General features: G+C 65.6%; 48 protein-coding genes, 1 tRNA gene and 1 pseudogene (1 of these 50 running past the window's edge). 16 read left to right on the plus strand and 34 right to left on the minus strand.

The genetic code is table 11. From position 1 onward, the window contains the following. Positions 1 to 303: 303 nt before the first annotated feature. A complete protein-coding gene (gene pssA, locus C7446_RS14860) occupies positions 304 to 1251 on the minus strand; it encodes a CDP-diacylglycerol--serine O-phosphatidyltransferase (RefSeq protein WP_121173910.1) in 948 nt (315 codons plus the stop codon). Between the two features lie 66 nt (positions 1252 to 1317). On the opposite strand from pssA, the gene C7446_RS14865 reads away from it, so the two are divergent. Continuing rightward, on the plus strand, positions 1318 to 1809 hold the full coding sequence (locus tag C7446_RS14865; RefSeq protein ID WP_121173911.1) for an MOSC domain-containing protein: 492 nt from the start codon (positions 1318 to 1320) through the stop codon (positions 1807 to 1809). A gap of 92 nt (positions 1810 to 1901) precedes the next feature. On the opposite strand, the gene ilvC is transcribed toward C7446_RS14865, so the two are convergent. The 3 genes from ilvC to C7446_RS14880 all read right to left on the minus strand — a co-directional run bounded on the left by ilvC (position 1902) and on the right by C7446_RS14880 (position 5218). Beyond that, positions 1902 to 2918, minus strand: a complete 1017-nt coding sequence (ilvC, locus tag C7446_RS14870) for a ketol-acid reductoisomerase (RefSeq protein ID WP_121173912.1) — start codon at positions 2916 to 2918, stop codon at positions 1902 to 1904. 78 nt (positions 2919 to 2996) lie between these two features. After that, on the minus strand, positions 2997 to 3494 hold the full coding sequence (gene ilvN / locus C7446_RS14875; RefSeq protein ID WP_121173913.1) for an acetolactate synthase small subunit: 498 nt from the start codon (positions 3492 to 3494) through the stop codon (positions 2997 to 2999). Continuing rightward, positions 3494 to 5218, minus strand: coding sequence for an acetolactate synthase 3 large subunit (locus C7446_RS14880; RefSeq protein ID WP_121173914.1), 1725 nt, complete (start codon positions 5216 to 5218; stop codon positions 3494 to 3496). The genes ilvN and C7446_RS14880 overlap by 1 nt, the downstream gene beginning before the upstream one ends. Before the next feature lie 645 nt (positions 5219 to 5863). On the opposite strand from C7446_RS14880, the gene treF reads away from it, so the two are divergent. After that, a complete protein-coding gene (gene treF / locus C7446_RS14885) occupies positions 5864 to 7492 on the plus strand; it encodes an alpha,alpha-trehalase TreF (RefSeq protein WP_121173915.1) in 1629 nt (542 codons plus the stop codon). Between the two features lie 35 nt (positions 7493 to 7527). Here treF and C7446_RS14890 read toward each other — a convergent pair whose 3' ends face one another. The 4 genes from C7446_RS14890 to rluD form a co-directional block, all read right to left on the minus strand. Then, on the minus strand, positions 7528 to 9060 hold the full coding sequence (locus C7446_RS14890) for a class I SAM-dependent methyltransferase (protein ID WP_121173916.1): 1533 nt from the start codon (positions 9058 to 9060) through the stop codon (positions 7528 to 7530). Between the two features lie 153 nt (positions 9061 to 9213). Further along, positions 9214 to 11802, minus strand: a complete 2589-nt coding sequence (clpB, locus tag C7446_RS14895; protein ID WP_121173917.1) for an ATP-dependent chaperone ClpB — start codon at positions 11800 to 11802, stop codon at positions 9214 to 9216. A gap of 195 nt (positions 11803 to 11997) precedes the next feature. Continuing rightward, positions 11998 to 12744 carry a peptidoglycan editing factor PgeF gene (gene pgeF, locus C7446_RS14900; protein ID WP_121173918.1) on the minus strand — a complete coding sequence of 249 codons (747 nt, stop codon included), beginning with the start codon at positions 12742 to 12744 and terminating at the stop codon, positions 11998 to 12000. Further along, positions 12741 to 13730 carry a 23S rRNA pseudouridine(1911/1915/1917) synthase RluD gene (gene rluD / locus C7446_RS14905; RefSeq protein WP_121173919.1) on the minus strand — a complete coding sequence of 330 codons (990 nt, stop codon included), beginning with the start codon at positions 13728 to 13730 and terminating at the stop codon, positions 12741 to 12743. The genes pgeF and rluD overlap by 4 nt, the downstream gene beginning before the upstream one ends. A gap of 213 nt (positions 13731 to 13943) precedes the next feature. On the opposite strand from rluD, the pseudogene C7446_RS14910 reads away from it, so the two are divergent. After that, a pseudogene (locus C7446_RS14910) lies at positions 13944 to 14738 on the plus strand (outer membrane protein assembly factor BamD); the annotation flags it as partial. Between the two features lie 304 nt (positions 14739 to 15042). Here C7446_RS14910 and C7446_RS14915 read toward each other — a convergent pair. Both C7446_RS14915 and C7446_RS14920 read right to left on the minus strand, forming a co-directional pair. After that, positions 15043 to 16695, minus strand: a complete 1653-nt coding sequence (locus C7446_RS14915) for an NAD+ synthase (RefSeq protein ID WP_121173921.1) — start codon at positions 16693 to 16695, stop codon at positions 15043 to 15045. A 182-nt stretch (positions 16696 to 16877) separates the two neighbouring features. Continuing rightward, on the minus strand, positions 16878 to 18008 hold the full coding sequence (locus C7446_RS14920) for an NAD(P)/FAD-dependent oxidoreductase (protein ID WP_121173999.1): 1131 nt from the start codon (positions 18006 to 18008) through the stop codon (positions 16878 to 16880). A gap of 139 nt (positions 18009 to 18147) precedes the next feature. Here C7446_RS14920 and C7446_RS14925 point away from each other — a divergent pair, with 139 nt between their 5' ends. Continuing rightward, complete coding sequence (locus tag C7446_RS14925; protein WP_121173922.1) at positions 18148 to 18663, plus strand: GspH/FimT family protein; 516 nt, start codon at positions 18148 to 18150, stop codon at positions 18661 to 18663. Here the strand turns inward: C7446_RS14925 and C7446_RS14930 are convergent, their stop codons facing one another. The 17 genes from C7446_RS14930 to rplU all read right to left on the minus strand — a co-directional run bounded on the left by C7446_RS14930 (position 18664) and on the right by rplU (position 38868). Beyond that, positions 18664 to 21681, minus strand: a complete 3018-nt coding sequence (locus C7446_RS14930; protein ID WP_170150107.1) for an EAL domain-containing protein — start codon at positions 21679 to 21681, stop codon at positions 18664 to 18666. Between the two features lie 61 nt (positions 21682 to 21742). Next, positions 21743 to 24922 carry a pilus assembly protein gene (locus tag C7446_RS14935; RefSeq protein ID WP_121173924.1) on the minus strand — a complete coding sequence of 1060 codons (3180 nt, stop codon included), beginning with the start codon at positions 24920 to 24922 and terminating at the stop codon, positions 21743 to 21745. Next, positions 24922 to 25488 (minus strand): hypothetical protein, encoded by a 567-nt coding sequence (locus C7446_RS14940; RefSeq protein WP_121173925.1) that lies wholly within the window; start codon positions 25486 to 25488, stop codon positions 24922 to 24924. Before C7446_RS14940 ends, C7446_RS14935 begins: the two co-directional genes overlap by 1 nt. Further along, complete coding sequence (locus C7446_RS14945) at positions 25485 to 26375, minus strand: PilW family protein (protein ID WP_121173926.1); 891 nt, start codon at positions 26373 to 26375, stop codon at positions 25485 to 25487. The genes C7446_RS14940 and C7446_RS14945 overlap by 4 nt, the downstream gene beginning before the upstream one ends. Next, positions 26372 to 26962, minus strand: a complete 591-nt coding sequence (gene pilV / locus C7446_RS14950) for a type IV pilus modification protein PilV (RefSeq protein WP_121173927.1) — start codon at positions 26960 to 26962, stop codon at positions 26372 to 26374. Before pilV ends, C7446_RS14945 begins: the two co-directional genes overlap by 4 nt. A 96-nt stretch (positions 26963 to 27058) precedes the next feature. Further along, positions 27059 to 27544: a sterol desaturase family protein gene (locus tag C7446_RS14955; protein WP_245977870.1), complete on the minus strand. Its 486-nt coding sequence runs from the start codon at positions 27542 to 27544 to the stop codon at positions 27059 to 27061. A gap of 18 nt (positions 27545 to 27562) precedes the next feature. Next, complete coding sequence (gene ispH, locus C7446_RS14960) at positions 27563 to 28516, minus strand: 4-hydroxy-3-methylbut-2-enyl diphosphate reductase (protein WP_121173928.1); 954 nt, start codon at positions 28514 to 28516, stop codon at positions 27563 to 27565. A 179-nt stretch (positions 28517 to 28695) separates the two neighbouring features. After that, entirely contained in the window at positions 28696 to 29160 is a 465-nt protein-coding gene (fkpB, locus tag C7446_RS14965) for an FKBP-type peptidyl-prolyl cis-trans isomerase (RefSeq protein WP_121173929.1), read from the minus strand. Next, positions 29153 to 29680, minus strand: coding sequence for a signal peptidase II (lspA, locus tag C7446_RS14970; RefSeq protein ID WP_121173930.1), 528 nt, complete (start codon positions 29678 to 29680; stop codon positions 29153 to 29155). Before lspA ends, fkpB begins: the two co-directional genes overlap by 8 nt. Continuing rightward, on the minus strand, positions 29673 to 32525 hold the full coding sequence (gene ileS / locus C7446_RS14975; RefSeq protein WP_121173931.1) for an isoleucine--tRNA ligase: 2853 nt from the start codon (positions 32523 to 32525) through the stop codon (positions 29673 to 29675). Before ileS ends, lspA begins: the two co-directional genes overlap by 8 nt. Positions 32526 to 32533: 8 nt before the next feature. Beyond that, entirely contained in the window at positions 32534 to 33556 is a 1023-nt protein-coding gene (gene ribF, locus C7446_RS14980; protein WP_121173932.1) for a bifunctional riboflavin kinase/FAD synthetase, read from the minus strand. 79 nt (positions 33557 to 33635) lie between these two features. Then, positions 33636 to 35192: a murein biosynthesis integral membrane protein MurJ gene (gene murJ / locus C7446_RS14985; protein ID WP_121173933.1), complete on the minus strand. Its 1557-nt coding sequence runs from the start codon at positions 35190 to 35192 to the stop codon at positions 33636 to 33638. A gap of 134 nt (positions 35193 to 35326) precedes the next feature. Further along, positions 35327 to 35593, minus strand: coding sequence for a 30S ribosomal protein S20 (gene rpsT / locus C7446_RS14990; protein WP_070977954.1), 267 nt, complete (start codon positions 35591 to 35593; stop codon positions 35327 to 35329). Between the two features lie 167 nt (positions 35594 to 35760). Continuing rightward, a complete protein-coding gene (gene proB / locus C7446_RS14995; protein WP_121174001.1) occupies positions 35761 to 36894 on the minus strand; it encodes a glutamate 5-kinase in 1134 nt (377 codons plus the stop codon). A gap of 45 nt (positions 36895 to 36939) precedes the next feature. Further along, positions 36940 to 38121: an Obg family GTPase CgtA gene (gene cgtA, locus C7446_RS15000; protein WP_121173934.1), complete on the minus strand. Its 1182-nt coding sequence runs from the start codon at positions 38119 to 38121 to the stop codon at positions 36940 to 36942. Positions 38122 to 38264: 143 nt separating this feature from the next. Then, positions 38265 to 38522: a 50S ribosomal protein L27 gene (gene rpmA / locus C7446_RS15005; RefSeq protein ID WP_121173935.1), complete on the minus strand. Its 258-nt coding sequence runs from the start codon at positions 38520 to 38522 to the stop codon at positions 38265 to 38267. Positions 38523 to 38559: 37 nt separating this feature from the next. Continuing rightward, on the minus strand, positions 38560 to 38868 hold the full coding sequence (gene rplU / locus C7446_RS15010; protein WP_121173936.1) for a 50S ribosomal protein L21: 309 nt from the start codon (positions 38866 to 38868) through the stop codon (positions 38560 to 38562). Between the two features lie 393 nt (positions 38869 to 39261). On the opposite strand from rplU, the gene ispB reads away from it, so the two are divergent. The 4 genes from ispB to C7446_RS15030 all read left to right on the plus strand — a co-directional run bounded on the left by ispB (position 39262) and on the right by C7446_RS15030 (position 41766). After that, on the plus strand, positions 39262 to 40236 hold the full coding sequence (ispB, locus tag C7446_RS15015; RefSeq protein ID WP_121173937.1) for an octaprenyl diphosphate synthase: 975 nt from the start codon (positions 39262 to 39264) through the stop codon (positions 40234 to 40236). Positions 40237 to 40312: 76 nt separating this feature from the next. Continuing rightward, positions 40313 to 40389: transfer RNA gene (locus tag C7446_RS15020), tRNA-Pro, on the plus strand. Between the two features lie 272 nt (positions 40390 to 40661). Then, the gene (locus C7446_RS15025) at positions 40662 to 40967 is read left to right on the plus strand and encodes a hypothetical protein (protein ID WP_121173938.1); all 306 of its coding nucleotides are present in this window, start codon (positions 40662 to 40664) and stop codon (positions 40965 to 40967) included. Between the two features lie 121 nt (positions 40968 to 41088). Next, on the plus strand, positions 41089 to 41766 hold the full coding sequence (locus C7446_RS15030; RefSeq protein WP_121173939.1) for a DUF4396 domain-containing protein: 678 nt from the start codon (positions 41089 to 41091) through the stop codon (positions 41764 to 41766). 43 nt (positions 41767 to 41809) lie between these two features. Here the strand turns inward: C7446_RS15030 and C7446_RS15035 are convergent, their stop codons facing one another. From C7446_RS15035 to C7446_RS15045, 3 genes are all read right to left on the minus strand, one after another. Beyond that, on the minus strand, positions 41810 to 41941 hold the full coding sequence (locus tag C7446_RS15035; RefSeq protein WP_121173940.1) for an entericidin A/B family lipoprotein: 132 nt from the start codon (positions 41939 to 41941) through the stop codon (positions 41810 to 41812). A gap of 93 nt (positions 41942 to 42034) precedes the next feature. Further along, a complete protein-coding gene (locus tag C7446_RS15040) occupies positions 42035 to 43540 on the minus strand; it encodes a phospholipase D family protein (RefSeq protein ID WP_170150108.1) in 1506 nt (501 codons plus the stop codon). After that, on the minus strand, positions 43533 to 43757 hold the full coding sequence (locus tag C7446_RS15045) for a hypothetical protein (protein ID WP_245977871.1): 225 nt from the start codon (positions 43755 to 43757) through the stop codon (positions 43533 to 43535). Before C7446_RS15045 ends, C7446_RS15040 begins: the two co-directional genes overlap by 8 nt. Before the next feature lie 93 nt (positions 43758 to 43850). On the opposite strand from C7446_RS15045, the gene C7446_RS15050 reads away from it, so the two are divergent. Both C7446_RS15050 and rapA read left to right on the plus strand, forming a co-directional pair. Next, positions 43851 to 44705: a TlpA family protein disulfide reductase gene (locus tag C7446_RS15050; RefSeq protein ID WP_121173942.1), complete on the plus strand. Its 855-nt coding sequence runs from the start codon at positions 43851 to 43853 to the stop codon at positions 44703 to 44705. A gap of 83 nt (positions 44706 to 44788) precedes the next feature. Beyond that, positions 44789 to 47722 carry an RNA polymerase-associated protein RapA gene (gene rapA / locus C7446_RS15055; protein WP_121173943.1) on the plus strand — a complete coding sequence of 978 codons (2934 nt, stop codon included), beginning with the start codon at positions 44789 to 44791 and terminating at the stop codon, positions 47720 to 47722. A gap of 12 nt (positions 47723 to 47734) precedes the next feature. Here rapA and C7446_RS15060 read toward each other — a convergent pair whose 3' ends face one another. Beyond that, on the minus strand, positions 47735 to 48637 hold the full coding sequence (locus C7446_RS15060) for a TIGR01777 family oxidoreductase (protein ID WP_121173944.1): 903 nt from the start codon (positions 48635 to 48637) through the stop codon (positions 47735 to 47737). 341 nt (positions 48638 to 48978) lie between these two features. Here C7446_RS15060 and C7446_RS15065 point away from each other — a divergent pair, with 341 nt between their 5' ends. The 6 genes from C7446_RS15065 to fabB all read left to right on the plus strand — a co-directional run bounded on the left by C7446_RS15065 (position 48979) and on the right by fabB (position 55294). Beyond that, on the plus strand, positions 48979 to 50010 hold the full coding sequence (locus C7446_RS15065) for a protein kinase family protein (RefSeq protein WP_121173945.1): 1032 nt from the start codon (positions 48979 to 48981) through the stop codon (positions 50008 to 50010). Between the two features lie 375 nt (positions 50011 to 50385). Further along, entirely contained in the window at positions 50386 to 50787 is a 402-nt protein-coding gene (locus C7446_RS15070) for a sirohydrochlorin chelatase (RefSeq protein ID WP_121173946.1), read from the plus strand. A 167-nt stretch (positions 50788 to 50954) separates the two neighbouring features. Continuing rightward, the gene (locus tag C7446_RS15075) at positions 50955 to 51896 is read left to right on the plus strand and encodes a MerR family transcriptional regulator (RefSeq protein ID WP_121173947.1); all 942 of its coding nucleotides are present in this window, start codon (positions 50955 to 50957) and stop codon (positions 51894 to 51896) included. 66 nt (positions 51897 to 51962) lie between these two features. Next, positions 51963 to 53387 carry a deoxyribodipyrimidine photo-lyase gene (phrB, locus tag C7446_RS15080; protein WP_121173948.1) on the plus strand — a complete coding sequence of 475 codons (1425 nt, stop codon included), beginning with the start codon at positions 51963 to 51965 and terminating at the stop codon, positions 53385 to 53387. A 160-nt stretch (positions 53388 to 53547) separates the two neighbouring features. Then, complete coding sequence (gene fabA, locus C7446_RS15085) at positions 53548 to 54063, plus strand: 3-hydroxyacyl-[acyl-carrier-protein] dehydratase FabA (RefSeq protein WP_121173949.1); 516 nt, start codon at positions 53548 to 53550, stop codon at positions 54061 to 54063. Between the two features lie 13 nt (positions 54064 to 54076). Then, positions 54077 to 55294: a beta-ketoacyl-ACP synthase I gene (fabB, locus tag C7446_RS15090; RefSeq protein WP_121173950.1), complete on the plus strand. Its 1218-nt coding sequence runs from the start codon at positions 54077 to 54079 to the stop codon at positions 55292 to 55294. A gap of 47 nt (positions 55295 to 55341) precedes the next feature. On the opposite strand, the gene C7446_RS15095 is transcribed toward fabB, so the two are convergent. The 3 genes from C7446_RS15095 to ssb all read right to left on the minus strand — a co-directional run. Continuing rightward, positions 55342 to 56100 (minus strand): lysophospholipid acyltransferase family protein, encoded by a 759-nt coding sequence (locus tag C7446_RS15095; protein ID WP_121173951.1) that lies wholly within the window; start codon positions 56098 to 56100, stop codon positions 55342 to 55344. Next, entirely contained in the window at positions 56097 to 56975 is an 879-nt protein-coding gene (locus C7446_RS15100) for a sugar nucleotide-binding protein (protein WP_121173952.1), read from the minus strand. Before C7446_RS15100 ends, C7446_RS15095 begins: the two co-directional genes overlap by 4 nt. Positions 56976 to 57325: 350 nt before the next feature. After that, positions 57326 to 57671 carry the 3' portion of a single-stranded DNA-binding protein gene (ssb, locus tag C7446_RS15105; protein ID WP_121173953.1) on the minus strand. It continues 209 nt past the right edge of the window, so the window shows 346 of its 555 coding nt (coding positions 210-555); its start codon lies beyond the right edge, outside the window; its stop codon occupies positions 57326 to 57328.

Here is a 57671-nt window from a genome sequence, read left to right on the forward strand (position 1 = left end):
TCGACTTGTTAAAGAGCGTTCCCGCTGTGGCCTGTGCCGTTTGCGAGAGAGTGAGCATTTTACTCACCGCCACCGAAATGTCAATGCCGATTTCGATGGAAGCTGCCGAAGCGATGCTTCGAGTGACAGCCAATCGATCCGGAAAACTTCAGTCGAATCAGCTGTCTGCAGCTGCCGGCCCGGTAGGCTGTTGCCCTGTCCGTTGCCAGCGGATGCGTACTCTACGCTTCGCTGATGGACCTGACAAGCCCCGATGTCGAAAAAATTTCGAAAGCGCCCTGCCCGGGCCGATGACGCCGCATGTCAGCGGCGTGTCTCGTCGGTCGATTCGGACGAGCCCGCAGACTCCGGGGCGCCGTGCTGCGTACTCTGCTCCGGCGAGTCGGCAGTATCCGACTCCTCCCGGGTATCATCAGCCATGGGGGCCGGAGCGGGAATGCCCTTGTAGCGTCGCCACAACGACATCAGCGGACCGGAAAGCGCATAGCCACCGAAGAACAGCAGCAGCATGACTGCCGGCTCCAGCGAGATCACCACGAAACCGAGCACGATCGCCAGCAGCGCCACGAAGGGCACCGGGCTTCTGAAGTCGACTTCCTTGAAGCTGTAGTAGCGAATGTTGCTGACCATCAGGATACCCACCGCGGCCACGATGATCGCCATCAGCACCTTGAAGCCCAGCGCCGTGGCCGCGAAGCTGTGAAAGGTCCAGACGCAGCCGGCCACGACCGCAGCAGCCGACGGGCTGGGCAGACCGATGAACCAGTTCTTGTCGGTACTGCCGATCTGGACATTGAAGCGCGCCAGACGCAGCGCGGCTCCGGCGACATAGATGAAGGCAGCTATCCAGCCGAGATTACCGACATCCTGCAGAATCCAGCTGAAGGCCACCACAGCCGGCGCCACACCGAAGGAGAGCATGTCGGCCAGGCTGTCGTACTCCTCACCGAACTCACTCTGGGTATTGGTCAGGCGTGCCACGCGTCCGTCGAACCCATCCAGCACCATGGAGATGAAGATGGCAATGGCCGCGGAGCCGAAGTTGCCATTGAGCGCTGCGACCACCGAAAAGAAGCCGGAGAACAGCGCCGCCGTGGTAAACAGGTTGGGCAGCAGGTAGATCCCGCGCCGGCGCACCCGCTTGCCATCGTGCACGACATCCTCGACCACTTCGGTTTCATCCTTGAATTCGGAAAACGGATCCCGCTGACGGGAGGGCCGTCTGTCCGAGGGCGGAGGTGTTGAGGTCATGACAATCGTCCTTTCAGGCGAATACAGTACAGCATAGATGATGACAGCCAGGAGGCCGTGACTGCCATGAGCGATTTGTTCCGGCTGTTGCAGCGCCATGCCCGTCCCGGCCGCCTGGAGTGGCTGGGCGTGCGTCCGGGCCGCCGTGCGCCGATGAGCGAGCCCGCAATGATTCGGGCCGTGGCCGGCCATGGTCTGGAGGGCGATCACCATGCCAGCCCCGGCGGCAAGCGCCAGGTCACCCTGATCCAGTTCGAGCACCTGCCGGTCATTGCTGCCCTGAGCGGGCATGACACCGTGCCCCTGCCCTGGCTCAGACGCAACCTCGCCATCTCGGGACTCAATCTGCTGGCCACCAGGGGCCAGCAGCTGCAGATCGGCGACGAGGTAGTGCTGGAAATCACCGGCCCCTGTGCCCCCTGCCGCCGCATGGAGGAGTACCTGGGCCGTGGCGGCTACAACGCGGTGCGTGGCCATGGCGGCATGACCGCCCGCATTCTCAGGGGTGGCCGCCTGCAGCGGGGTGACCGGGTCACGCCCCTGCCCGGCGAAGCGTGATACGCATGATATGACAGGCATGAAAAGGGGCGCCCCTGACGGAGCGCCCCTGCCTCGAGCCGAGCCCGGTTCCGGCAACTGCCGGCGCGCACTCAGTTCTTCGACTTGTCGACCATCTTGTTGGCCGCGATCCAGGGCATCATGCCGCGCAGCTTGCCACCCACCTGCTCGATCTGGTGCTCGCCGCCCAGCCGGCGCTTGGCCTTGAGGGTGGGGAAACCGGCCTGGTTTTCGAGGATGAAGTCCTTGGCAAAGGAGCCATCCTGGATGTCCTTGAGCACCTGACGCATCGCCTGACGGGTTTCATCGGTAACGATCTTCGGCCCGGTCACGTAATCGCCGTACTCGGCCGTGTTGGAGATCGAGTAGCGCATGTCCGCCAGACCGCCTTCATACATCAGGTCAACGATCAGCTTGAGCTCGTGCAGGCACTCGAAGTACGCCATTTCGGGAGCATAGCCGGCCTCCACCAGGGTTTCGAAACCGGCCTGTACCAGAGCGGACATGCCACCGCAGAGCACCGCCTGCTCACCGAACAGGTCGGTTTCGGTCTCTTCGCGGAAGGAGGTATGGATGATGCCGGCCCGGCCGCCGCCGATACCGCTGGTGTAGGCCAGTGCCAGGTCACGGGCCTGACCGCTCTGATCCTGATAGATCGCGATCAGACACGGCGTGCCCCCGCCCTGGGTATAGGTCTGGCGCACGGTGTGGCCGGGGGCCTTGGGCGCGATCATGATGACATCAAGATCCTCGCGCGGCTCGATCTGCTGGAAGTGGATATTGAAGCCGTGAGCAAAGGCCAGGGTCGCGCCCTGCTTGAGGTTGGGCTCGATATCACGATAGTAGACCTGCTTTTGGACCTCATCCGGGGCCAGCACCATGACCACATCCGCACCGGCGATGGCATCGGTCACCTCGGCCACTTTCAGCCCGGACTGCTCGGCCTTCTGCCAGGAGCCGGACCCCTTGCGCAGGGCGACGGTCACATCCACGCCGGACTCCTTGAGGTTGTGCGCATGAGCGTGCCCCTGGGAGCCATAGCCGAGAATGGTGACCTGCTTGCCCTGGATCAGGGAGAGGTCGCAATCCTTGTCGTAATAAACCTGCATGTCATTTCATCCTGTCAGGGACGGCCGCAGCCGTCGTTCGGTTGAGCCTTGATCCGTCGGTGCCGGCGGATCGGAAAATCAGGTCTGGATGCTGAGCAGCTTTTCGCCCCGGGCAATCCCGGCCACCCCGGTACGCGCCACTTCCAGCACGCCCACCGGTCCCATCGCCTGGAGAAAGGCATCGAGCTTCTGGGCGTCGCCGGTAATCTGCACCGTATACACGCTGGGAGTGACGTCCACGATCTGGGCCCGGAAGATGTCCACGGTCCGCTTGACCTCATCGCGGGCGGATCCCAGCGCCTTCACCTTGACCAGCATCAGTTCCCGCTCGATGTGCGCACCCTCGGTCAGATCCACCAGCTTGACCACATCGATCAGCTTGTTCAGGTGCTTGGTGATCTGCTCGATGATGCGATCATCGCCGTTGGTGGTCACCGTCAGCCGTGAAAGGGTTTCGTCCTCGGTGGGCGCCACGTTGAGCGTTTCGATGTTGAAGTTGCGCTGCGAGAACAGGCCGACCACCCGCGACAGCGCCCCGGGCTCGTTCTCCATCAGAATCGAGATGATATGGCGCATCAGGTCCGCTCCGTCTTCGACAGCAGCATGTCTCGCATGGCGCCCTGGGGCACCTGCATCGGATAGACGTGTTCATATGGGTCGACATGAACATCGAGGAAGACCAGCTCATCCTTCGAGCGGAAGGTGGCATCCAGCGCAGCCGGAAGATCTTCCTCGTTGCTGACCGTGATGGCTCGGAAGCCATAGGCTGCCAGCAGCTTCTCGAAGTCCGGCATCGACTCCACGTAGGAGTGCGCATGACGCGACTTGTAGTTGAGATCCTGCCACTGACGCACCATGCCCAGCGAGGCGTTGTTGAGATTGATGATCTTGACCGCAATGCCGAACTGCTTGCAGGTCGACAGCTCCTGCATCATCATCTGGAAACTGCCCTCGCCGGTGAACAGCACCACCTGCTCTTCGGGATAGCTCAGCTTGATCCCCATCGCAGCCGGAAACCCGTAGCCCATCGTCCCCAGCCCGCTGGAAGAAATCCAGTGATTGGGACGATTGAACTTGTAGTACTGGGCGGCAAACATCTGATGCTGACCGACATCGGTGACCACATAGGCATCGCCGTTGGTGGCACGGTGCACCGCCTCGATCACCTGCTGCGGCTTGAGTGGCTCGCCCGGAGCCGCCGGTTCATACAGCTTGCCCTGGCGTTCGCCGCGCCAGCCATCGATCCGGCGCCACCACTCGTCGAGCGCTTCACGATTTTCCTGCTCACGCTCGGAGAGCATGCCCAGCATCTCGTTGAGGACGCTGTCGGCCGCGCCCACGATCGGCACATCGGCGCGCACGGTCTTGGAGATCGAACTGGGATCGACATCGATATGCACGATGCGCGCGCCGGGGCAGAACTTCGAGACGTTGTTGGTCACCCGGTCATCGAAGCGCACTCCGATACCGACCACCAGATCGCTCTCGTGCATCGCCATGTTGGACTCGTAGGAGCCATGCATGCCCGGCCAGCCCAGCGACTGACGGTCGTTCTGCGGGTAGGCGCCGATCCCCATCAGCGACGTGATCACCGGAATATCGAGCCGGCGGGCCAGATCGGTCAGGGCCTCGGAGGCCCTCCCCGTGATCACGCCGCCCCCGGCAAACAGCACCGGCCGCTGCGCCTTGAGCAGCATATCGACCGCCTTGCGGATCTGGCCGGTATGCCCCCGGGTCACCGGATTGTAGGAGCGGATCTTCGCCTTCTTCGGATAGACATATTCGTAGCGCTCGGTGGGCGCGGTCATGTCCTTGGGGATATCGATCACCACCGGCCCGGGGCGCCCGGTGGCGGCCAGATAGAAGGCCTTGCGCATCACCTCGGGGATTTCGGAGGGATGGCGAATGGAGAAGCTGTGCTTCACGATCGGCCGGGTGACCCCCACGATATCGGTCTCCTGGAAGGCATCCTCGCCGATCAGGTGACTGGCGACCTGCCCGCAGATCACCACCATCGGGATGGAGTCCATGTAGGCCGTGGCAATCCCGGTCACGGCGTTGGTCGCCCCCGGACCGGAGGTCACCAGTACCACGCCCGGCCTGCCGGAAGCCCGGGCATAACCGTCCGCCATGTGGGTGGCCGCCTGTTCGTGGCGCACCAGAATGTGTTTCACTTCCTCCTGACGAAACAGCGCATCATAGATATGCAGCGCTGCACCGCCGGGATAGCCATAGATATACTCGACGCCCTCATCCTTCAGGAAGCGGGCAATCATGTCAGCGCCGGAAAGCAGTTCCACTGGAGGTTCCCCTTCAAGGTCTCGAGTGCGTTAAGGGTGCGGTGCGCACCAGCGTTCGAGGGCGGCAGCGGCCGCCTGCCACAGACCACCCGGCCTGTGACACCTGATGTCGGTCGAACCCGTGAATGGGGCTCGACGAAGACCTGCACTCAAATTCGCATCAGGTCGATGCGTCGGGGCTTCGGTTCAGGCGGAGCGGGTTGCGCTCCCGGCCCGGTAGGTCCCTTGGCAGGCGGGTAGAGGCCATATACCTACCCTCACGTGACCACTGGGGGGTTGCCCGCCTGGTGCACGCCCTGCAATCAGGAATACACAAGAGTCCATGAGCGGCCGCCGAGTGTCAAGAAGCGCGCCTCGCGACGATGCACCCACTGCCATCATCGCCGGCGCTCGCACCGCGAAAGTGCAGCACCGGCACCAGAACCGGCACCGTCACCCTTGCGGGCGCATGCATCTTTGGCAGTACATCCGTGCTGATCTATGCTCTGGATCAATTACCATGATTCATTAACCCAGATACCTATCGCCCGGTCGTTCGATGTTGACTCCCTTCGAGCGATCGGGGTGTTATTGCCCGAACTGCATCACGGTCGGCGAACCCTCGCAATCCCGGACGATGCACGACTCACGCAACCGGATGATTTCATGCCATCGACGCTGACGCCGACACCGACCATGCCGGACAGCAGGGAAGTTGCCTCGCTTCCGCCCCTCCCCGAACTGCTCTGGCAGTCGCTGTTCTTCGACGTGCAGCAGTGCCACGTCTACGAAGACAGCAAGACCTTTGTCGATCTGCTGCCGCTCGAGGAGCCGGAAACCATCCTCGAACGCTATCGTCGCCTGCGCGAGGATCTCGACTGCAGTGACGGGCAGCTGCTGGAGTTTCTCGAAACCCACTTCCATCATGTTGAAGCCGAGGCCAGCGTCGAGCCCCCGGTCCGCCATGACGACGTGACCGCCCACATCGACGCCCTGTGGAACGTCCTGACGCGTCAGCCCCAGCCGCGGCGCAGCCCCTGGTCCTCGCGCCTGCCCCTGCCCTACGCCTATGTGGTACCCGGCGGACGTTTCAACGAGATCTACTACTGGGACAGCTACTTCACCATGCTGGGGCTGGCCACCAGCCAGCGGCTCGACCTGATCCGTGACATGGTCAACAACGTGGCGTACATGATCGGGGCCTATGGCCACATGCCCAACGGCAACCGGACCTACTACCTGTCGCGCTCCCAGCCCCCCTTCTTCGCCTGCATGGTGGAGCTGCTGGCCGGACTCGAAGGGGAGGAGACCTATGCCCGCTATCTGCCCCAGCTGGAAACCGAATACGCCTACTGGATGGATGGCGGTGACCAGCTGCGCCCGCACGAGGCCTACCGGCGGGTCCTGCGCACCCATGATGGTGCCCTGCTCAACCGCTACTGGGATGATCTCAACACGCCACGCGAGGAGGCCTTCCGCGAGGACATGGAGACCGCCCAGGCGTCCGATCGCGAGCACATCGAGGTCTGGCGCAATATCCGCGCCGGCGGCGAGAGCGGCTGGGACTTCACCTCCCGCTGGCTGGCCGATGGGGTCACCCTTTCGACCATCCGCACCGTCGAGATTGCGCCGGTGGACCTCAACTGCCTGATGTACCACTTCGAGCGGATCCTGGCGCACGCCCATGCCCTGCAGGAGCATCATGATCGCGCCCGCTTCTACCGCGAGCGTGCCCAGCAGCGCGGCGTGGAAATCCGCCAGCGCTTCTGGGACAGTGCGGGCCGGCGTTTCGGTGACTACCTCTGGCACGAGCTCCGGCTGACCGACAGCATCAGCGCCGCCATGGTCTTTCCGCTCTACTTTAACATCGCCACCCAGGGCCAGGCGGACGGGGTGGCCGATGTCATTCGCAATACCCTGCTCCGGGAGGGCGGGCTGGTCTGCTCTTCCGTCGAGAGCGGCCAGCAGTGGGATGCGCCCAACGGCTGGGCGCCATTGCAGTGGATGGCCGTACAGGGCCTCAAGCACTACGGCCACCACGAACTGGCCCATGACATCGCCCAGCGCTGGATCACCACCAACCTCACCCACTTCACCAAGGAGCACAAGCTGCTCGAGAAGTACAACGTGGTCGATCAGGGGCCGCCCGGCGATGGCGAATACCCCGCCCAGGACGGCTTCGGCTGGACCAACGGTGTACTGCGCGCCCTGCTGGCCCAGTATCCTCCCGAACGGGCCGCGGAGCTGCAGTCGCGGGCCGCTGAAATCGCACTCGGGGAAACGCCGGAACGCTGAACCCGCCTGCCGCCGCTCCCGGCGGCAGGCGGTTGTCACGCCACCTGCAGGGCCTGCAGCACGGGCAGGCGCACGGCTTCGAAATGGCACGCCTGACGATGCAGCTCTGCCAGGTTGTCCGCCTCGTCCTCGAGGGGCGCCCCCTCTCTGACCACCCGCTGCTGTCGGGCTTCGAGGATCTGCCAGGCCAGGGCGGCCCACTGCCGGGGGTCCCGTTCGCCCCGTTCGCGGGCGAGCAGGAAGAGCTGATCGAAACGCGGCACCATGACCGCGCCACCGGTCACGGGGCTCGCCAGCCACGGCGTGTCGTGATGACTGCGCGCCCGCTGCAACAGGGTCGCATTGAGCCGACGGCAGCCGGGCAGGGCCTGCTCGATGGTGTCCGGCGCCTGCGCCGGACACAGATGGCCGGCGCCGGCCAGCAGCACCACGGCATATTCGAGCTGCTCCTGTCGCACCCGGCCCGCCAGGGTGTGCTCCAGCTCGCCCAGCGTATGCGGGCGGTAATCGGCCAGCGCCTCCAGCACGGGCGCATAGATCGCCTCGCTCATGGTGGCCTCGCCCAGACTGCCGCGAACGGTCAGCGGGATCTCTTGTCGCGGCGAGATCAGCACCACCCGAATCCGGCGCAGCGCTTCGAGCCGCTCCGATGACGACAGCTCCCGGGCCCCGCGGACCCAGTGGTCGCGCCGAAAGCTCTGGTTGACCAGAAAATCCCGGACGGTCTGGCGGAAGTGCTTCTCTCCGATCTCGCCCAGCAGCTGCCGATGCGCCGGCGTCAGGTTGATGGCATCGAAATGATCCGGCAGATGGGCCGAACAGGCGAATTCGAGACGCGCCGGGCGAAGCTGTTCGGCGACCCGGGAAAACGGCATGGGGTGCCAGTCGCGATTGAAATATTCGTGCGCCAGATAACCGCTGTCCTGCTGCTGCAACATGCCGAGCCGGTCGTGCACCTCCGGGTTCACTTCGGCGTAGCCGGGCTGGACCGCCAGCAGACGCTCGGCAAAGCCCAGCGCCTCGCGCACCCGGGCTTCGGTGCCCTGCCCCGGCGCGCTCATCACTTCGCCATGCTCACGCAGGATCTCGCGCATCGGCGCGAACGTCGCCCAGCCCGGGGTGGTGTTATAGCTGATATAGACCACCCCGCCGGTCCTGAGCCGACGCCTCAGGAAATCGACCAGCACTTCCCGATTGCGCTCATCGATCCAGCTCCAGACCCCGTGCAGGGCGATGAAATCGAAATCCGGCAGATCGGTGCGGGCACAGAAGGTGGCGAAATCCTCCTCGAACAGCCGGGCATCGCTGCGGGCCTGTTCCGCCAGCGAGCGGGCGAAGCCCAGCTGGGCCGGGATGAAATCATTGCCGTACCAGCGGGTCACCGAGGCCGTGGCATGAGCATTGAGCGAGACGCCCCGACCGATGCCCAGCTCGCAGGCCGTGCCCACCGTCGGCGCCACCACGCCGGCACGCGTCAGGGCCAGCTGCATGATCAGCGGATTGAGCGGGCTGTAATAGCCCGGGGTATAGAGAACATCGGTGACGTAGCCACCGCTCCAGTCGCTCATCGCCACTCCTGACAGGTTCACATGATGGGGGCGCCATCATGGCAGGTTTGGCCACGGCCATGCACGGTGGGCCTGGCCGTCGGCCCGCCCAGCGTGAAGACCCCGGCCGGAGCCGGGGTCTGGAGCACGGGGTGCGCCGGCCGACGGGAGGCCCTACTGCTCGAAGACCAGCTGATCGTCCCGGGCGCCGACCCGGATGGTATCGCCGGCACCGTAGCGTCCGGCCAGCAGCTCCTGAGCGAGCGGATTCTCGATGCGGCTCTGGATTGCCCGCCTGAGCGGCCGGGCCCCGTAGACCGGATCGAAGCCGGCCACTGCCAGCTGGGCCATCGCCTCGCCGGTCACTTCCAGCCGGATGTCGCGCTCGGCCAGCCGTTCGCGCAGCCGCGAGAGCTGGATATCGGCGATCTGCTGGATCTGCTCCTGGCCCAGCGCGTGGAAGACCACGACCTCGTCGATCCGGTTGATCAGCTCGGGGCGGAAGTGATTGGCCACTTCATCCATGACCGCGGCCTTCATCCGCTCGTAGCCGTCGGCATCGGTCTCGCCGGCGTAGGTCTGGATGACCCCGGAGCCCAGATTGGAGGTCATCACCACCACGGTATTGCGGAAGTCCACGGTACGCCCCTGGCCATCGGTCAGGCGGCCGTCCTCCAGTACCTGCAGCAGAATGTTGAAGACATCCGGATGGGCCTTCTCGACCTCGTCGAGCAGGAGTACCGAGTATGGCTTGCGGCGTACGGCCTCGGTCAGATAGCCGCCCTGATCGTAGCCGACATAGCCCGGGGGCGCGCCGATCAGCCGAGACACGGAGTGCTTCTCCATGAACTCGGACATGTCGATGCGGACCATGGCCTCCTCGGTATCGAACAAAAAGCTCGCCAGCGACTTGCACAGCTCGGTCTTGCCCACCCCGGTCGGGCCGAGGAACAAAAAGGAGCCGTTGGGCCGATGGGGATCGCTGATTCCTGCCCGGGAGCGCCTGACCGCATTGGCGACCGCGTTGACCGCCTCGTCCTGACCGATCACCCGCTCATGCAGCGCCTCTTCCATGCGCAGCAGCTTGTCGCGCTCGCCTTCCAGCATCTTCGCCACGGGAATGCCGGTCCAGCGAGACACCACCTCGGCGACCTCCTCTTCGGTCACGTTGGAGCGCAACAGCTGGTGCGCGGCGGTATCGGCTTCGGCCTCGCTGGAGTCGGCGATCTTCTTCTCCAATGACGGGATCACCCCGTACTGCAGCTCGGACATGCGGCCCAGATCGCCCTGGCGGCGTGCCGCTTCGAGATCGATGCGGGCCTGCTCGAGCTCGGCCTTGAACTGCGCCGCCCCCTGGATGCTGGCCTTCTCGGCCTTCCACACCTCGTCGAGATCGGCATACTCCCGTTCGAGCTCATCGATCTGGGTCTCCAGATTATCGAGCCGCTTGCGGGTGGCCTCGTCGGTTTCCTTCCTGAGCGCCTCACGCTCCATCTTGAGCTGGATCAGGCGCCGATCGAGGCGATCCATCTCCTCGGGCTTGGAGTCGAGCTCCATGCGAATCCGCGAGGCCGCTTCATCGATCAGGTCGATCGCCTTGTCGGGCAGCTGACGATCGGTGATGTAACGCTGCGACAGTCGGGCCGCGGCGATGATCGCCCCGTCGGTGATATCCACCCCGTGATGGACCTCGTAGCGCTCCTTGAGACCGCGCAGGATGGCAACGGTGTCCTCTTCGCTGGGCTCATCGACCATGACCTTCTGGAAACGGCGCTCGAGCGCGGCGTCCTTCTCGATGTCCTGACGATACTCGTCAAGCGTGGTGGCCCCGACACAGTGCAGCTCGCCGCGCGCCAGCGCCGGCTTGAGCATGTTGCCGGCATCCATCGAGCCCTCGGTCTTGCCGGCACCGACCATGGTGTGCAGCTCGTCGATGAAGAGGATCACCCGGCCCTCTTCCTTCGCCAGCTCGTTGAGCACGCCCTTGAGCCGCTCCTCGAAGTCGCCGCGATACTTGGCCCCGGCCAGCAGCGCCCCCAGGTCGAGTGCCAGTACCCGCTTGTCCTTGAGGCCCTCCGGCACCTCGCCGTTGACGATGCGCTGGGCGAGCCCCTCGACGATGGCGGTCTTGCCGACACCGGGCTCGCCGATCAGTACCGGATTGTTCTTGGTACGCCGCTGCAGCACCTGAATGGTGCGGCGGATCTCCTCGTCACGGCCGATCACCGGGTCGAGCCTGCCCGCCTCGGCCCGGGCCGTGAGATCGGTGGTGTACTTGTCCAGCGCCTCGCGCTGCTCCTCGGCCTCGGCATCGCTGACGCTTTCGCCACCGCGCAGCTCATCGATGGCCTGTCGCATCCCCTCCCGGTTCAGGCCGGCAGCGGTGAGCACCTTCGTGACCGCATGGTTCATTTCCAGCGCCGCCAGCAGCACCAGTTCGGTGGCCACATACTGGTCGCCGCGGCTCTGCGCCTCGCGATCGGCAAAATTGAACAGCCGCCCCAGATCCTGACCCATGGCGACATTGCCATCGAAGTTTTTGACGGTCGGCAGGCTGTCGAGATGGCTGACCAGCCCTTCACGTACCCGGGCCGCATCGCCGCCGGCCTTGCGGATCAGGCTGCGCATGCCGCTGTCACTGCTGTCGAGCAGGGCCAGCAGCAGATGGCCGGGCTGAAGCTCATTGTGACTGCGCCCCACGGCCAGCGACTGCGCCTCCGACAGGGCGTTCTGAAGCTTGCTGGTAAGTCGATCGATTCGCATCGGAAACTCCTCTCATCCGGCGCCGGACGCCCCCATCGGCCTGCCGGCAGGTCGGGTGCGAATGGCGCTGACAGCATGGTATTGCTGACAAGATGGGGACCGGCATCGCCGATTCAAGCTTTGCCACCGCATTTTTATGTTAAATCAGCAGGGAGTGAAACAGGGCCGCAGCGCGTGCGGCAAGTCGTCGCCGGCTTACTGGCGCAGCCAGATTACCGAGGCCATGCGACCGGTGACGCCATTGTCGCGGCGGTGCGAATAGAAGCGGGTATCCGAGGCGGTACAGAAATGCCCGCCACCGATCGAGCTCACCCCCAGGGCCTCGAGGCGCAGGCGGGCCAGCCGATAGAGATCGGCCATGTAGTGTCCCAGCCGGTAGGGGCTGAACTCGAAGGCGGTCTCGGCCTCGGGCTGGGCCGCCACGAAGGCCTCCATGACCTCGCGCCCGACCTCGAACTGGGCGTTGGAAATGGCCGGACCCAGCCAGGTCATGAGCTCCTCGGGCGGACACGCCAGCGCCGCTGCGGTCGCCTCCAGCACGCCGCCGGCCAGCCCGCGCCAGCCGGCATGGGCAATACCGACCCGCGTGCCGCGACGGTCACAGAACAGTACCGGCAGGCAGTCGGCGCTCTGCACCACACAGGCATACCGCGCATCGAAGGCCACCGAGGCATCGGCCTGTGGCGGCGGCGAGCAGTAGTCGTGCCGGACACGCGCCCCGTGCTGCTGATCGAGCCACAGCAGCGGGCGCTCGTCACCGATCCGGCGGCTCAGGCGCTGGCGGCAGAGGGCCACCGTGGCCTCGTCATCACCGACATGCGCGGCCGTGTTGAAGTGGGCAAAGGGGCCCTCGCTCGGCCCCTGCTCGCGGGTGGTAATGAAGGCGCCGACGGTATCCGGAGCGTTCCAGTCGGGCAGGATCAGACCGGGCTGGTCATTCATGACGACACCTCGCCATGCCGGCTGCGCTGGTCATCACGCAGGGTGTCGAGCAGCCCCACCATGTCATCCGGCAGCTCGGCGCCAAAGCTCATGGCCCGCCCATCGTCGGGATGGGTGAAGGCCAGGCGCCGGGCATGCAGCGCCTGGCGCGGAAATTCGCGCAGCAGTGTCTTGAGCGCTTCACTGCCCCCCATCGGCAGCTTGAGCCGACCACCGTAGAGCGGATCGCCGACCAGCGGAAAACGCTGGTGCTGCAGGTGGACACGAATCTGGTGGGTGCGGCCGGTCTCCAGCTGACAGCGCACCAGCGTATGCGCGTGAAAGCGCTCCTGTACCCGGTAGTGGGTCACCGCCGGCTTGCCGCCACTGACCACCACCGCCTGTCGCTTGCGATCAACGGGGTGGCGGCCGATCGGCGCATCGACGGTCCCGCCGGCGATCATCGCACCGGTCACCACGGCGTCATACTCCCGGTGGACGCTGCGCGCCTGCAGCTGCTCGACCAGCGCGGTATGTGCCGCCAGCGTTCTGGCCACCACCATCAGACCGCTGGTGTCCTTGTCGAGCCGGTGCACGATGCCCGCCCGGGGCAGCGTGGCAAGATGTTCGTCGTGATGAATCAGTGCGTTGAGCAGGGTGCCGTCGGGATTGCCGGCCGCCGGATGCACCACCAGTCCGGCCGGCTTGTTGACCACCAGCACGGCGTCGTCTTCAAAGACGATATCCAGCCCGATGGGCTGGGGCTGCCACTCTTCCCGGGCCTCGATGGTCGCCGCCAGCTGCAGCTGCATGCCGCCGACCATCTTTGCCCGCGGGCGCCGGGGCTCGCCATCGACGGTCAGGGCGCCATCGTTGATCCACCCCTTGAGCCGTTCGCGTGAAAACTCGCCGAACAGTTCGGCGGCGACCCGATCGAGGCGCATGCCGGTCATGGTATCCGGCACGCTGCGCCGGGCTTCGATGGTTTCACTCTGGGATACGGACATGGGAACTCCGAACGACGTCATTCAAGACGGGCGTTTCGCGGCGGCTGGACAATGCTTTATAGTGCCTTGCCTGGATCGCTCCGATGCCGGTCGCGAGACCCGGCATTCGATTCTCGCAGCGCCGGGCCTTATAGTATGTACCCGGATCATCAAGCAGCTGGCTGTCGACGGATTCTACCACGGCCGCCATTGATTGCCCGACATGAGGACGACATGCGCGCCATTTCCCTGAGTGCCCTGGCACTGGCCGCTGCCCTGCTCGCAGGCTGTGCCGGCAACGAGACCAAGCAGGACGCTCCGGAGGTCCCCGAACAGGAGCTCTACCAGCAGATTCAGCAGGCACTCAATACCGGTAGCTACTCGGCAGCCGTCACCAAGCTGGAACAGCTCGAAAGCCGCTATCCGTTCGGCGATTACGCCGAACAGGCCCAGCTGGAACTGATCTACGGCTACTACGCCGTCAGCAACTGGGAGCAGGCCCGGGCCGCCGCCAGCCGCTTCATCCGCCTGCATCCCGATCATCCCCAGGTCGACTACGCCTACTACATGCGCGGGCTGGCCGCCTGGCAGGCGGGCCGTTTCAGCCTGGAAAGCTTCGATCTGATCGATATCTCGCGTCGCGACCTGGGCGCCACCCGCGATGCCTACACCGATTTCGGCGAGGTGGTGCGCCGCTTCCCGGACAGCCCCTATGCGCCCGATGCCCGCCAGCGGATCATCTACCTGCGCAACGTGCTGGCCCGGCATGAGCTGCAGGTCGGCGATTTCTATCTGCGCAAGCAGGCCTATGTCGCCGCGGTCGATCGCGGCAAGTGGGTACTCGAGCACTATCCGCAGACCCAGGCTTCCCGCGACGCCCTGGCCGTGATGGTGGAAGGCTATCTGGGGCTGGACATGCGTGACCGGGCCCGCCAGACACTGGCGCTGCTGATCAGAAATGATCCCGACAATGCCCGGCTCGATGGCAATACCTTCGAGCCGCGCCATGTCGATGCCGAACCCCTCACGCTGGAGCGCCAGCCTGCCAGCGTGATCAGCGAGCTGACGGACAATACGCCGATGGGCACCGCCCGCAGCCAGCTGCGCGAAGGCAATACAGCTTCCGATCCGGCTTCCGACCGTGCCGGCGACAGCCTCCCGGTCGGCCAGCCACCCTCCACCGATGCGCCCCGGGCGGGCAATCGCGGCATGAACGGCCCCTCGATCGGTCCGGGCAACCCGCCCCGCTCCGGTACCCTGCCGGGCGGCGGCTGACCATCGGCCGGGGCCATGCCGGCCCCGGCCTGCCGACGATCATCACCCTGCCGCGGGATCAGTCGCCGGGCTGCCAGCCATTGACGATGGGATAGCGCCGGTCGCGGCCGAAACCGCGCGGCGTGACCCGCACGCCGGGCGGCGCCTGGCGACGCTTGTATTCGCTGCGATCGACCAGCCGGATGGCACGCGTGACATCCTCCCGCTCGTAGCCGCGCGCCACGATCGCCTCCAGACTCTCGTCGCCCTCGATGTAGTGCCACAGGATGGCATCCAGGGTGTCATATCCCGGCAGCGAATCGCTGTCGACCTGGTCCGGTGCCAGTTCGGCGGAGGGCGGCCGGTCGATGACCCGCTGCGGAATCACCTCGGCCTCGCCTTCTGCAAGCGCCTGCTCGTTGCGCCAGCGCGCCAGCCGATAGACCCGGCTCTTGTAGACATCCTTGAGCGCGCTGTACCCCCCGACCATGTCACCATAGAGCGTGGCATAACCCACGGCCATCTCGCTCTTGTTGCCGGTGGTCAGTACCATCAGCCCCTTCTTGTTGGAGATCGCCATCAGCAGCACCCCGCGGCAGCGTGACTGCAGGTTCTCCTCGGTGGTATCGGCCGCGGCGTCGCCGAAGCTCTCCGCCAGCGTGGCGGTAAAGGCCTCCACCATGGGCGCGATCTCCATCACCTCGTAGTGCACACCCAGCGCCTCAGCCTGACGAGCGGCATCCTGGCGCGAGATCTCGGCGGTATAGTGATAGGGCATCATCACCGCCCGGACCCGCTCGGCGCCCAGCGCATCCACGGCAATCGCCAGCGACAGGGCGGAATCGATGCCGCCCGAAAGCCCCAGCACCACGCCGGGAAAGCCACTCTTGTTGACATAGTCGCGCAGCCCGGTGACCAGTGCACAGTAGAGCGCCTCGTCCTCTTCCGGCAGGGCTTCGCGCTCGCCCTCGACCAGCCGGACGCGGCCCTGCTCATCACGCCGGAGACCGACCGGCATCAGCCCGACCTGCCAGGTGGGGGCCTGCACCCGGCACTCGCCATCGGCATCGAGCGCGAAGGAGCCCCCATCGAAGACCAGCTCATCCTGACCGCCAATCTGGTTGGTATAAACGAGCGGCAACTGTGCCTCGCGGGCCCGGGCGCTGAACAGCGCCAGCCGCTCGGCAGGCTTGTCGATGTGATAGGGGGAGCTGTTGAGCGACACCACCAGCTCCGCTCCGGCCGCCCGGGCCTGCTGGATCGGCGCTTCCACCCAGAGGTCCTCGCAGATCAGCACCCCGATCTTCATCCCCCGGTGCTCGATCACGCAGGGGGCAGTCCCGGCCTCGAAATAGCGCCGCTCGTCGAAGACAAGATAGTTGGGCAGCGCCTGCTTGGCGTACTCCCCCAGCCACTGCCCGTTGTAGAGCGCCCCGGCCATGTTGTAGCGGTGCCCGTCACGCTCGCCGGGATAGCCCACCAGCACCAGCACGTCACGCGCGACACGTTCCGCCAGGGTGGCGAGCGCCTGCGCCACCCGTCTGGCCATCGCCGGTCGCAGCAGCAGATCCTCGGGCGGATAGCCGGTCAGACAGAGTTCGGGCAGGACAACGATATCGGCACCGTGTTCGATACGCGCTTCACGCACGGTTTCGATGACCCGCTCGGTATTGCCGGGAATATCACCGACCAACGGATCGATCTGGGCCATCACCAGGGTCATGTCTTGCATGGCACACGGTCTCTCGAATTGACGGATTTGAACCACCGGACCATCGGACCCGGCCGGAAAACGACCCGACCCATCGCCCGAAGGAGCCTTACCCTAACGCAACAGCCATCATGATGCTCGGACTCGTCCCCCCTGATACGATCTCCACCCCCGGTCACCGCCTGTCTCCCGGTTTCGCCGGTTCAATGCCTGCCGGTGGCGGCCGGCCCCTCATCGCGCGCAGTCAGGGCAGTGCCGTCACAGCGGTAGGGCGTGGGATCGACACAGGGCGACTCGTTGCCCAGCAGCTCGGCCAGCAGTTGCGCCGAGGCCGGGGCCAGCACCACCCCGTTGCCGGCATGGCCGGCATTCAGCCAGAGCCCGGGCAGCGAGGTTTCGCCGATGAAGGGAACCCCGTGCGGTGAACCCGGGCGCAGCCCCGCCCAGTGCGCCACGACCGAGGCGGGCGCGAGCCCCGGCGCCATCGCCAGCGCACTGGCCTGCAGTCGCTCCCGGGCCGTGCGGGTGGTGGACTTGTCGAAACCGCAGGATTCGAAGGTGCTGCCGACCAGCACCTGACCGTCGCGGCGGGGAATCAGATAGTCACCGCCCATCAGTACGACCCGGTCCACGACGTCCGGGGCACCCTGCAGCAGCAGCATCTGGCCGCGTACCGGCCGTATCGGCACCTCGATACCCAGCGGCGCCAGCAGCGGCCGCGTCCAGGGCCCACCGGCGATGACCGTGTTGTTCGCCATGAGGGGGCCGGTGTCGGTGGCCACGCCGATGACGCGATCCGCCCGGCGCACGAGCCCGGTTACCGGCCGGTGCTCGTGCAGGGTAATGCGCTCATGCTGCATGACCCGGGCGCGCAGCGCCTGCCCCAGCCGGGGCGTGCGAATGCTGCCGTGCGCCGGCATCCAGGTCGCCGGCGTCACCGCTTCGGTCATGCCTGCCGGCCAGTGCGGCAGCGGCGCCCGGCGATGCAGATCGAGCCGGCGCCCGCTGCGATGCTGCCAGCGCTCGGCCCGTTCGGGATCCTCGATGCGCAGATGGGCGATGCCGTGGGGCGAAAACTGCGGATCAATGCCGCTTTCGAGCCGGAGACGCTCGGCCAGCCCCGGCCAGGCCGGCTCGGCAATGGATGCCAGCGCCGTCACGGCATCGTCGTAGCGCCACGGATAGAGCGGCGACAGGATACCGCCCCCGGCCCAGGAGGCCTCCCGGACACACGCCCCCTGCTCGACCACCACCACGCTGGCGCCCCGCTCTGCCAGCAGCAGGGCACTCAGCAGCCCGTTGATACCACCGCCCACGATGGCAATGTCACTCACTACTGCCTCCCGCACCACACGACCGAAGCGCTGCACTCTCAAGCCGACTCCCGCCGGTGCCGTTATATTAGCCATAAAAGATCAAGATCGGAGTCTCACGCCGCGCTCCCGACGAGCGCTCGACCAGGGAGAAGTATAAGTGATCGGGTCATCTCTCGTCCGCCACCAGGGTGGGTTCACCCTGCTGGAAACCGTCATTGCCCTGGCGCTGCTGGGCATGCTGCTCGGCATCGGGATACCGCAGCTGAGCCGTCAGCTGCAGGCCCGTGCCCTGCGTCTGGATGCCCGCGCGCTGGCGGCCCTGATCCATCAGGCGCGCAGCGCCAGCCTGGGGGCTTCGCGGGCACTGCAGCTGTGCGGCAGCCGGGATGGCCTTCAGTGCAACGACGACTGGCACCAGGTCATCCTGCGCCCTGCCGGGGGCCGCCCGATCCATCATCTCCGGCTGGCGGCGCCGGAACGCATCATCTGGCGCGGCGCCAGCACGCCGCTGGTCTTTCACCCCCGCTGGCAGCACAACTTTCTCAATGGCACCTTTTCACTCTGCCCGGCGCAGCACACCGAACTCGCTGCCTGGCGCATCATCGTCAGTCGTCTGGGGCGTCCGAGACTGGAACGCAAACCGGATGATCCGCGCTGCCGGACGGCATCGTGATCATGACCCGATTGTCCTGGGCAGCAGCAGGCACTCCAGCGGCTCCGGCATGGCGACATGATAGCCCTGGACATAATCGACGCCCATGTCACGAATCCGCTCGAGCGTGGCGGCATTCTCGACGAATTCCGCCACCGTGGCCGCGCCCAGCCGATGGGCGATCTGGTTGATGGAATCGACAATGACCTGATCCAGCTCATTGCTGCAGACATTGCGCACGAAGGCCCCGTCGATCTTGACCAGATCGACGCTGAAGCTCTGCAGGTAGCTGAAGGAACTCAACCCGCTGCCGAAATCATCCAGCGCTACCCGGCACCCCAGCTCCCGCAGTGCCGTGATCGCCTCGCTGGCCATTGATACATGATTCATCAGCGCGGTTTCGGTGATCTCGAAGATCAGCTGGCCAGGCGGCACCGGCGACCGGCCCATCAGCGCCAGCAGCCATGGCAGGAAGGTGGCATCGCTGAGCGAATTGGCCGAGAGATTGATGCTCAGCTGCAGCGTCGGACAGGTGGCAATCTCCTCACCGCGGCGGCACAGCAGCTGCTCGATGACCCAGCAGTCGATGGCCGCCATCATGCCGTAGCGCTCGGCGACCGGAATGAAGGCCCCCGGAGGTACCAGCACCTCATCCTTGTCCTGCATGCGCAACAGGATCTCGTGGTGTTCGCCTTCACCGGCCCCCTCATGCAGGTGCATGATGCGCTGACTGTAGAGCACGAACCGATCGGCTTCGATCGCTTCGCGCAGCCCTGCGGCCATGAAGATGTCGCGATGCTCGCGCTCGACCTCCTGCTGCCCCGGTTCGAAGGTCGAGGAGCGGTTGCGGCCGGCACGCTTGGCGGCGTAACAGGCAATGTCGGCCTTGCCGAGCAGCTCACCGAAGGTGGTGGTTTCGGCCTCGATCGCCACCATGCCGATACTGGCACCGATATCGTAGATATTGCCCTCCCAGACAAAGCGCAGGGCACAGATCAGCTCGATCAGCTTGTCCGCCACCTGGCGTGCCTGATCGAGCGTACAGTCGATCAGCAGCAGCCCGAACTCGTCACCCCCCAGCCGCGCCAGGATGTCCTGATGGCGCACATGGCGCCCGAGCAGCGCACTGACCTCGGTCAGCAGATGATCACCGGCGACGTGTCCGGCCGAATCGTTGACGACCTTGAACCGGTCGAGATCGATCATGCACAGCACATCCCGGCTGCCCTCCCGGCGGGCACGCCCGAGGGCCTCCTCGATCACCTGCTCGAACCGGGCCCGATTGAAGATGCCGGTCAGGGCATCGTGGGAAGCGGTAAAGCTGAGACTGCGCTGCAGCTCCCGGGCCCGCGAGACGTTCTGGAAGACCAGGATGGCGCCCAGCACCCTGCCGCCGTCCGCTCGCACGGGCGCAGCAGTGGCGTTGACATCGAAGCGCTCGCCCTCCCGACCGATCAGCACCAGGTCGTCCTCGCGGCTGAAGACACTGGAGCGCTGCAGGCACTCCCGTACCGGATTGACCAGCGGGACCTCGTGCTCGGTGCCATCACTCACGACATTGAAGATGCTTTCGATGGCATGATGCCGCGCCTGCTCCAGTGACCAGCCGGTCATGCCTTCGGCAGTAGGGTTCATGAAGTTGATGCGGGCCTGGTCATCGGTGGCGATCACGCCATCGCCGATCGACGAGAGCGTCACCTGCAACCGCTCGGTCTCCTCCTGCAGCGCGCGGGAGAGCCGCACCCGCTCCAGCTCGGCCGACTTGGCCGCCGTCACATCAATGATGGTACCGATCAGTCGCTGTGGCCGCTCGAGCTCATCATGCGCCATGATCCGCCCCCGTATCTGGAACCAGCGATAGCCGGCCTCCGGACAGTACATCCGGTACTCGACCAGATAGAGTTCGGTCTCGCCCGCAATATGGGCCTGCAGCCGCGAGCGCACCATTCCGATATCCTCGGGATGGACGATATCCAGCCATTCGCTGCGGGAGAAGATGGCCTGCTCGCGGGGCAGGCCCAGCATGCGCCTGGCCTCCATCGAAACCTGCAGATCGCCATCGGGCAGCTCGATCTCCCAGACGCCCTGACCGCTGCCATCCAGCGCCATTTTCCAGCGCAGCTCGTTGTCACGCAGCCGCTGACGCTCCCAGCGATTGCTCTGCATCAGCACTCCCAGCAGCAGTGCCGGCAGCACGATCAGCGCAGCAGCCAGATAGAACTGGCTCTCGAAATCCAGCAGGGCCGCCTCGGAGGAGACGGGGGTATCGCTCAGAAAGAGCAGCGCGATCAGAGAGATCATGCTGACGGCATTGAGCAGGGTGCTGCGAAAGAAATCGAGCACCAGCGCCCCGATCAGCAGCGGCAGCCCGCAGTAGATGGTGGCCATCGGCAGCGACGGCAGGGCCAGCACATTGACGATCAGCGTCAGCAGCAGCATCGGATGGAACGGATTGCGCCAGCTGCTGGCCAGAAAGACATGCCAGCCGCGGATCGAACTGTTCAGTGCCAGCGGCAGCATGATCAGTAGCCCAACGGCATCGGCAATGTAGTAGCGGATCCAGCCATCGAGGGCACTGGCCCCCCGCACCCACTCGATGAATGCAGAGGCCGTGGCCCCGAAGACAGGAGTGATCACCACGCCCAGCAGCAGGATGTACAGCGTCGGCTTCAGCGCCTGGATCAGCACCTCGCCCCTGAAGCACTGTCGCAGCAGCATCGCGCCGAAGGTGATCTCGACCAGATGAATGGGCGTGTAGGCAACGGCTGCTGCTGCCGTCATGAAGGGCAGCAGGGCCAGGAAGTTGGCGCCCATCAGCGCCGCCAGCGGCCACCACCAGCGGCTGTAGTCGAGGCGCACCAGCGCCGCGATCGCCAGCGCATTGGGCAGCCAGAGCGAGACCTGCCCGCCGGGAAAGGGAGCCAGCGACAGGCAGAGCACACCCAGTACCCAGAACAGACAGCTGAACAGCCCCAGTCGGGCCCACTGGGTGGCTCGATCAGTGCCGTCAACAAACAGTCGCTCATAAAGCTCGATCATGCGGGGGCGGTATCCGATCCTGAAACGGTGATGCCTGTCAGCACAGCGGCGGCCCGGCAGGTCATTCGACCCCACCCGGCGCCCGCTCATCCCACCAGGTGGGCATCAGGGGGGGCTGGGGCTGGGGCTGGGTCATGGCATTCAGCTCGGAGAGCAGCCCGGCCATGACCTGCGGGTCGACACCCGATAGCGCGATCCGGCTGTTGCCGACATGCAGCGAGAGTTCGTCCATCAGTGTGCTGCCGATCTCGGCAGAGGCTACCCGACCACCGGCGCGCTGAACATAAGCATAACCTCCATCAGCCGGCCGTGACTGTTCCAGCACGGGCAGGGTCAGGCCATAGAGGACACTCCTGCCGCCCAGCGGCGTACAGGTCCCTGCATCGTCCGCCTCATAGGCTGTCATGAAGGTCACCCCCATCACGGTACGACTTTCGGAGAGCGCCTTGCGCTTCGCCCCCAGCGGCAGTCGCCAGCCGCCGAACGCAGTCGTCAGGCCGGTCGCTGCAGCCTGCAGGGTCTCGCGGGAGCGCAGGAGCGCCGTCGGCAGATTCAACAATGAATGCCCGGATGCTTCCTCCGCCGGGAGCAGATCGGCACTGCCGAGCGGCCACTGCAGCACGGTACGCCCGCCACCGGCGGTGACGGGCGTGACATTGAGCACGAAGAGGGCATCGTCGCCGGTCTGATGCCGCAGGTGCGCCCGATCGCCGCTGGCCACGACCAGGAAATCGAAATCGACATCACCCAGCCGGGTCCGGATCAGGTCGGGGGCACCAAAGAACCGCCGATCGACCGGCGTCGCATCGTGCCGGCCCAGCCGCGCGATCCGTACCAGCCGCCACCGCTCGGGATCGGCCGCGGCCAGATCGGCGAACCAGACATTGCCGCCCGTATCGGCAAAGAAGGCTCCGTCGGTCAGCCCATCCCGGTCCAGATCGGCCAGCGTCACGTCGCCGGGCACGCTGTCCTGCAGCGCCGGCTGCTCGAGATGCTGCTCGAAGGCACCGATCAGGGCCCCCGTGGCCGCATCGACCACGTAGAGTCCGGCCCCCCGCTCATCCCCTGCGATTTCGCCGGCCCCGAGCGTACCGCCTGTCGCCGGGTCGTCGATATTGTCCTTGCGACGGTCGTAACCGCCGCCGAAGATGAAAACGCGCCGCCCGCCCGAATGCTCCGCAGCAATAACCGCCGGCTGCGGCGTCGACCAGCTCTGGCCCAGCCAGCGGAACTCGTCGGCGGCGGTCGAAATGCGCCACGCCCACTGCGGGCGTGCGGGGTCCAGCACGTTCAGGCCATAGTAGCCATAGCCGCCCCGCCGGAAACCGAACGCCAGAATGGCCTGATCCCCCTTGTCACCGACATGCCCATTGCCATCCCCGTCGAACGCCAGCAGCGTCGGACTGCCATCGATGCCGTAGTTGGTGGCCTGGCTGCCCTCTTCCACGATCACGCTGCCGCCTCCGGTCGTATCGCCAGCCCGGCGCGCCCGGTAGACCGCATTGTCATTGAAGAGGCGAAAGACCGGCGCATCGGCGACCTCGCCGGGCCAGAAGGCCCACTCCTCGCTGCCCGTCTCGGCATCGAAGGCATGCAGCAGACCATCATTGCTGCCGACATAGAGCGTGATCCGGTCGTGACGGCAGCCCGTCGCCGGGGTCGCACAGCCGCGATTGAAGGCCAGCGGCCGGGAGTGGATGATATCGCCCAGCGGCCAGACGCGAGTCAGCGCCGGGCGCCCCTCGATGGTGCCCGTGCGCAGCCACCGGGTCACGGCGGCCAATCCCAGCCGCTGCTGCGCCAGCAGCTGCTGCGCGCTGTTGCCGAACACCGCACCACTCGGCTCAGCCATGCCCTCTCGCAGCGCGCGAAGCCCTGCCGGCATGCCGATATCCGAATACAGCAGCCGATCATCTCGCCCGGCCAGCAGGGCGCCGGCACCGCCCCGTTCCACCTCGTCGGGCGTGGTATCAATGCCGGCCCAGCGCTCGCGGGCAGCGAGGGTATCGCCCTCACCGTAGGCATACTTCTTCAGGTTACCGCTCCACGGTGCATTCAGGCGGGGCTGGAAAACCGGCACATAGGCCGCATCGAGATTGCGCAGCTGGTTGAAGTCGGAGGCGAAGATGCGCACCCGGTTGAGGGTCTGCTGCTGGCGGATGTTGCCGACAATGGCCTCGAAGGCCGAGCTCAGCCCGGAGGTATCGTCCACGGTGAAATACCCCTTGCGGCCGGTGTCGCGGCCATCGGCATCCAGCAGCGGTGAAGCAGCGTCCTGCAACAGGGCCTGATCGGTGGCAAAGCCGATGGTATAGGTATAGGCGTGCTGATCGCCCGGCAGCTCGGGGGCCAGATCATGGGTCTGCATGTAGTGCGTCAGCACCGGCAGACAGCTCTCGGCCGGATAGGCCTCGTAACCCGTATAGGGTGGGGCCCAGGGATAGGTCTTCCGGCTGCACTCCTGTCCGGTCAGTTGCCTGATTGCCTCGTTGGCGCTCAGGTCCCACTGTGGCTCGCCGTCCGTCATGTAGATCACGTAAACGCTCTGACAGGCCTTCAGCGGCGAGCGATAGCGGTTGCCCGCTTCGGCCGTGTAATCGCGACGCGGCGAACCACTGCCACCGAGGTAGCCGTATTCGATCCGGCCACCGGTAAAGTACCGATAGACCTCGAACAGGGTTTCGCACAGGGGGGTGCTGGTTTCCGGGCGCAGGCTGTCGATCCGGCCCTTCAGTTCAAGCCGTGATCCGGCGCCCTGTTTCTTGTCGGCCGGCAGGGCGTGCACGATCCGGCCACCATTGTCGCCGCCGTTCTCCCGCCAGCACTCGGGCGCATTGATCCTTGCCGAATAGATTGGCGCCCCTCCCCAGCCGTAGCCGATACATTCGCTTCTGACGCTGGCATTGCCATTGTTATTGAATACGGCCAGCCCGAAGTTGAGATCGGCATTCTCGTCGATCAGGCGCTTGACCACGTCCCGGGCGATCGCCATCTTCGAGCGACAGCCGCTGCGGTAGTAGCAGTTGTCCGGATTCTCGCCGGCCGGGGTATCCGCCATGCTGCCGGAATTGTCGAAAATGATCAGCACCTGGGGCTGAGTGCCGACATCATCCTTTTGCAGCCGCGCCTTGATGACATCGATATCGTCGGCAAGTGCAGCCCGCCCCCACAGGCCGGTCAGCATCAGTGCCATCACGACAGGCCATGCCATCAGTCCCGGGAGAATACGCATCGCCGACATCACTCGTCACCTCCCGACAGCAGCAAAAGCCGATTGGAGACGGCCGATACCATGGTCTCCCTCAGGCCCCGGTGCAGCTCGTACACGCTTTGGAAGCCATGCTCCCCGCTACTCTCGTGCGAAAGGCCGACCTCATAGTAGCGACAGCTCGCCATGCCGCTGCTGCTGGCATTGCGGCGGATCTGATGCTCATCCAGGCAGGGGTTTTCGATCCGCTGCAGCACGACACGATGCCCGGCATCGCAGTGATCGCGCGGCACCCCCACGGTAACCGCGGACGCGCCGAGGCCGAACTCCACGCACTGGCCCTGCCGCGCCAGACCCAGCAGGGTATCGCGCATCCGCGGCGATGCCGCCGTGTTGTCGGTCACGACCGGCACCGTGGCAGCAGCCACCACACGTGCCAGCTCGGCCTCCGCCTGCTGAAAGATGCGGGCATCCTGGCGATCGCTGTAGGCGCCCCGGGCATCCAGCAGACTGCGATCGACCAGAGCCAGCCCGGTCAGGGTCATGCCCAGCAGCAGCAGCATGCCGAGCAATAGCGTAAACCCCTGCTGCCCGTTCATGATGAATCCCTCAGCCGGGCGCGACTGTTGCGCAGCGTGATCGTGGTCACGAACAGCCGACGCAGGTACCGATCATTCAGGGCGAGCCTGGCATTCGGCAGTGGCAGGGCGATGGTGCTGATGCGGACGCCCGGCTCGAGGCTGCGCAGCACGACATACAAACGGGCGCTGACCACGCTCTCCCAGTCGGCGACCCGCTCTCCGGCGAGATAGCGATTGGCGGTGCCATCCGCGTCGGTATCAAGCCCCCACTCCAGCGCGAGCGCCTCCACCCCGCGCACGAGCTCCACCGAGTTCGCCCAGCGCCCTTCGTCATCCAGCTCGCGCAGCATCAGGGCCGGCACGCGGCCCTGCCGGGCATCCTCGACATCACGCAGATAGTAGGTCGCCGCGTAATAGCGCTCGCTGCCACTGCAGGCGGCGCCGGGGTCCAGCGTCATCCGGCCCTGCCGGCGGCGCACACAGACACCGGAGGTATCATCGGAGCGGACATGGCGCACAACCAGCACCTGGCTCGGAAGCCCGGCATCGGCCTTCACGCTGGTGAGCGTGGCCCCGCTCGGCAGCAGCTCCTTCCGTTCGGCCTGTACCAGGCTACCGGCCCAGACCGGCTGCAGCAGTTCGGCCCGGGAGATGGCCATGGGCGAGTCGGTAATCTCCAGCGCCGGGGTCAGTTCCTCACCCCAGTAGCCGGCACGGCGCAGCTCCTCGCTCAGCAGCCGAATGACCAGCCGGCCACGCTCCTGGATATCGGCCAGGGCCTGCTGCTGCTGGGAGGCCCGGGCGGTCTGCAGGTAGAGGCTGACGGCGCCGGTAATGAGCAGCATGCCCACGGCCAGCGCGACCAGCAGCTCCAGCAGTCCGGCGCCGCGCTGCGTGGGGCTCATGTATCCACCACATAGCCGGTGGTCAGCGCCACGAACTGCCGCCCGGCCCCGAGCCCGTCGCTGGCGCAATTGACGGGACCCTCGTCCGGCGCGGCGGTGCGTCCGCCGCCGGTGCCCTGCCAGGCCAGCACGATCGTGGCCTGCGCCATCGTGCCCGGCTCGGGATCGGCCGGCCGGATCGTGATGCAGCCCCGAGCCCCGGGCAGTCCGTCCTGCTGCTGCCCGCTGGTATCCCGCGAGGCGATATGTTGTGCCCAGTCGTACAGATCGAAGTGTGCCAGCTGCGCCGGCGTGCAATTGCCGGTGCGGCAATCACTGCCGGGAGGGGCCGTTGTCGCCGGTGAGATCGGGGCCGGGGCGCTGTAGATCGCCAGGCCCGCGGCGGTTGGATTGGCCCGTATGCGCTCGAGCATGCCTTCCGCCAGCAGAGTGGCCCGGGTATAGGCCAGCGACTGCTCGTTCGCCTGACGTGCATGCAGCAGCAGGCCGACCACGCCCAGCGTGCCCATCGTCAGCAGCACCAGGGTGACCAGGACTTCCAGCAGGGCAAACCCCTGTTGAGCAGTACGTGCTGCGCGATGCGACATGCCGAATCGACCGGATAGGCGGGGATACCCGCTATAACGGCGTCAGGACATGGCGCTTTAACCCACCGGGCGGGATAGCGATGCAGGAGCGGCTGATCAGCGCCCGCTATTGCCGTGACGCTTCCGGCTCAGCTCGCGCTTGAGCTGATGCACCGGCTTGACGATCAGAAAGCCGAAGGAGACACCATCGTGTTTGGTCTGTACCGCATGATGAAGCCGATGTGCCTGGATGCGCCGGCGCCAGAAGGGGCGCTGGCGATTGAAGGGCACCGGAAAGCGGCGATGCACCAGGCCATCATGAAAGAGGAAATAGGCGGCGCCGTAAGCGGCAATGCCCAGCCCCACGGCCAGTGCCGCCGGATGACCCAAGCTGCCCAGCAGGATCAGGGCGATCGAGGGGATGGCGAACAGCACGGCAAACAGGTCATTCATTTCGAATGGACCGTGCCGTTCGCTGTGGTGCGACCTGTGCCAGCACCACAGAAAGCCGTGCATGATGAAGCGATGGGTGAACCAGGCCATGAACTCCATGCCGAAAAAGGCCAGCAGGAAGAGCCCGCAGTATCCCAGCCAGATCATCATCACGGCCTCCGGATCGTGCTACGCGCTGGCGATCACCTGATCGCGCAGCTCGCGCGGCATTGAGAAGGTAACGTCTTCCTCGCGGCCGGCCAGCTCTTCCGGCGCGGTGCCCCCCATCTCCCTGAGCCGCGCGATCACGCCACTGACAAGCACCTCGGGGGCGCTGGCGCCGGCGGTCACGCCGATCGTCGAGACCCCGGCAAACCACTCCGGCTGCATCGCCTGGGCATCGTCGATCAGCCAGGCCGGCGTCCCCATGCGCTCGGAAAGCTCGCGCAGCCGGTTGGAGTTGGAGCTGTTGGCACTACCGACCACCAGCAGCACATCGCACTGCTCGGCAAGCTCGCGCACGGCATCCTGACGATTCTGCGTGGCATAGCAGATATCGTCCTTGCGCGGCCCCTGAATGGCCGGAAAGGTTTCGCGCAGGGCATCAATGACCCTGGCGGTGTCATCCATCGACAGGGTCGTCTGGGTGACAAAGGAGAGATGCTCGGGATCCTGCACCTGCAGCTGACGGGCGTCCTCTTCATCCTCGACCAGATAGATGGCGCCGCCATGACTGGTGTCATAGCGCCCCATGGTGCCCTCGACCTCGGGATGGCCGGCGTGACCGATCAGGATGCACTCTCGGCCGCGACGCGCGTAGCGCAGCACTTCCATGTGGACCTTGGTGACCAGCGGACAGGTGGCATCGAAGACCCGCAGCCCGCGCCGGGCGGCCTCGTCCTGCACGGACTTCGGCACCCCGTGGGCGGAAAAGATCACCAGCGCATCATCGGGGACTTCCTCGAGCTCGTCGACGAAGATTGCTCCCCGATCACGCAGGCTGTCGACCACGAAACGGTTGTGCACCACCTCATGGCGAACATAGACCGGCGCGCCGAAGACGTCGAGCGCCCGGTTGACGATATCGATGGCGCGGTCAACGCCGGCGCAGAAGCCGCGCGGATTGGCCAGCTTGATCTGCATGGGCCACCTCGATTGATTCATGACGAAGGGTCGTGAGCCACGACCGGCATGGCTCACAGTGTGGCATGTTTTGCCCTTGCAGGGCGATACCCGAGTGCCATCCTCGGGTATTGCCCGGGCCCGGCCCCACCGAACCGGCGGCACAAGCCCGGAACAGCATGAGCGGGCGCAGGCCGCGTCTAGTGCGTGGTCGCCGGCCTGACGTCCAGGACTTCCACCTCGAAGATCAGCGTTCGACCCGCCAGCGGATGATTGAAATCGACCTCGATCTGGCGCTCGCCGATCGACCTGATGACCCCCGGCAGCTCGCCGCCGTTGGGATCGGTGAACGACATCACCGTCCCCGGCTCAGGGATCTCGTGATCCCCGAAATCGCGTCGCGACAGGGTCTGCACGTTCTGCGGGTTGTACTGCCCGAAGGCCTGTTCGGGTGCGATCTCGTAACGGCCGCTCTCGCCGGCACTCAGACCGCTGATCGGCCGTTCGAAGCCGGGCGGCAGATTGCCGTCGCCGTAGACGAACTCGGCCGGCCGCTTGCCGTGGGTGGAATCGACCACCGAGCCGTCTTCCAGTGACAGGGTAAAGTGCAGCGAAATCATCATGTTTTCGCCGATGCGATGCCCACTGTCATTGCGCTCACTCATGCGCCTCTCCCGCTCTGCTGCGTCGTCCGGAAAACAGCGACGTCAGAATCAGTCCGATGGCACCCAGCGTGATCGCCGTGTCGGCGAGATTGAACGCCGGATAGTAGTAGACCTGCTGCCAGTGAAATGACAAAAAATCGATGACATAGCCATGCACCACGCGATCGAACAGGTTGCCGATGGCCCCGCCGATCACCAGCGCAATCGCGGCCCGGGTGAAGCGCTCGCGGGGGCTGGTCCGGGTCAGCCAGACCGACAGCGCGGTCACGGCGATCACCGCCACCAGCGCAAACAGCCAGCGCTGCCAGCCGGCATGCTCGGCCAGAAAGCTGAAGGCCGCGCCGGTATTGTGCAGCAGCAGCAGATTGAAGAAGCCCGGAATCACCTCCACCGGCCGCCCGTAGGAGAGCGTCGCGCTCAGCCAGAGCTTGCTGCCCAGATCGAGGATGATCACCAGCGCCGACAACAGCCACCAGCGCAGCGCGGCCGCACCGAGACGCGTATCGGCCGACTCAGGCATAGCGGCGGACCTCGCCGGGACCGTCCGGCAGATTGAGAATCGACCGCTCGGTCAGGGTGGGATGATCGGGGTGGGTACCGACATCCGGCCGCCGCTCCCAGCTGCGGGCGCACTTCTCGTACGGACTGGCGATCACGCTCACCCTGAGCCCCTCCAGCTCGCTCTCGACGGCCTGCGCACCGGCCTCGGCGATCGGTTTCAGGGTGACCTCGGAGGTGATCAGCACAAAGCGCAGCTCCTCGCCCAGCGGCGCCAGCAGCGCATGCAGGCGATCATCGACATAAAGGGTGATCTCGCTGTCCAGCGAGCCGCGGATGAGACCGTCGTTGCGCGCCGCCTCCAGCCGCTTGTTGACCGCCTGGCGCACCTCGAGCACCTGCTCCCAGAACTCGCGGCCCATCGGCGCATCATCCGGCAGCCGGCTCAGTCCGTCATAGAAGGTGGTGAAGAACACGCTCTCCTCGCGCTCGCCGGGGATGTGCTCGTTGATCTCCTCGGCGGTGAACGAGGTGATCGGGGCGATCCAGCGGCAGATCGCCTCGATCACGTGATAGAGCGCGCTCTGGCAGCTGCGCCGCGCCAGCGAGTCCGCCTGGGTGGTGTACTGGCGATCCTTGATGACATCGAGATAGAAGCTGCCCAGATCACGCGAACAGAAGGTATGCACCTGCTGATAGATATCGAGAAAGCGATACTCCTCGTAGGCCTGCTCGATGCGCGCCTGCAGCAGTGAGGCACGGTCGACCAGCCAGCGATCCAGCGCCAGCATGTCATCGAAGGCCACCAGGTCGCGCTGCGGTTCGAAACCGGTCAGGTTGCCCAGCAGAAAGCGCGAGGTATTGCGGATGCGGCGATAGGCATCGGCGGTGCGCTTGAGGATCTCGTCGGAGACGGCCATCTCGCCGGAGTAGTCGGTGGAGGCCACCCACAGCCGCAGGATATCGGCGCCCAGCCGATCCATCACCTGCTGGGGCGCGATCACGTTGCCCAGCGACTTGGACATCTTGCGACCGTCGGCATCGACGGTAAAGCCGTGGGTCAGCAGGGCCCTGTAGGGCGGGCGCCCGTCGATCGCGCTGCCGGTCAGCAGCGAGGAGTGAAACCAGCCGCGATGCTGATCCGAGCCTTCGAGGTAGAGATCGGCGATCGGCCCCTCGGCATGCCCCATCGGATGGGAACCGCGCATCACGTGAAAGTGCGTGGTGCCGGAGTCGAACCAGACATCCAGGGTGTCGCTGACCTTGTCGTACTGCGCGGCCTCGTCGCCCAGCAGTTCGGCGGAGTCGAGCTGGAACCAGGCCTCGATGCCGGCCTCCTCGACCCGCCGGGCCACCTCTTCCATCAGCTCGACGGTGCGCGGATGCAGCTCCCCGGTCTCGCGATGCAGAAAGAACGGAATCGGCACCCCCCAGTTGCGCTGGCGCGAGATGCACCAGTCCGGCCGGCTCTCGATCATGCCGCGCAGGCGTGCCTGCCCCCAGGCGGGATGAAAGCGGGTAGCCTCGACCCCTGCCAGCGCCCGTTCGCGCAGCGACTGACCTTCCCGGCCGGCCTGGTCCATGCGCACGAACCACTGGGCGGTGGCGCGATAGACCAGCGGCGTCTTGTGCCGCCAGCAGTGCATGTAGCTGTGCTCCATGCGCCGATGGGCCAGCAGGCTGCCGGCCTGCTCGAGTGCCTCGACGATATGGGCATTGGCCTTCCAGATGTTCTGGCCGCCAAACAGCGGCAGCGACTCGGCATAGATGCCATCGCCCTGGACCGGGTTGAGGATCTCCTCGAAGTCCATGCCATAGCGCCGGCAGGTGAAGAAGTCATCCTCGCCATAGGCCGGCGCCGAGTGCACCACCCCGGTACCCGCGCCCAGCTCGACATAGTCCGCCAGCTGTACCGGCGAAACGCGTTCGTAGCCGGCATCCAGTGCGGCCAGCGGATGGCGGAACTCAAGCAGCTCCAGCGCACTGCCCGGCGCCGTGGCGAGGGTTTCGCCTTCGAGGCCGTAGCGCTCGAGACAGCTTTCGACCAGCTCCTCGGCCAGCAGCAGGACCCGCTCGCCGACATGCACCAGCGCGTAGGTGAAATCGGGATGGGCATTGAGCGCCTGGTTGGCCGGAATGGTCCAGGGCGTGGTGGTCCAGATCATCGCCGCCGCCGGGGCCGGCAGCGTGGTCAGGCCGAAGGCCTCGGCCAGCCGACCGTCATCCACGGCCGCGAAGGCCACATCAATGGCATCGGACTCCTTGTTCTGATACTCCACCTCGGCCTCGGCCAGTGCCGAACCGCAGTCGAAGCACCAGTTGACCGGCTTGAGGCCCTTGAACACGAAGCCCTGGTCGACCATGCGCGCCAGCGCCCGGATCTCGCCGGCCTCATTGGCGTAATCCATGGTGCGGTAGGGATTCTCCCAGTCACCGACCACCCCGAGACGCACGAAGTCGGTACGCTGCACATCGATCTGCTCGGCGGCATAGGCCCGGCACAGCTCGCGCGTCTTCTCCGGCGCCAGATGCTTGCCATGGGAGGTTTCCACCCGGTGCTCGATCGGCAGCCCGTGGCAGTCCCAGCCCGGCACATAGGGCGCGTCAAGGCCGGCCAGCGTCTTCGACTTGACGATGAAGTCCTTGAGAATCTTGTTGACGGCGTGACCGATGTGAATGCTGCCGTTGGCATAGGGCGGGCCATCGTGCAACACGAACTTCTCGCGGTTGCGGCCGATCTCGCGCAGGCGCTGATACAGCCCGATCTCATGCCAGCGCTGAATGCGACGCGGCTCCTGCGACGGCAGATTGCCGCGCATCGGAAAATCGGTATGGGGCAGGTTCAGCGTGTGCTTGTAATCACTCATGTCGTGGGTCAGCCGTCTTCAGAATCGTTGGGCAAGGGTGTCGCAGCCAGCGGGGCGGACGCCAGCGGCAGGTCCACGGCACCGAAATCATCACGGGTCGGTATCGACTGCCGGAAGAAGTCGCGCGCACGCGCCATGTCATCCGCCATCCAGCGCTTGAGCGTTTCGATACCGTCAAAGGTCATTTCACCCCGCAGCCGGGCACAGGGCATTACCGTCATTATCCGCCCGTAGAGACACTCGTCGAAATCGAACAGGTGCACTTCCAGCACCGGCCGGTCGCCGCCCACCGTGGGGCGCCAGCCGATGTTGGCCACGCCGGACAGGCGGCGGCCATCGTCGAGCTCGGTCAGCACTGCATAAACACCGCGCAGTGCCAGCGGTCCGCTCAGCAGCGGCACGTTGGCGGTCGGCACGCCGATGGTGCGCCCGAGCTGGCGATCGCGGATCACCCGGCCGTGCAGCTGCCAGGGGCGACCCAGCAGGCGGGCTGCCTGATGAAAGTTGCCCGAGGCCAGCAGGGTCCGGATCCGGGAGCTCGAGACACGCTCGCTGTCCAGCGTGAAGGTGCGTGTATGCTCGAGACCGTAGCCGACCTGCTGCCCTACCTGACGCAGCAGCTCGAAGTCACCGGCACGATCGCAGCCGAAGCGGAAGTCATCCCCGACCACCAGATGCCGCACCCCGAGCCCCTCGATCAGCACCCGGTCGATGAACTCGCGCGCCGACAGCTCGCGCAGGCGGCGATTGAACGGCAGGCAGAGCACCCGATCGGCGCCATGAGCCGCCAGCAGCCGCACCTTGTCGGAGAGCCGGGTCAGCCGCGGTGGCGCCTGGTCACCGGCGAAATATTCACGCGGCTGGGGCTCGAAGATGACCACCACGGCCGGCAGGTCATGCGCCCGGGCGTGACTCTTGAGCTGATCGAGAATCGCCTGATGACCGCGATGCACGCCATCGAAGTTGCCGATGGTCACCACGCTGTGGCGATGGCGGGGGCGCAGATTGTGCAGGCCTCTGATCACTTCCATGGGGACATCGTCACGAGCATCGCTGAAAAGGGTCGAGTATAGCCGGATGCAGCCCGGCTCGACAGCATCCGCACCTGCCCTAGCCGCGCAGCCGGAGGTGCCGCAGCCGGACACCGGTCAGTGCCAGCCAGCCGAAATAGACCGACACGCCGCCGATAACCAGCGCGGCAATCATTGCCAGCCGTCGCGGCAGCTCCCAGGCCAGCCAGCTGTGCCACTCCGGCGTGGCCCACCACAGTCCGCCGGTCAGCAGCAGGCAGCCGCCGCCCAGCTGCCCTGCCAGCCGCCACCAGCCGGGCTGAAAGTGCAGCACATCACGCCGGCGCAGACCGCGCGCCAGCAGGCCGGCATTGAGCCAGGCCGAAAGGGCCGTTGCCAGAGCCAGCCCGGCATGGGCCAGCGGCCCCATCAGAGCCACGTTGAGCCCCATGTTGGCAATCATCGCCACTACCCCGATCTTCACCGGCGTAACGGTATCCTGACGCGCGTAGTAGCCCGGCGCCAGCACCTTGATCAGCATGAAGGCCAGCAGGCCGGTGGCATAGGCGCGCAGGCTCAGGGCCGACATCGCGATGTCATGCTCGGTCATCGCGCCGTACTGGAACAGGGTCACCAGCAGTGGCTCGGCCAGCACCAGCAGGGCCAGCGCCGCCGGCAGCCCGATCAGCAGCACCGCCCGAATCCCCCAGTCGAGCATGCGCGCGAAATGCTGCGGATCATTGGTGGCATGCTGACGCGACAGCGCCGGCAGGATCACCGTACCGATGGCGATGCCGAACACGCCCAGCGGCAGTTCGACCAGCCGATCGGAGTAGTAAAGCCAGGACACGCTGCCCGAGGCCAGCAGCGAGGCCAGCACGGTATCCACCAGCAGGTTGATCTGCGACACCGACACCCCGAACATCGCCGGGCCCATCAGTCGCAGGATACGCCGTACCCCGTGATGGCGGAAATTCGGTCGCAGCCGCGGCAGCAGGCCAAGCCGGGCCAGAAACGGCAGCTGGAACAGCAGCTGGGCCAGCCCGGCCAGCAGCACCCCCCAGGCCAGCGCCATCACCGGCTCGGCCAGCAGCGGCGCCAGCCACAGTGCCGCGGCGATCAGCACCAGATTGAGCAGCACCGGAGTGAAGGCCGGCACCGCAAACCGGCTGTAGCTGTTGAGCACACTACCGGAGAAGGCGGTCAGCGAGATCAGCAGCAGATAGGGGAAGGTGATGCGCAGCATGTCGGCCGTCAGCGCCAGCTTGCCGTGGCCGTCATCATGAAAGCCGGGGGCAAACACCCACACCAGCCAGGGAGCACAGACCACCGCCACCACGGTCAGCGCCAGCAGTACCAGCGCCAGGGTACCGGCAGTGGCATCGAGCAACTCGCGGGTCTCGCGATGCTCACGCTGGGTGGCGTACTCCGACAGCACTGGTACGAAGGCCTGATTGAAGGCCCCCTCGGCAAACAGCCGGCGCATGAAATTGGGAATGCGAAAGGCGATGAAAAAGGCATCCGCCCCGCTGCCGGCACCGAACAGGGTGGCGATCACGACATCGCGCACCAGCCCCAGCACACGCGACAGCATGGTCATGACGCCCACTACGGCACCGGAGCGCAACAGACCATTCCCCGTTCGCGATTCACTCATGACAGGATGCTCAAGATGGGCTCACCGACAGCACCATCGCACGCCAGCGGCTTCGATGGCGACAGCCGGCCAGGCCGATAATCGGCGACAAAAAAACCGGCCGAAGCCGGTTTTTTCTCCAACGGCTACCGGCTTCAGGCCGCCAGCGCCTTGATGCGGGCATTGAGCCGGCTCTTGACGCGCGCAGCGCGCTTCTTGTCATAGGCCGGCTTGTCGGCGATCCGATCGATCACCTTCTGGGCTGCGCGGAATTCGCTCATCGCGGCAGCGTGATCGCCGCTGCGGATCGCCTTGACCACGCGCTTGATGTAGGTGCGTACCATGGAACGCTGGCTGGCGTTGTGCTTGCGGCGCAGTTCGTTTTTCAGCGCGCGCTTGCGGGCCTGCTTGGTGTTGGCCATCGTCGTCTCTCCCTGGAGATGTGGACGTAGTGCATTGATTGAAGCGCCTCTTGAGCGGGCGCCTGGCAAGGAGTCGGCTCACCCCGGCCGCTGCTGCAGGGCATGGCCGATGGGCAAGGCGAGCGGCATTCTAACAGCGTTGCGACGGTGGCGCCAGATGGCGCTGTCTACAGCACCACCAGATTGTCGCGATGGATCAGTTCCGGCGCTTCCATGTACCCCAGCACCTCCGGGATGGCATGACTGGCAATGCCCAGGATGCGCGCCGCCTCGCCGGCGTCGTAATTCACCAGCCCGCGGGCAATCACCCGGCCCTGCTCATCCAGGCAGGAGACCATGTCACCACGCCGGAACTGTCCGGCCACCCGGGTCACCCCGACCGGCAGCAGGCTCGAACCGCGGCGACACAGTCCGGCGACGGCGCCTGCATCGAGTGTCAGCGTACCGCGCACCTGCAGCTGCCCCGCCAGCCAGCGCTTGCGCGCGGTCATGGGCGCGTGCTCGGGATGCAGCAGGGTACCCAGCCGCTCGCCCGCCATCAGGCGTGCCATGACCTCCGGCTGACGACCGCTGGCAATCGCGGTCACCGCTCCCGAGCGCGCCGCCAGCCGTGCCGCACGCACCTTGGTGGCCATGCCGCCGCGCCCCAGCGCACCGCCGTCGCCGGCGACCTGCTCCCAGCGCGGATCGCCGGCATCGCCCTCGTGAATCAGCCGGGCACCGGGGTCGTGGCGCGGATCGGCGTCGAACAGCCCCTCCTGGTCGGTCAGGATGATCAGGGCATCGGCCTCGAGCAGATTGGCCACCAGCGCTCCCAGGGTGTCGTTGTCCCCGAAGCGGATCTCGTCGGTCACCACGGTATCGTTCTCGTTGACGATCGCCACCACCTGCATCGCGATCAGGGAGCGCAGTGCCGAGCGGGCGTTGAGATAGCGCTTGCGATTGGAGAGATCATCATGGGTCAGCAGGATCTGCGCGGTGCGCACATCGAAGCGGGCAAAGTGCTGCTCATAGCACTGCACCAGCCCGGTCTGGCCAACCGCAGCGGCGGCCTGCAGCTCGTGCAGCGCGCCAGGGCGGCGGGTCCAGCCCAGCCGCGCCATGCCCGCGGCAACCGCGCCCGAGGAGACCAGCACGACCTCGACGCCCTGACGGTGCAGGGCGGCCAGCTGGTCGACCCAGCCGGCAATCGCGGCCTCGTCAAGCCCCCGGCCATCGTTGGTCAGCAGGGCACTGCCGATCTTGACCACCACGCGCCGGGCCTGCGCCAGTGCGGCACGCGTCACTGCCTGTTCACTCATCGCCTCGCTCTCCGACTCGACCACCCCGTGCAGCCACCTCCCGGCTCAGGGCGCGTACTCGATCTCCATGTCGTGATCATCGTCGTCGTCATCATCCTGCGCGGCATGACGGCGGCGGTGTCCCAGCCGATCCTCGGTGCGTGCCACGGCCTCGGCTTCCATGCGCTGGCGCATGTCGCGCTCGAACTCGGCCGCCGTCTCGTCCTCGGCCTCCAGCCGGGACTGCTCGGTCAGCCAGCGATGAATCGTCTGCATCAGGGTATCGGTACCCTCCCGGGCGATGGCCGAGATGTGGAATACCGGCCCTTCCCAGTTCAGCCGGGCCCGGATCTCGTCGGTCAGTGCCTTGCGTGTGTCGTCATCGACCAGGTCGCACTTGTTGAGCACCAGCCAGCGCGGCCGCTGCGCCAGGGTCGCCGAGAAGCGCTGCAGCTCGGTGACGATGCGCTCGGCCGCGTCGGCCGGATCGCTCTCGTCAAACGGCGCCACGTCGATCACATGCAGCAGCAGCCGGGTACGGGTAAGATGCTTGAGAAAGCGCTGACCCAGTCCGGCGCCCTCGGCCGCCCCCTCGATCAGCCCCGGCACATCGGCCATCACGAAGTGTTCATGCATGCCCAGCTGGACCACGCCCAGGTTGGGCACCAGCGTGGTGAAGGGATAGTCCGCCACTTTCGGCCTGGCTGCCGACACCGACCGGATGAGCGTGGACTTGCCGGCATTGGGCATGCCCAGCAGGCCGACATCCGCCATCAGCTTGAGCTCGAGACGCAGCTGACGCCGCTCGCCTTCGGTGCCGGGCACGGTCTGACGCGGCGCACGGTTGGTGGAGGACTTGAAGTGCACGTTGCCCAGCCCGCGTCGGCCGCCCTGGGCCACCTTCAGCTGCTGACCGTGCTCGGTGACGTCCCCGATCACCTCCAGCGTATCGACATCGATGACCGTGGTACCCACCGGCACCTTGACGAGCAGATCCTCGCCCCGGCGACCGTTCATCTGACTGCCCTGGCCGGGACGCCCGGTCTCCGCCCGGTAGTAGCGCTGGTACTTGAAGTCGATCAGCGTATTGAGCGCCTCATCCCCGAGCAGGATGACACTGCCGCCATGACCGCCATCCCCGCCGTCGGGACCCCCGCGGGGAACGTACTTCTCGCGCCGAAAGCTCAGACAGCCGTTGCCGCCCTTGCCTGCCTCGACGGTAATTGCCGCTTCATCGACGAATTGCATGATCCTGCTCCCGGCGCACACACGCCATGACCATGAGCCTGTTCACGCTCGCCGTACCGGCGGCGGCCGGAGAACGGGCTCCACGAAAAAGGCCCCGCCGAGGCGGGGCCTTCCAGAGCGCCTGGCAGCGCAGTTCAGCCATCTCAGGCAGAGACGATGCTGACCTGCTTGCGCTGCTTCGGCCCCTTGGTTTCAAACTGCACCACGCCATCCTTGAGTGCAAACAGCGTATAATCGCGGCCTACACCGACGTTGTCACCGGCGTGAAACTTGGTGCCACGCTGACGCACCAGGATGCTGCCGGCAGTGGCCGCCTGGCCGCCGAACAGCTTGACGCCAAGGCGCTTGGATTCGGAATCGCGACCGTTGCGCGAACTACCTGCCGCCTTCTTGTGTGCCATGAGGCTATCCTCCTGTCATCGGGGAATCGCTGCCGCTTCAGGCAGAGATTCCGGTAATCTTCACTTCAGTGTACCACTGACGGTGGCCCTGACGCTTCATGTGATGCTTGCGGCGGCGGAACTTGATGATCTGCACTTTCTCGCCGCGGCCGTGCGAAACCACTTCGGCACTGACCCTGGCACCCTCGACCAGCGGCGTACCGATCTTCACATCGTCGCCGCCGACCATCAGGACCTGGTCGAAGTCGATGCTGTCACCGGTGGCCACATCAAGCTTTTCGAGCCTGAGGCGCTCACCTTCCTGAACGCGGTACTGCTTGCCACCGCTCTTGATTACTGCGTACATGGGATCTCTCCGGGAAACTCATCCGTCTGGCTGCTTCATCGACCTGTGGCAAGTGGCACGCATGGCACCATCTTACAGGGAGCCCGATGAGTCGAACCACCGACCGGCAGCACTGTCAAAGCGCCAGCCGGCAAATGCGATTCGGGGCGGCGAATTATATATTGCTGCAGGCATCGTCTCAAGCCCCGTGTGCCAGCGGCTTGACGCCCTCCGGGGGGCCGCCTAGCATAGCCGCAATTCAGGGCCGTTCGCGTGTGCGCGTTCCGGGCAGCCAGTCAGGGCCCGAGCGTCGTCGTATCGACCGTGTCGCTGGAACGATGCCTGCATCACCCATCCCGCACCGGTGTCCTCACCCCGCGGGATCAGCCCGAGGTTCCCGTGACCAGTCCAGTCATGTCCACCACTGCGCCCCCTACTCATGCCCCGGTCACCGAAGACTTTGCTGCCGTCGATCGCACCATCCGCGATCGCCTCGCCTCACGCGTACCGCTGGTTCAGACGATCGGCGCCTATATCGTGGACAGCGGCGGCAAGCGTGTCCGGCCGCTGCTGACCCTGCTGGCGGCACGCGCCCTGAACTATACGGGTGATCGCCATATCCTGCTGGCCGCCCTGATCGAATTCATGCATACCTCGACGCTGCTGCACGATGACGTCGTCGACGAGTCGAAGCTGCGCCGCGGCCGTGCCACCGCCAATGACACCTGGGGCAATGCACCTTCGGTGCTGGTCGGCGACTTCCTCTATTCGCGCTCGTTCCAGATGATGGTCGATGTCGGCTCGATGCGGATCATGACCATTCTCTCCAGCGCCACCTCCACCATTGCCGAGGGGGAAGTGCTGCAACTGACCAATATCGGCAATGCCGATATCAGTGAAGAGGACTATTTCGAGACCATCCAGGGCAAGACCGCCATGCTGTTCGAAGCCGCCTCCCACACCGGGGCCGTGGTAGCGGACGCCACGGCCGAACAGGAGGGTGCCCTGCAGCGTTATGGGCGCTACCTGGGGCTGGCCTTTCAGCTGATCGATGACCTGCTCGACTACCAGGGAGATGCCGATACCATGGGCAAGAACGTCGGTGACGATCTGGCCGAAGGCAAGCCCACGCTGCCGCTGATCCATGCCATGGCAGCCGGCACGCCCGAGCAGGCGGCGCTGATTCGCGAGGCAATCGACCAGGGCGGTTTGGGCCGGCTGCAGGAGGTGCTGGAAATCGTGCATGGCTGCGGCGCGCTCGACTACACCCGCCAGCGGGCCGAAGCGATGGTCGAGCTGGCGCTGAACGAACTGGACGTACTGCCGCCCTCGCCCTATCGCGACAGTCTGGAATTGCTGGCCCGTCAGGCGGTTGATCGTTGCGCCTGAGCCTTGCATTCAGCAGTACGCCGTGTACAATGACGCACCGTCAGCTCGACGTCGTCCCGAACGACGAAAGCGACATCGGAGTGTAGCTCAGCTTGGTAGAGCACTGCCTTCGGGAGGCAGGGGTCGTAGGTTCAAATCCTATCACTCCGACCAGGATACAGCAGAAACCGCCACTCACGGCTCGCCGGGGTGGCGGTTTTTTCATGGGTCCTGCCCCGCCTTCTGCAACCCTGGCATCAGCGCTCCGGTGACCGCGTGCCGGATCAGCCTTTCGCCGTGCACGAGAGTCGATCACACTGTCCGTGGCTCTCCCGGAAGACCCGGTCATCCCGGGGGGCGGCCTTTCATAGGACCGCGGGCGACTACACTATCGTGTCGAAGACACCCTCATCGTCCGTTCACTCTCCTGTCCACTGGAGCGCACCATGACCATCGAATCCCGGGGTTACATCGTTGCCAGCGAATCCGCGATCATCGGAGCCGGGGCCACCATCGAGGAGGCCGCCGGCGAAGCGCTGGAGTGGCTGGATGACTACGAGACGCTCGAAGCACTGATCGCCGACCTGCGCAAGACACCCGAGACCGCCCACGAAAAGGGCGCCAAACCTTATCTGCGGCGCGCCAGTGCCGGGCTGCTGAAGACCTGCCACCACATCGGCCCGCCCGATAGCTGGACCGATCGTGACGGGGTTGCCTGCACTGCCGAGGAGGCAGCCGACGACACCCGCTGACCACCGTTACCGCCGGTGCAGCCGGCAACCTGCAGGCCGCCCGGCGGTTTGCCAGCGGCGCATGACACGTCTAAACCCCTGACAGTCAATCATTGAAACTGCCGATGGGGAGTTATCCGCAATGCTGGTTTTCTGGTCCTGGATCTTTCTGCTGCTGGGGGTAGCGACCTGCCTGATCATCGCCATCGACATTCGCAAACGTCCCCAGCACATGGCGGTCATGAACGTCACCTGGCCGATTACCGGACTCTACATGCCGGTGATCGGCTGGTGGGCCTATGTGGCGATGGGGCGGGCGCCGCCTGCAAACGAGCAGCAGGCCCACCACGGTCAGCATCACCACGGCGGGGGCAAGCCGAAATGGCAGGGAGTCTTCGTATCGGCGACGCACTGCGGGGGCGGCTGCACGCTCGGCGATGTGGTTGCGGCACCGCTGGCCAGCGCCACCGGATTTGCCCTGTTCGGCTCCGAAATCGCCGGCCACTTCGTGCTGGCCTTCATTGCCGCCTACGCCTTTGGCGTGCTGTTCCAGTACCTGCCGATTCGCGCCATGAGCGACAGCGGACCCGGCGAGGCGCTGCGTGATGCGATCAAGGCGGACACCGGCTCGCTGGTGGCCTTTCAGCTCGGCATGTATCTCTGGATGCTGATCGCCGCGTTCGGCTGGATGGGCGGCATGCTGGACGCCTTTACGCCCCGGTTCTGGTTCATGATGCAGATTGCCATGCTGGTCGGCTTCGCGACCTCTTATCCCGCCAACTGGCTACTGGTCAACCGGGGCATCAAGCATGCCATGTAAGGCTGTCCGTACCGGGCCCCCGCCAGCGGGCGGGGGCCGACGGTCAGTCAGCGGCATCCTCGATCTGCTCGCCACCCTGGGAAATATCCTCACCGGCACCTTCCATCGTGTTGCAGCCACTCATGGCAACCCCCGACAGCAGCAGGGTGATCAATAGCGCGCTGGTCTTCTTCATCTTTGCTACTCCCTGAATGAATGCTTGCAGGTCCTGCGACCTCGCTCTCCAATGTAGCACTGCCGCCGACCGCTTGCCCGCTCACGGTGCACGTCACAGCAGGCGACTGATACCGGGCAGCGCACCAAGCCAGGCCTGTAGCCGGTGTCGCCAGGAGCCGGGCTCCCGCGGGGTCGACTGATCGGCACCACGATCACGCCAGTGCCAGCTCAGCTGCTGCTCCGTCATGACGACCCGGAAGCTGCGCTCGGGAGCAAGTGAACGCTCGATGGTACGGCGCAGCTGCTCGTTGAGCTGTTCACTCTCCACCAGCAGCCCCATTTCGGTATTCCACCACATCGAACGGGGATCCATGTTGTAGGAACCGATGAAGACCCGATCCCGATCGAAGGCCATGGCCTTGCCGTGCAGGCTCGAGGAGAGTGCCCCGAAGCGGCTCGCCAGCCGCTTGCGGCGCTGATGCTTGCCGGGCCTGCGGGTATCGAAGCGCAGCTCGTGCAGCCGCGCCCCCAGCCGCAGCAGGCGGTTGCGCCAGAAGGCGTATCCACCCTGCACGATGGGCGTATCGTTGCCTTCCAGCGAGTTGGTCAGCGCCGTCAGTGCCACCCCGCGCCGGATCATTGCCTCCAGATCGATGTAATCCCGCTCGCTGGGAATGAAATAGGCCGAGACCAGATAGAGCTCATCCTGCACCTGGTCGAGCACATCGGCCAGCTGTGGGGTCAGGCAGTACTCCAGCGACGGTCGCTGCCACCAGGCACACTCGATCTTGGCCGGATGATCCCAGAGCAGCCGGGCCGGTGCCGGAATCAGCGTCTCCGACGCCATCCGCCCGAGCCCCTCGAACCGATCGCTGCTCTCGAGCGGCTCACCATCGAGATCGTCACGCTGAGCGAGCTGCTCGCGACACCACTGCCAGTCATGCGTGGCTGCGCTCAATGTCGCGAGGCGCTCAACCGAACGACTCGACCAGTAGGTATCGAAGCAGCGGCCCATCTCGTCGATCACCGGCCCACCCACCATCAGCAGATCGAGATCGGCGAAGTTGTACTCGCTGTCGGCACTGAAGTAGTCATCTCCCATGTTGCGGCCGCCGGCAATGCCGACCCGGCGATCCACCAGCCACTGCTTGTTGTGCATGCGCCGGTGCGAGCGCCAGCCGGTCAGCACCATCGCCAGCCGCTGGCTCCAGACCGCACCGCGCCAGAAATGCACCGGATTGAAGACCCGCACTTCCACATTGGGGTGGGTATCCAGGGCCCCCAGCAGCGTCTGCAGCTGAATGGCACTCAGGTCATCCACCAGCAGGCGCACCTGAACGTTGCGTTCGGCGGCACAGAGCAGATCCTCGAGCAGGGCCCGGGAGGTATTGCCCTCCTCGACGAGATAGGAAATCATCTCGACGCGGCGGGTGGCCAGCCGGGTCAGTCGCCGGCGCTTGTCGAGCGAATCGCGCCCTTCGGTCAGCAGGCGCACCCCGCCATGCTCGGGCCGGTCGTGCTGACTCACCCACTCCTCCAGCAGCGAGGCCGTCGGTCGCGAGTTGAGCAGCGGCGTCGCCGGCTGGCCGGGAGTGACACCCTCTTCGGATTCAGTCATCGGTTTCCTTGGTGGCTCTGCCTGAAGGAGCATGGCGCATCCGGTCACGCCAGCGACGGTTGCGGCGATAGCGCCGCATCAGGGCCACGCTCACCGCGATGGTCAGCATGACGATCAGCACGGCTGCCTGCAGCGGTCGTGCCTGCGACAGCGGAAGCAGGGTCTGCAGGGCGACGATGATGATGAATCCCGCCATCTGTGAGGCAATGGCGAGCATTCGCAGTGAATCCCCGGGCTTGTGCATCCTGTGTTTTTCGGACAGCATCCGCTCCATCAGCATAAGCTTGTTTCGCAGCCCTCGGCCCTTTCCATGACAGCCATCACACTCGGCCCCTGGCTGATTGCCCATTCGCAGCTCTACCTGCTGCTCGTTGGCCTGATCCTGACCGCCGCCACCTTCCGGCTGCTGCCCGGACGCCCGCGCTATCGCGAGTGCTGGCTGGCAGGCGTGGTGATCAGCTGGTGTATCGGTGCCCGCGCCGGGGCCGTGGCTGCCGATCCCGCAGCCTGGCAGCACACGGCACTGCGGGTCCTTGATCCGGCGCAACCCGGTTTCAGCACGGCCGGCGGGCTGGTACTGGCCTGCCTCTGGACACTCTGCTGGCTGCGTGGCAGCGCCCGTCGCCGGGCGCTGTGCCTGATCTGGGTGGCCCAGCTGACATGGCTGGGACTGCAGCTCTGGCAGCCGCTGGCATCACCACCGGCAATCACCCGGCTGCCGCGGATGGCACTGACTTCAACGGCAGGCAGCAAGGTCGATCTCGTTGCCGACGCCGGACGTCTCCCCACCCTGGTGCTGCTGTGGCGCAGCGATTGTCCTCGCTGCGTGTACACACTCTCACAGCTATCCCTGCAATCGTCTACCATTGCGGCACGGAGTGTCGCCATCAATGAGGGGGAGCCGCTGGTGCTGGGACTGCGTTACGCTGGCGACGGTACGAACGCCGATATGATCCTGCTGCAGGATCCATCCCAGCACTGGCTGACCCTGAGCCGGGCGCCCGGCCTGCCGGTACTGCTGCTGTTCGATCGCCGGGGCCGACTGCTCGAGTCACATGCCGGTGCCGTGGCGCCCGCACTCTGGCGCCGATGGCGCGAGCGCCTTGAGGCGATACCAAAGACGCCATCCCCTCACCCCGTAGCCGCGGTGACACGTGCCCCTTAAGCCGACAGCCGCTTTTCGTTAAGATACCGCGCCCGAAACCTGCCCGTGCCGGGCATCTCCTTCCGACATGCATTCGAGGCATCATGAGCGATTTCATCCCCGGTCAGCGCTTCATCAGTGATGGCGAGGCCGACCTCGGGCTGGGTACCGTGCTCAACAGTGACCCGCGCAGCGTCACTGTGCTGTTCGCCGGTGGCGAGCAGACCCGTACCTACAGCGTTCGCCAGGCGCCCCTTACCCGGGTGGTCTTCGGCAGTGGTGACCGCATCGAGACCGATGACGGCGAGACCCTCACCGTCTCCCATGTCGAAGAGCAGCGCGGCATGCTGATCTACCACGGCGAGACCCGGCAGGGGGAAGCACGTCAGCTGCCGGAATCACGCATCAGCGACCGGATGCAGTTCCATCAGGCCCGCGACCGGCTGCTGACCGGCCAGCTCGAGCGCAATGATGCCTTCAACCTGCGCTACCGCAGTCTCCAGCACCTGCAGCGCATCGAGCGTCATCCGGCCTTCGGGCTCTCCGGGCCGCGGGTCGATCTCATCGGTCACCAGCTGTATATCGCCGATGAAGTCAGCCATCGACGGCTGCCCCGCGTGCTGCTGGCCGACGAGGTCGGGCTGGGCAAGACCATCGAGGCCGGCCTGATCCTGCACCGGCTGCTGCTGACCGGCCGTGTCCGTCGCGCCCTGGTGCTGGTCCCCGAAAGCCTGACCCACCAGTGGCTGGTGGAGCTGCTGCGCCGCTTTTCACTCGAGGTCACCCTGCTCGACGAGGCGCAGAGCCGCGAACTGGACAGCGACAGCAACCCGTTCGAAAGCGGCCAGATCGTGCTCGCCAGTCAGCAGTGGCTGTTTGCCGACGAGCAGCGCCGCCAGCAGGCCGGCGCCGCCGACTGGGAACTGCTGATCGTCGATGAGGCCCAGCACCTGCAGTGGTCACCCGAGAGCGGTGGTGACACCGGCTACGAATGTGTCGCCGAACTGGCCGCGGCCATTACCGGTGTGCTGCTGCTGACGGCCACACCCGAACAGTCCGGCGCCCTGAGCCACTTTGCCCAGCTGCGCCTGCTCGACCCGCAGCGCTATCACGATCTTGACACCTTCCGGGAGGAGCAGCACGGTCATGCTGCCATCGCCGAGGCCGTGGAAGCCGTCGCCCGCCTGCCCGAGCGCGAGGCGCGCGCCACCATCGAGCAGGCAGCCGGCGACGACAGCGAGCTGCATGAGCTGCTGGAACGCTTCGCTGACGCATCGCAGGACGAACACCCCGAACTGCAACGCCAGCTGCGCCGGATCCTGCTCGACCGCTATGGCGTCGGTCGGGTGATGTTCCGCAACAGCCGCCAGCATGTCGGCGGCTTTCCCGAGCGCCGGCTGCATGTCGCGACGCTCGAGCTGCCCCAGGCCTATCGCCGCACCCTGCGCCGTGTCGAGCGCGACGAGGACCATCTCGATGAACTGCTGCTCGATACCGGGCTCGACCATCCCGATGTCCTGCTCTATCCCGAGCTGACGTTCGAGGCCCTGCGTCACGACGAGAGCGGCGAGGCCTGGTGGCGCTTCGATCCGCGCCTTGACTGGCTGCGCAGCTGGCTCAAGCAGCATCCCGGCGAAAAGGCGCTGGTGCTGTGTCACCACGCCGATACCGCGCTGGAACTGGCCGCCGGACTGCAGGTACTCAGCGGCCTGCACGTGCCGGTCTTCCACGAGCAGATGAGCATCATCGAGCGCGATCGTGCCGCAGCCGCCTTTGCCGACGCCGATCGCGAGGATGGCAGTCCGCTGCTGATCTGCTCCGAGATCGGCTCGGAAGGGCGCAACTTCCAGTTCTGCCACCACCTCATCCTGTTCGATCTGCCGCCGCACCCCGATCAGCTCGAACAGCGCATCGGCCGGCTGGATCGCATCGGCCAGCATCACCCGATCGATATCCACGTGCCCACCCTGGCCGGCTCCCCCGGCGAGGCCCTGCTGATGTGGTATCGCGATGCACTGGATGCCTTCACCCGCCCCCATGGCCTGGGCAGCCATGTGTTCGAACAGCACGGCGATACCCTGTTCGATGCGCTGCTCGATCGCGATGCGCTGACGGCACTCATCGCAGAGAGCCGGGAGCTGCTCGAGCGCACGGCGCGCGAACGCGAGGCCGGCCGTGATCGCCTGCTCGCCCATGGTGCCAATGACGAGCAACACGCCGAGCGGATGATCGAGGCGGTGCGCGAGCTCGACGAGGACGAACGCCTCGATCGCTGGCTCGACCAGGCGCTCGAGGTCTTCGGCATCGAATCGCGGGAGCTCGATGGCGGACTGCGCTATCTTCACCCCGGACCGCACATGCTGGAAGGCATGCCGGGCCTGATTCGCGGCGAGGAGGGGTTCAGCGCCACCCGCTCACGCGAGCAGGCGCTCGCCCGGGACGATGTCCAGCGGCTCTCCTGGGAGCATCCGCTGGTCCGCGAGATGCTGTTCCGCGCCACCGAAGGCTCACTCGGCAACGCGGCGCTGGCGCTGCTCGAGCACTCCGCCATTCCGGCCGGCCGGATCATGATCGAAGCCATCTTCCGCACCCGTACCAGTGAAGCCCACCATCTGCATCCGGCGCGCTTTCTGCCGCCCACCACGGTCCGGGTCCTGCTGGACGAGTCCGGTCAGGAGCTCTCCGACAAGGTGTCCTTCGGCGGCCTGGCAAAGAGCCTGCGCAACATCAAGAAGGCGGCGGCCCGGGATCTGATTCGTGAGCGTCACGAGCTGCTGCGTCAGCTGCTCGATCAGGCCGAAGGCATTGCCGGGGCCCGTCTGACGCCGATTCTCGAGGCTGCCGAAGGCGACATGCGCCACAGCCTCGACAGCGAACTCGAACGCCTGCGTACGCTGTCCCGGCGCAACCCCGATGTTCCCGCGGCCGAACTCGACGCGCTGGTGGCGGAGCGGGGCAACCTGGCCGCAGCCATTGCCGGGACGCGGCTGCAGCTCGATGCGGTACGCGTCATCGTGACCGTCGAACCGCGCCGCTGAGCCCGCTCTCCTTCAACGGCGGCGCTGGACGATCGCTGCCAGCGCCTGGTCCAGCTCCGGATAGCGGAAGGTAAACCCGGCCGCTTCCAGCCGGGCCGGCACCATGCGCGCCCCGGTCAGCAGCAGCCGGGACATCTCCCCCAGCGCCAGCTCGATCACGCCGGCCGGTACAGTAAACAGGGCCGGCCGGTCGAGCCGGTCTGCCAGGGTACGGGTAAAGGTCTCGTTGGTCACCGGCTGGGGCGCGCCGGCATTGAAGGCACCGGCAAGATCCTCGCGGGTGAGCAGGAAATCGATCGCCCGCACCAGGTCCTCTCGGTGAATCCACGGCATGTACTGGGTGCCATCGCCGACCTTGCCGCCGAAACCGAACCGGAACATCGGCAGCATCGGCTTGAGCATGCCGCCATCGCGATCCAGTACCAGTCCGATTCGGGCAATGGCGACCCGCACGCCGTGCGCTTCCAGCCGGCGCGCCTCATCCTCCCAGGTTCGGCAGAGCCGGTGGGCGAACTCATCGTGCGGCTCGGTCTCCTCCGTGACCTCACGCTCCCCCTGGTCGCCGTAATACCCCATGGCGGAAGCCGAGATCAGCACCTTCGGTGGTGTGGCCAGGCGCTGGCAGAGCTCATCGAGCGCACGGGTGGTTTCGACCCGGGAGTCGATCAGCCGCTGTTTCTGCTCCTCGCTCCAGCGCTTGTCGAAAATCGGCTCGCCCGCCAGATTGATCATGGCATCGATGGTGTCGTGCTCGAACGCCAGGGCACTGTCATGCGCCGTGACCGGCACGCCGATGGTGCCCGCAGCCTCGCGGGGGTGACGGCTGATCACCAGCAGTTCGTGGGACTGCTCATGCAGATGCCGACACAGGGCCTGGCCGACGAACCCGGTTGCCCCGGTAATCAGAATGCGCATGCTGTGCCCTCCGTAGCAGGAATGCCGGAATAAACGCTCTTCGCAGAGAGGCGTAGTGCCTTGCCCCGAGTCTAGGCAGTCATGCGCGTGGCAGCGAATGCCGGTACGGCCATCGCAATTTTGCCCCCGACCGGGCCCACGTCCCCTCGCTCTCACCGCTCCGACGCCGGTACAGCGGTACTACAGCCTCCCGCCACCGCGCCGATATGACTCGGCAGCCGGCATCGCTTAAGAAAACATTAAAGGCTATAATAGCCGGCAAATCATTACCCGGCTAACAAGGTCCCTCGAGAGCCGCTTTCCGGCCGAGCAGAGACGCCACTTCCGCGAGCAGCCCAACGATGATCGATCATGACACTCTGACCGGCCGGCACTCATTCCGGCCCCGATTTCTGAAGACCCTCTTTTCGGGCCCCTTCGTCTTTTCCGATTCCGGCTGGCAGTGGTGGCTCCACGGCAGCGAAGCCGAAGCGGCGGCGCGCCTGATGGATAGCCAGCAGCAGGGCACCAGCCCGGCACGGCTGGTCATGCTCAGGGACCACAAGGGCCGCAGGGCCTTTCGACTCGATCTCGAGCCGATGCCCTGTTTTGCCAAGGAGGTCACCATGACGTCACTGAGAACGCGGCTGGGCGCCCTGCTGGGCAGAAGCAATGTGCTGCTGCGCTACGATCATGGTACGGCCGAAACCCGCCACAACCTGTTTCTCGACAGCCATACCTCCAGTGGCGTCAGAACCCTGGCGCTGGGTGAGCACGTGCGCCACGGACTGCCGGACCGCCAGATCCTGATTCATGAATATCTCAGTGGCTGGCAGCCGCTCGGTGAAGTCTGGCGGGCAACCGATCGGGACGATGACCGGCAGCAGCTCGCCGCACGACTCGAAGACCTGCTGGGCGAGCTGTACAGCCACCGCATCTGCCATCTCGATCTCAATGCGGGGCACATCATGGTACCCGAGGACAGGTCGCTCCCCATGCGGGTAATCGACTGCGGCCGGATGTGTACGTCGGTCAGGAATCCGCTGATCGCCACCGCACTGCATGTCGGCAAGCTGATGCGCGATCTCGGCGCTCCAGAGATCCCGGAACGCCATGCCCAGGCCCGCAACATGCTTCGCCGCATCGCCGGCGCTGCCGCCGACGCGCCGCGCGCCCAGCAGGTCCTGCTGCTGGCCTGCCGCTACCGGATCAGCAAGCGGCTCAACAAGCGTCGGCTGATCATGAACGCCTCGCAAAAGGCGATCGATCTGGCGACCTTCGAAGCCCGGCTGCTGACCGATCCCAGAAACCGCCCACCGGCTCCCTCAGCACTTCAGGGCGCACTGCCCGGACCGGGAGCCGAGAAGTTCGAGCAGGCGTGTCCTATCGAATGAGGCGCCCTGCCCGGACCACCGGCATCGACCGTCTCGGCATCAACCGTCTCGGCAGCGGGCCTGCCCGGCCAGCGGCACTGAATTGCCGACTCGTGGCATGAGTTCATGATCACGCCGCGCCAGGCAAGGGCTGTACAGGGCCTGGTCGCCGGACATTGCCCCCCTCGGCCGCGCGTCGCGGGCCATCGCCCATGACGCCGGGGACCGTAACCGTTATCATCGACTGCCTGGAGCAGAAGCGGTCGCTGTCACGAACTCTTCGATGTACAGGATCGGGCCAGGCGCCCCCTGTTGTCGGAGTACGGGCTACTGCTCGCCCGGCGCCCTTTCAATTGCCATGCTGCCAGGGTCATGTTCCGGCCCGGGAGAGTATACGTGAACAAAGCCCTGATACTACTTGCCCACGGCTCCACCGATCCGCGCTGGCAGGCCCCCTTTCAGACCATGGAGGAGCGGGTACGTGCCCGCATGAGCATGCCGGTGCGGCTGGCCAACATGGAGCTCTGTGACCCCCTGCTGGAGGATGTCGTGGCCTCCCTGATCCGGGAGGGGCACCAGCACATCGACATCCTGCCACTGTTCTTTGCTGCCGGCCGCCATCTGCGCGAGGATGTGCCGGCCCAGCTGGACGCCCTGCGCGAGGCCCACCCGTCGGTCACCCTCGATCTGCTCGATCCGGTGGGACAGCATCCGGCCTTCATTGAAGCCGTCATTCATATCGTGGAAGCACGCGATGCCGACCCGGCACTTGTACAAAACCGCTCCCATGTACAATAATCCCTGATAAGTGGATACACGGGATGCCCGGTACGGTTGGCATTCACTTACGGCTTGTGAAGCACGGATGATACCCTCAAGCCAAATGTCACATTGATTTTCGTTCTGATACAGAAATTTCCTTCTCTACAGGGGCTGTACAGAAGCGAAGGAGGTCTGGTCACGCCATGACAGAGAACCTGAGCGAAAGCGCTGGTGGTCCCCTGTACCCGATTCGCGAGGTCTCACGGCTGACCGGCGTCAACTCCGTCACCCTGCGTGCCTGGGAGCGACGCTACGGTCTGATTCAGCCCCGTCGTACTCCCAAGGGGCACCGGCTCTATGCCCGTGAGGATATCGAGCGGGTCGAGCGCATCCTGCAGTGGCTCAATCGCGGCGTGCCGGTCAGCCAGGTCAGCGAACTGCTGGATCGCAGTGCCAGCAGCACGGCCCCGCCGCCCAGGGAGAGCGTCGGCCATGTGGAAGCCGACTGGCAGAGTCAGTGCCAGGAAGCCGTGGTGGCGGTCGAAACCTTCGATGTATCCCGTCTGGACACCCTGTTCACCCGCAGCATGGGGCTTTATCCGGTCAATACGGCCATCTCGCAGCTGTGGCGGCCGGTGGTCGAGCAGCTGGAAACCCGCTGGCACAACGCACCCGATGGCTGCGCCCAGCGGCACTTCTTCGAGTCCTTCCTGCGTACCCGGCTGGGCCTGCGGCTCTACCACGGCAATCTCGAGCACAATGAGCCGCGGCTGTTGATGAGCCGGCTGCCCGATGATCCCAGCCTGCTCTGGCTGCTGCTGCTGGCCTTCACGGCCAGTACCGGCGGCTTCAACATCACCTTCTTCGATGCCCCGATACCGCTGGAGCAGCTGCCCATGACGGCCCGGCGCATCAATGCCCAGGCGGTGCTGCTGGCCGGCGGCACGACCGATCGCACCGGCGAGACGCGCAGCGCCCTGTGCGATCTGCGCGCCCAGCTCGATGCGCCGCTGTGCATCTGTGGGCCCTTTGCCCGCGACAGCGAGCAGGACTGCAGCACCCATGGCCTGCTGGCACTGGACGATGATCCGGCCCAGGCGGTGACCCAGCTGCGCACCCTGATCAACCACCCGACGGCCGACTGAAGGCCGCCGGCCGGCCAGGGCGCAGGGACGCGCCCGGCCGGCAACCCCACCCGCACGGAGCATCCCTTGGCTTCACGTCAACTGGTCTGGTTTCGCACCGACCTTCGCACCATCGATCATACGGCCCTCTCTCATGCCGCCGAACGGGGGCCGGTCATCGGTGTGGTCGTGCGAACGCTGCAACAGTGGCGTGAACACGGCCATGGCGCCAACAAGCTCGATTTCTGGCAGCGCGGCATTGCAGCACTCTCCGAGGAACTCACGGCACTGCGCATTCCGCTGAAGATCCTGGATATCGACACCTTCGAACGCACGCCCGACGCCCTGCTCGAGCTGACCCGTGACCTGGCGTGCGAGGCGCTGCACTTCAACGACGAATACGGGCTCAACGAGCAGAACCGCGATCGCCGGGTACATGCCACCCTGTCGGAAGCCGACATTGCCGTGCATCGCTATACCGATCAGGTGATCTTTACCCCGGGCACCCTGAAGACCGGCAGCGGGGACTACTACTCGGTCTTCACCCCCTTTCTGAAGGCCTGGCTCAAGCAGGTCGGCGCCGATCAGCTGGCACAGCACGATGCCCCGTCGCGTCAGGCGCCCATGGCCGGCATCGCCACCGATCCGCTTCCGCCACTACCGGCAGGGGAGCAGGCCGGACAGGCGTTCCATGAGCTCTGGCCGGCCGGCGAGGAGGCCGCAGCCGACCGGCTGGCTCGCTTCCTTGATCGCCGGGTGCGGCACTATCAGGACCAGCGGGACTTTCCGGAAGAGACCGCCACCAGCGAACTCTCCCCCTACATTGCCCTGGGCATGATCTCACCGCGGCAGTGCCTCAATGCTGCCGCGGCCCGCAATCATGGCCATCTGGGGGATGGCGATCGCAACCTGACCGGGTGGATCAGTGAACTGGTATGGCGTGAATTCTATCAGCATCTTCTGGTGGGCTATCCGCGCCTGAGCCGCGGCGAGCCCTTCAAGCTCGAGACCCGCCAGCTGGCCTGGCGGGACAGCGAAGAGGACTTTGCTGCCTGGTGCGAGGGCCGCACCGGCTATCCGCTGGTGGATGCCGCCATGAAGCAGCTGGTCACCCGTGGCTGGATGCACAACCGGCTGCGCATGGTCACCGCAATGTTCCTGACCAAGCACCTGCTGATCCACTGGCACCGTGGCGAGCAGTTCTTCCTGCAGCATCTGGTCGATGGCGAGCTGGGTTCCAACAATGGCGGCTGGCAGTGGGCGGCCTCGACCGGCACCGATGCCGCGCCCTATTTTCGCATCTTCAATCCCACCACCCAGGCGCAACGCTTCGACCCCGACGGCGCATTCATTGCCCGCTACCTGCCCGAACTGGCCGAACTGGCGCCACGCGCCCGCCACGAGCCGAACAGTCAGCAGCGCCGGGATACCGGCTATCCCGCTCCCATCGTCGATCACCGGGCAGCCCGCCAGCGGGCACTCGAGGCCTTCGCCCCCGCCGACAATGGCTGAATGCGGGCTGACCCGGAGGCACAATCCATCGTCAGGCACCTGCCGGATGTGACACAATGCCTCCCCTGTTGGTACCCGTGGCGTGCATTCGGTCATGCCTGCCAGTACACTGGAGCGCGCCCGACACAGGCCCAATTCCAATGATTTCCGGAAAGAATCAGTGACGAAGCAACACTCCTTTACCCATGAGCAGCTGCTGCAGTGCAGCCGTGGCGAACTTTTCGGCCCCGGCAATGCCCAGCTGCCGGCACCGAACATGCTGATGCTCGATCGCATCACACATATCCATGAAGAGGGTGGTCGATACGGCAAGGGCGAGTTGATCGCTGAACTGGACATTCATCCGGATCTCTGGTTTTTTAAGTGCCACTTCCCGGGAGACCCGGTCATGCCGGGCTGTCTGGGGCTGGATGCCATGTGGCAGCTGGTCGGCTTTCACCTGGGCTGGCTCGGCAATCCCGGCAAGGGACGAGCGCTGGGCTGTGGCGAGGTCAAGTTTTTCGGTCAGATCCTGCCCGATGCCCGCAAGGTGACCTATCACATCCACATGAAACGTGTGATCACCCGCCGGCTCATCCTGGGGATTGCCGATGGCACCCTGTCCGTGGATGACCGGGAGATCTATCAGGCCAACGATCTGCGTGTCGGCCTGTTCACTTCCACAGCGAACTTCTGATCGGGAGGCTCCCATGCGACGAGTGGTAGTCACCGGCCTGGGCATCGTCTCCTGCCTGGGCAATGACCAGCATCAGGTCCTGACGTCTCTCAGGGAGGGGCGCTCCGGGATCCGCTTTCGTGAAGACTATGTCGAACGCGGCATGCGCAGCCACGTGGCCGGCACGGTGGACATCGATCTCGATGCGCTGGTGGATCGCAAGCAGCGTCGCTTCATGGGCGACGCCGCCGCCTACGCCCATGTCTCCATGCAGCAGGCCATCGAGGATGCCGGCCTCGAACCGAACGAGATCTCCAGTCCTCGTACCGGGCTGATCGCCGGTTCCGGGGGCGCCTCCTCGGCCAACCAGGTCGAGGCTGCCGATATCCTGCGCGAGAAGGGGCTACGCCGGGTCGGACCCTATCGGGTCACCCGGACCATGGGCAGCACGGTATCGGCCTGTCTGGCCACGCCGTTTGCCATCAAGGGGGTCAACTATTCGATCTCCTCGGCCTGTGCCACTTCGGCGCACTGCATCGGCGCGGCCATGGAGCAGATCCAGCTCGGCAAGCAGGACATCGTCTTTGCCGGTGGCGGCGAGGAGGAGCACTGGACCATGTCCAGCCTGTTCGATGCCATGGGCGCCCTCTCGACCGGTTTCAACGATGACCCCGAGCGCGCCTCACGCCCCTATGACACCCATCGCGACGGCTTCGTGATCGCGGGTGGCGGCGCCATGCTGGTAATCGAGGAGCTCGAGCATGCCCGCGCCCGGGGGGCGAAGATCTACGCCGAACTGATCGGCTACGGCGCCAACTCGGACGGCCATGACATGGTCGCACCTTCCGGCGAGGGCGGGGCGCGCTGCATGCGTCAGGCGCTCGCCAGCGTGCAGGCGCCGATCGACTATATCAACACCCACGGCACCTCGACCTCGGTGGGCGACATCAGCGAGCTTCGCGGTCTGCGCGAGGTCTTCGGGGACAGCGTACCACCGCTCTCCTCGACCAAGTCGCTGACCGGGCACTCGCTGGGGGCCACCGGCGCCCAGGAAGCCATCTACACGCTGCTGATGATGCAGCACGGCTTCATCTCCGCCTCGGCCAACCTCGACGAGCTCGATCCCGCTGCCGAGGGCTTCGATATCGTGCGCCAGCGGCGCGACGACGTCACCCTCAACCGGGCGCTCTCCAACAGCTTCGGCTTCGGTGGCACCAATGCCTGCCTGGTCTTCAGCCGCCTGATCGACTGAAGCCATTGTCGCGCCGGGCACAGTGCCCGGCGCCTTCGATTCGCGGATCAGCCGAGCGTGCCGGCCTGCGATTCATCCGGCTGCGCCGGACGCGGCACTTCCGAGATTCGCGTCAGCTCTCCCTCGACGAAGCGTTCCACCTCCGCCAGCACCTCGTTGGGTCGTCGTCCCTCGGTTTCGATGACCGGGCCGATGACCATTGTCAGCTGCCCCGGCGATTTTGCCAGCCGCTTTCCGGGCCAGCGCTCGCCGGCGTTGTGGGCCACCGGCACGATCGGTGCCCCCACCCGACAGGCCACGTGGATGCCGCTCTTCTTGAAGGAGCGACGGTGGCCGGGCGGCACCCGGGTACCTTCGGGAAAGATCAGTACCGACATGCCGGCCTTCAGCCGCTCGGCGCCCTCCGTCAGCACCTGGCGCACCGCCTGGGAAGGGTTGGTCCGATCCAGCGGAATCGGCCAGATCAGTCGCAGTGACCAGCCGAACACGGGAATTTTGAGCAGCTCCTTCTTGAAGACGGTGCACATCGGCGGCTTGATCAGCTGCAGATAAAGGGTTTCCCACTCGCTCTGATGATTGGAGAGCACCACGCAGGGACGCTCGGGAAGATGCTCGAGCCCCTCGATACGGTAGCGCACGCCACAGCAGAGACCGAACCAGAAGATGATGAACCGGTTGTACTGATTGAGCACCCGAAAGCGATGCCGAAGCGGCAGACAGGCCGCTACCGGCACCAGCGTGAATGCCGACACCACGATGGCCAGCAGATACCCGGTATAGAACAGCAGACTACGCAACAGCTTCATGACCGGGCCTCCCCGCCCCCGTGATGTTCGGTGCACCAGAGTTCGAGCATGCGATCGATTTCCACCCGCCAGGGCTTCTGATGGATACCGAAGGTCTCCAGCGCCCGGCGGCAGTTGAGGATGCGCCTGAGCGGCTCATCGTGATGGTGATGCAGGGGGAGCACCTGGCCGGGCTCGATGGCCACCGACAGGCCGTGCAGGCGGGTCTCGAGCTGATGGCGGACTACCGACAGAAAGGTAAAGGGGCTGACCGGCTCAACGCCGGCGAAATGATACGCCCCCCAGGCTCGGGCACCATGCTGCTGCTGCAGCAGCATGCCGATCAGGGCCATGGCCAGCGCATCCACCGAAGCAGGACAGATGATGCCATCCTCGGCAGCACGCAGCGTCTCGCCCCGCTCCAGCGCCGTCAGTACTTCCGCCAGCCAGGCATCGCGCCCGGTCAGCCCGAACAGGGGACCGATCCGCAGGATGAAATGCTCCGGCAGCCGTGCCCGGATCATGTCCCCGATCGCCACCATGCGCCGCAGTGCCTCGTCATACGGCGCCGGAATGGCGCTCTCTTCGATCGGTCGGGCGCTGCCCTGCTCGAAGATCTGATCGCTGACGCACCAGAGCAGCGGGACCCCGGTCGCCAGACAGCTCTCGAGCACCGTCTCCACGGCAGCGGCATGACTCAGCACCAGCCCGGGATCAACGTCTGCAGGCCGGCCCAGCGGCGGAATCAGTACCATGTCGGGACGCTCGTGCGCGAGGGTGTCCACACTCACCGAGGCGTCCTGCAGGGCAGTCAGTTCGATATCGCCGCGTGACTGACAGAGTCCACCCAGCGCATGTCCCAGGCAGTGCTCGGCATCGAGAAGAAGTAGCTTCATGTCATTCGATCTGAGTGCTTCGGAGTGGGGCTGTCGAAACGTGTGGCAGCATGATGGCGGACAGGATGAGTGCGCATCGCACCGGGCGCCCACTCTACAGAAAATCAGCCCGCGGGGCATCCGTTGCGCCCTGCCATCACGCGACCGAACCTGCCGCGGGAAACGGGCACCCGGCCACCTTCGCAACCGGCTGGCGCCCGGGGTAGCCGCCCCTTGCTGCTGCCACACCACCGCAGATCATGCCCGCCCCGGCAGGTGGGCCCGGTTCAGATGGCCGGCCGCCGCCGGCACGAAAAACCCCGCCGGACGGGGTTTCGGGGCATGCTTAGCGCATGGCAGCAGGATCGATGCTAGAACGGTATTTCGTCATCGAAATCATCAAAGCTGCCCGGATTGGGGGCTCCCTGCCCCTGGCCGGAACCACCCTGACCGCCGCGCTGGCCACCGTCGTTCTGCTGACCACCACCATAGCTGCCCTGCTGGCCACTGCCCTGCTGGCCGCCACCGTAGTTGCCACCCTGCTGGCCACCATAGCCGCCCCCGCCGGAGAAGTTGCCGCCATCACCCCCGCGGGTGTCGAGCATCTGCATGTCATTGGCGACGATCTCGGTGGTATAGCGATCCTGACCGTCCTGGCCCTGCCACTTGCGCGTCTGCAGACGGCCCTCGACATAGATGCGCGAGCCCTTCTTGACA

The organism is Kushneria sinocarnis (genome assembly GCF_003633775.1).
GTDB lineage: Bacteria > Pseudomonadota > Gammaproteobacteria > Pseudomonadales > Halomonadaceae > Kushneria > Kushneria sinocarnis.

Coding starts and splice junctions, on each gene's coding strand:
- pssA (WP_121173910.1), bottom strand. CDS start 1,251: ATGACCTCAACACCTCCGCCCTCGGACAGACGGCCCTCCCGTCAGCGG.
- C7446_RS14865 (WP_121173911.1), top strand. CDS start 1,318: ATGAGCGATTTGTTCCGGCTGTTGCAGCGCCATGCCCGTCCCGGCCGC.
- ilvC (WP_121173912.1), bottom strand. CDS start 2,918: ATGCAGGTTTATTACGACAAGGATTGCGACCTCTCCCTGATCCAGGGC.
- ilvN (WP_121173913.1), bottom strand. CDS start 3,494: ATGCGCCATATCATCTCGATTCTGATGGAGAACGAGCCCGGGGCGCTG.
- treF (WP_121173915.1), top strand. CDS start 5,864: ATGCCATCGACGCTGACGCCGACACCGACCATGCCGGACAGCAGGGAA.
- C7446_RS14890 (WP_121173916.1), bottom strand. CDS start 9,060: ATGAGCGACTGGAGCGGTGGCTACGTCACCGATGTTCTCTATACCCCG.
- clpB (WP_121173917.1), bottom strand. CDS start 11,802: ATGCGAATCGATCGACTTACCAGCAAGCTTCAGAACGCCCTGTCGGAG.
- pgeF (WP_121173918.1), bottom strand. CDS start 12,744: ATGAATGACCAGCCCGGTCTGATCCTGCCCGACTGGAACGCTCCGGAT.
- rluD (WP_121173919.1), bottom strand. CDS start 13,730: ATGTCCGTATCCCAGAGTGAAACCATCGAAGCCCGGCGCAGCGTGCCG.
- C7446_RS14915 (WP_121173921.1), bottom strand. CDS start 16,695: ATGCAAGACATGACCCTGGTGATGGCCCAGATCGATCCGTTGGTCGGT.
- C7446_RS14930 (WP_170150107.1), bottom strand. CDS start 21,681: ATGATCGAGCTTTATGAGCGACTGTTTGTTGACGGCACTGATCGAGCC.
- C7446_RS14935 (WP_121173924.1), bottom strand. CDS start 24,922: ATGTCGGCGATGCGTATTCTCCCGGGACTGATGGCATGGCCTGTCGTG.
- C7446_RS14940 (WP_121173925.1), bottom strand. CDS start 25,488: ATGAACGGGCAGCAGGGGTTTACGCTATTGCTCGGCATGCTGCTGCTG.
- C7446_RS14945 (WP_121173926.1), bottom strand. CDS start 26,375: ATGAGCCCCACGCAGCGCGGCGCCGGACTGCTGGAGCTGCTGGTCGCG.
- pilV (WP_121173927.1), bottom strand. CDS start 26,962: ATGTCGCATCGCGCAGCACGTACTGCTCAACAGGGGTTTGCCCTGCTG.
- C7446_RS14955 (WP_245977870.1), bottom strand. CDS start 27,544: ATGATGATCTGGCTGGGATACTGCGGGCTCTTCCTGCTGGCCTTTTTC.
- ispH (WP_121173928.1), bottom strand. CDS start 28,516: ATGCAGATCAAGCTGGCCAATCCGCGCGGCTTCTGCGCCGGCGTTGAC.
- fkpB (WP_121173929.1), bottom strand. CDS start 29,160: ATGAGTGAGCGCAATGACAGTGGGCATCGCATCGGCGAAAACATGATG.
- lspA (WP_121173930.1), bottom strand. CDS start 29,680: ATGCCTGAGTCGGCCGATACGCGTCTCGGTGCGGCCGCGCTGCGCTGG.
- ileS (WP_121173931.1), bottom strand. CDS start 32,525: ATGAGTGATTACAAGCACACGCTGAACCTGCCCCATACCGATTTTCCG.
- ribF (WP_121173932.1), bottom strand. CDS start 33,556: ATGGAAGTGATCAGAGGCCTGCACAATCTGCGCCCCCGCCATCGCCAC.
- murJ (WP_121173933.1), bottom strand. CDS start 35,192: ATGAGTGAATCGCGAACGGGGAATGGTCTGTTGCGCTCCGGTGCCGTA.
- rpsT (WP_070977954.1), bottom strand. CDS start 35,593: ATGGCCAACACCAAGCAGGCCCGCAAGCGCGCGCTGAAAAACGAACTG.
- proB (WP_121174001.1), bottom strand. CDS start 36,894: ATGAGTGAACAGGCAGTGACGCGTGCCGCACTGGCGCAGGCCCGGCGC.
- cgtA (WP_121173934.1), bottom strand. CDS start 38,121: ATGCAATTCGTCGATGAAGCGGCAATTACCGTCGAGGCAGGCAAGGGC.
- rpmA (WP_121173935.1), bottom strand. CDS start 38,522: ATGGCACACAAGAAGGCGGCAGGTAGTTCGCGCAACGGTCGCGATTCC.
- rplU (WP_121173936.1), bottom strand. CDS start 38,868: ATGTACGCAGTAATCAAGAGCGGTGGCAAGCAGTACCGCGTTCAGGAA.
- ispB (WP_121173937.1), top strand. CDS start 39,262: ATGTCCACCACTGCGCCCCCTACTCATGCCCCGGTCACCGAAGACTTT.
- C7446_RS15025 (WP_121173938.1), top strand. CDS start 40,662: ATGACCATCGAATCCCGGGGTTACATCGTTGCCAGCGAATCCGCGATC.
- C7446_RS15030 (WP_121173939.1), top strand. CDS start 41,089: ATGCTGGTTTTCTGGTCCTGGATCTTTCTGCTGCTGGGGGTAGCGACC.
- C7446_RS15035 (WP_121173940.1), bottom strand. CDS start 41,941: ATGAAGAAGACCAGCGCGCTATTGATCACCCTGCTGCTGTCGGGGGTT.
- C7446_RS15040 (WP_170150108.1), bottom strand. CDS start 43,540: ATGACTGAATCCGAAGAGGGTGTCACTCCCGGCCAGCCGGCGACGCCG.
- C7446_RS15045 (WP_245977871.1), bottom strand. CDS start 43,757: ATGCTCGCCATTGCCTCACAGATGGCGGGATTCATCATCATCGTCGCC.
- C7446_RS15050 (WP_121173942.1), top strand. CDS start 43,851: ATGACAGCCATCACACTCGGCCCCTGGCTGATTGCCCATTCGCAGCTC.
- rapA (WP_121173943.1), top strand. CDS start 44,789: ATGAGCGATTTCATCCCCGGTCAGCGCTTCATCAGTGATGGCGAGGCC.
- C7446_RS15060 (WP_121173944.1), bottom strand. CDS start 48,637: ATGCGCATTCTGATTACCGGGGCAACCGGGTTCGTCGGCCAGGCCCTG.
- C7446_RS15065 (WP_121173945.1), top strand. CDS start 48,979: ATGATCGATCATGACACTCTGACCGGCCGGCACTCATTCCGGCCCCGA.
- C7446_RS15075 (WP_121173947.1), top strand. CDS start 50,955: ATGACAGAGAACCTGAGCGAAAGCGCTGGTGGTCCCCTGTACCCGATT.
- fabB (WP_121173950.1), top strand. CDS start 54,077: ATGCGACGAGTGGTAGTCACCGGCCTGGGCATCGTCTCCTGCCTGGGC.
- C7446_RS15095 (WP_121173951.1), bottom strand. CDS start 56,100: ATGAAGCTGTTGCGTAGTCTGCTGTTCTATACCGGGTATCTGCTGGCC.
- C7446_RS15100 (WP_121173952.1), bottom strand. CDS start 56,975: ATGAAGCTACTTCTTCTCGATGCCGAGCACTGCCTGGGACATGCGCTG.